Annotated in this window: 44 protein-coding genes (1 of these 44 running past the window's edge); 3 read left to right on the forward strand and 41 right to left on the reverse strand. The window is 36.2% G+C overall.

The window, feature by feature from the left end:
• Positions 1-149: 149 nt before the first annotated feature.
• The 13 genes from metH to recA form a co-directional block, all read right to left on the reverse strand.
• Positions 150-3,842, reverse strand: a complete 3,693-nt coding sequence (metH, locus tag Q4503_RS02705) for a methionine synthase (protein WP_303601321.1) — start codon at positions 3,840-3,842, stop codon at positions 150-152.
• A gap of 57 nt (positions 3,843-3,899) precedes the next feature.
• Positions 3,900-4,847: a homoserine O-succinyltransferase gene (gene metA / locus Q4503_RS02710; RefSeq protein WP_215971314.1), complete on the reverse strand. Its 948-nt coding sequence runs from the start codon at positions 4,845-4,847 to the stop codon at positions 3,900-3,902.
• 200 nt (positions 4,848-5,047) lie between these two features.
• A complete protein-coding gene (locus tag Q4503_RS02715) occupies positions 5,048-7,198 on the reverse strand; it encodes a TonB-dependent receptor (protein WP_303601322.1) in 2,151 nt (716 codons plus the stop codon).
• A gap of 14 nt (positions 7,199-7,212) precedes the next feature.
• Positions 7,213-7,737 carry a DUF1097 domain-containing protein gene (locus tag Q4503_RS02720; protein WP_303601323.1) on the reverse strand — a complete coding sequence of 175 codons (525 nt, stop codon included), beginning with the start codon at positions 7,735-7,737 and terminating at the stop codon, positions 7,213-7,215.
• Between the two features lie 101 nt (positions 7,738-7,838).
• Positions 7,839-9,059: a porin gene (locus tag Q4503_RS02725; protein WP_303601324.1), complete on the reverse strand. Its 1,221-nt coding sequence runs from the start codon at positions 9,057-9,059 to the stop codon at positions 7,839-7,841.
• A gap of 469 nt (positions 9,060-9,528) precedes the next feature.
• Entirely contained in the window at positions 9,529-11,505 is a 1,977-nt protein-coding gene (locus Q4503_RS02730) for a sigma-54-dependent Fis family transcriptional regulator (protein WP_303601325.1), read from the reverse strand.
• Positions 11,506-11,947: 442 nt separating this feature from the next.
• Positions 11,948-15,301 (reverse strand): FG-GAP-like repeat-containing protein, encoded by a 3,354-nt coding sequence (locus tag Q4503_RS02735; RefSeq protein ID WP_303601326.1) that lies wholly within the window; start codon positions 15,299-15,301, stop codon positions 11,948-11,950.
• Positions 15,279-15,737 (reverse strand): hypothetical protein, encoded by a 459-nt coding sequence (locus tag Q4503_RS02740; protein WP_303601327.1) that lies wholly within the window; start codon positions 15,735-15,737, stop codon positions 15,279-15,281. The genes Q4503_RS02735 and Q4503_RS02740 overlap by 23 nt, the downstream gene beginning before the upstream one ends.
• 66 nt (positions 15,738-15,803) lie before the next feature.
• Positions 15,804-16,472, reverse strand: coding sequence for a ubiquinol-cytochrome c reductase iron-sulfur subunit (locus Q4503_RS02745; RefSeq protein WP_303601328.1), 669 nt, complete (start codon positions 16,470-16,472; stop codon positions 15,804-15,806).
• Between the two features lie 89 nt (positions 16,473-16,561).
• A complete protein-coding gene (locus Q4503_RS02750) occupies positions 16,562-18,361 on the reverse strand; it encodes a PQQ-dependent dehydrogenase, methanol/ethanol family (protein ID WP_303601329.1) in 1,800 nt (599 codons plus the stop codon).
• A 639-nt stretch (positions 18,362-19,000) separates the two neighbouring features.
• Positions 19,001-19,465, reverse strand: coding sequence for a hypothetical protein (locus Q4503_RS02755; RefSeq protein WP_303601330.1), 465 nt, complete (start codon positions 19,463-19,465; stop codon positions 19,001-19,003).
• 91 nt (positions 19,466-19,556) lie between these two features.
• Positions 19,557-20,999 carry an aldehyde dehydrogenase gene (aldA, locus tag Q4503_RS02760; RefSeq protein WP_303601331.1) on the reverse strand — a complete coding sequence of 481 codons (1,443 nt, stop codon included), beginning with the start codon at positions 20,997-20,999 and terminating at the stop codon, positions 19,557-19,559.
• 1,329 nt (positions 21,000-22,328) lie between these two features.
• Positions 22,329-23,369, reverse strand: a complete 1,041-nt coding sequence (gene recA, locus Q4503_RS02765) for a recombinase RecA (RefSeq protein WP_303601332.1) — start codon at positions 23,367-23,369, stop codon at positions 22,329-22,331.
• 340 nt (positions 23,370-23,709) lie between these two features.
• Between recA and mutS the strand changes: the two genes are divergently transcribed.
• On the forward strand, positions 23,710-26,304 hold the full coding sequence (mutS, locus tag Q4503_RS02770) for a DNA mismatch repair protein MutS (RefSeq protein ID WP_303601333.1): 2,595 nt from the start codon (positions 23,710-23,712) through the stop codon (positions 26,302-26,304).
• Between the two features lie 254 nt (positions 26,305-26,558).
• Here mutS and Q4503_RS02775 read toward each other — a convergent pair whose 3' ends face one another.
• The 17 genes from Q4503_RS02775 to Q4503_RS02855 all read right to left on the reverse strand — a co-directional run bounded on the left by Q4503_RS02775 (position 26,559) and on the right by Q4503_RS02855 (position 44,110).
• Entirely contained in the window at positions 26,559-27,236 is a 678-nt protein-coding gene (locus Q4503_RS02775) for a FlgO family outer membrane protein (protein WP_303601334.1), read from the reverse strand.
• Positions 27,237-27,361: 125 nt separating this feature from the next.
• Complete coding sequence (locus Q4503_RS02780; protein ID WP_303601335.1) at positions 27,362-27,850, reverse strand: hypothetical protein; 489 nt, start codon at positions 27,848-27,850, stop codon at positions 27,362-27,364.
• 60 nt (positions 27,851-27,910) lie between these two features.
• A complete protein-coding gene (locus Q4503_RS02785) occupies positions 27,911-31,291 on the reverse strand; it encodes a carboxypeptidase-like regulatory domain-containing protein (protein WP_303601336.1) in 3,381 nt (1,126 codons plus the stop codon).
• 241 nt (positions 31,292-31,532) lie between these two features.
• A complete protein-coding gene (locus Q4503_RS02790) occupies positions 31,533-32,291 on the reverse strand; it encodes a hypothetical protein (protein ID WP_215971328.1) in 759 nt (252 codons plus the stop codon).
• Positions 32,292-32,399: 108 nt separating this feature from the next.
• Positions 32,400-33,041, reverse strand: a complete 642-nt coding sequence (locus Q4503_RS02795) for a hypothetical protein (protein ID WP_215971329.1) — start codon at positions 33,039-33,041, stop codon at positions 32,400-32,402.
• Positions 33,042-33,584: 543 nt separating this feature from the next.
• Positions 33,585-34,478, reverse strand: coding sequence for an RNA polymerase sigma factor RpoS (gene rpoS / locus Q4503_RS02800; RefSeq protein WP_215971330.1), 894 nt, complete (start codon positions 34,476-34,478; stop codon positions 33,585-33,587).
• Positions 34,479-34,609: 131 nt separating this feature from the next.
• Entirely contained in the window at positions 34,610-35,494 is an 885-nt protein-coding gene (locus Q4503_RS02805; RefSeq protein ID WP_303601337.1) for a peptidoglycan DD-metalloendopeptidase family protein, read from the reverse strand.
• Between the two features lie 14 nt (positions 35,495-35,508).
• Complete coding sequence (locus Q4503_RS02810; protein WP_215971332.1) at positions 35,509-36,087, reverse strand: YqaA family protein; 579 nt, start codon at positions 36,085-36,087, stop codon at positions 35,509-35,511.
• A complete protein-coding gene (locus tag Q4503_RS02815) occupies positions 36,087-36,749 on the reverse strand; it encodes a protein-L-isoaspartate(D-aspartate) O-methyltransferase (protein ID WP_215971378.1) in 663 nt (220 codons plus the stop codon). The genes Q4503_RS02810 and Q4503_RS02815 overlap by 1 nt, the downstream gene beginning before the upstream one ends.
• Positions 36,749-37,501, reverse strand: a complete 753-nt coding sequence (surE, locus tag Q4503_RS02820; RefSeq protein ID WP_215971333.1) for a 5'/3'-nucleotidase SurE — start codon at positions 37,499-37,501, stop codon at positions 36,749-36,751. Before surE ends, Q4503_RS02815 begins: the two co-directional genes overlap by 1 nt.
• An 8-nt stretch (positions 37,502-37,509) precedes the next feature.
• The gene (gene truD / locus Q4503_RS02825; RefSeq protein ID WP_303601338.1) at positions 37,510-38,592 is read right to left on the reverse strand and encodes a tRNA pseudouridine(13) synthase TruD; all 1,083 of its coding nucleotides are present in this window, start codon (positions 38,590-38,592) and stop codon (positions 37,510-37,512) included.
• A gap of 36 nt (positions 38,593-38,628) precedes the next feature.
• The gene (gene ispF / locus Q4503_RS02830; protein WP_215971335.1) at positions 38,629-39,132 is read right to left on the reverse strand and encodes a 2-C-methyl-D-erythritol 2,4-cyclodiphosphate synthase; all 504 of its coding nucleotides are present in this window, start codon (positions 39,130-39,132) and stop codon (positions 38,629-38,631) included.
• Complete coding sequence (gene ispD / locus Q4503_RS02835) at positions 39,123-39,872, reverse strand: 2-C-methyl-D-erythritol 4-phosphate cytidylyltransferase (RefSeq protein WP_303495257.1); 750 nt, start codon at positions 39,870-39,872, stop codon at positions 39,123-39,125. Before ispD ends, ispF begins: the two co-directional genes overlap by 10 nt.
• Positions 39,873-39,874: 2 nt before the next feature.
• Entirely contained in the window at positions 39,875-40,189 is a 315-nt protein-coding gene (gene ftsB / locus Q4503_RS02840) for a cell division protein FtsB (RefSeq protein WP_215971336.1), read from the reverse strand.
• Between the two features lie 57 nt (positions 40,190-40,246).
• A complete protein-coding gene (locus tag Q4503_RS02845) occupies positions 40,247-40,900 on the reverse strand; it encodes a hypothetical protein (protein ID WP_215971337.1) in 654 nt (217 codons plus the stop codon).
• Between the two features lie 205 nt (positions 40,901-41,105).
• The gene (gene eno / locus Q4503_RS02850; protein ID WP_215971338.1) at positions 41,106-42,404 is read right to left on the reverse strand and encodes a phosphopyruvate hydratase; all 1,299 of its coding nucleotides are present in this window, start codon (positions 42,402-42,404) and stop codon (positions 41,106-41,108) included.
• Between the two features lie 68 nt (positions 42,405-42,472).
• Entirely contained in the window at positions 42,473-44,110 is a 1,638-nt protein-coding gene (locus Q4503_RS02855) for a CTP synthase (protein ID WP_215971339.1), read from the reverse strand.
• Between the two features lie 294 nt (positions 44,111-44,404).
• Between Q4503_RS02855 and Q4503_RS02860 the strand changes: the two genes are divergently transcribed.
• Complete coding sequence (locus Q4503_RS02860) at positions 44,405-45,019, forward strand: DUF4202 domain-containing protein (protein ID WP_215971340.1); 615 nt, start codon at positions 44,405-44,407, stop codon at positions 45,017-45,019.
• A 277-nt stretch (positions 45,020-45,296) separates the two neighbouring features.
• Here Q4503_RS02860 and Q4503_RS02865 read toward each other — a convergent pair whose 3' ends face one another.
• From Q4503_RS02865 to rlmD, 5 genes are all read right to left on the reverse strand, one after another.
• Positions 45,297-45,752, reverse strand: coding sequence for a YbaN family protein (locus tag Q4503_RS02865; RefSeq protein ID WP_252727310.1), 456 nt, complete (start codon positions 45,750-45,752; stop codon positions 45,297-45,299).
• Between the two features lie 11 nt (positions 45,753-45,763).
• The gene (locus Q4503_RS02870; protein WP_303601339.1) at positions 45,764-46,375 is read right to left on the reverse strand and encodes an RNA methyltransferase; all 612 of its coding nucleotides are present in this window, start codon (positions 46,373-46,375) and stop codon (positions 45,764-45,766) included.
• Between the two features lie 11 nt (positions 46,376-46,386).
• Positions 46,387-47,205: a nucleoside triphosphate pyrophosphohydrolase gene (mazG, locus tag Q4503_RS02875; RefSeq protein ID WP_215971342.1), complete on the reverse strand. Its 819-nt coding sequence runs from the start codon at positions 47,203-47,205 to the stop codon at positions 46,387-46,389.
• Between the two features lie 35 nt (positions 47,206-47,240).
• On the reverse strand, positions 47,241-49,433 hold the full coding sequence (relA, locus tag Q4503_RS02880) for a GTP diphosphokinase (protein WP_303601399.1): 2,193 nt from the start codon (positions 49,431-49,433) through the stop codon (positions 47,241-47,243).
• A 139-nt stretch (positions 49,434-49,572) separates the two neighbouring features.
• Complete coding sequence (rlmD, locus tag Q4503_RS02885; RefSeq protein WP_215971343.1) at positions 49,573-50,988, reverse strand: 23S rRNA (uracil(1939)-C(5))-methyltransferase RlmD; 1,416 nt, start codon at positions 50,986-50,988, stop codon at positions 49,573-49,575.
• A gap of 195 nt (positions 50,989-51,183) precedes the next feature.
• On the opposite strand from rlmD, the gene barA reads away from it, so the two are divergent.
• Entirely contained in the window at positions 51,184-53,988 is a 2,805-nt protein-coding gene (barA, locus tag Q4503_RS02890; RefSeq protein WP_303601340.1) for a two-component sensor histidine kinase BarA, read from the forward strand.
• Here the strand turns inward: barA and Q4503_RS02895 are convergent.
• The 6 genes from Q4503_RS02895 to rnc form a co-directional block, all read right to left on the reverse strand.
• Positions 53,985-54,233 carry a hypothetical protein gene (locus tag Q4503_RS02895; RefSeq protein WP_215971345.1) on the reverse strand — a complete coding sequence of 83 codons (249 nt, stop codon included), beginning with the start codon at positions 54,231-54,233 and terminating at the stop codon, positions 53,985-53,987. The two genes, barA and Q4503_RS02895, sit on opposite strands and share 4 nt — an antisense overlap.
• Before the next feature lie 150 nt (positions 54,234-54,383).
• Positions 54,384-54,776, reverse strand: a complete 393-nt coding sequence (acpS, locus tag Q4503_RS02900) for a holo-ACP synthase (protein WP_303601341.1) — start codon at positions 54,774-54,776, stop codon at positions 54,384-54,386.
• A gap of 89 nt (positions 54,777-54,865) precedes the next feature.
• Positions 54,866-55,597, reverse strand: a complete 732-nt coding sequence (gene pdxJ, locus Q4503_RS02905) for a pyridoxine 5'-phosphate synthase (RefSeq protein WP_303601342.1) — start codon at positions 55,595-55,597, stop codon at positions 54,866-54,868.
• Between the two features lie 11 nt (positions 55,598-55,608).
• The gene (gene recO, locus Q4503_RS02910) at positions 55,609-56,337 is read right to left on the reverse strand and encodes a DNA repair protein RecO (protein ID WP_215971348.1); all 729 of its coding nucleotides are present in this window, start codon (positions 56,335-56,337) and stop codon (positions 55,609-55,611) included.
• A gap of 86 nt (positions 56,338-56,423) precedes the next feature.
• Positions 56,424-57,335: a GTPase Era gene (gene era, locus Q4503_RS02915; RefSeq protein ID WP_303601343.1), complete on the reverse strand. Its 912-nt coding sequence runs from the start codon at positions 57,333-57,335 to the stop codon at positions 56,424-56,426.
• A 3-nt stretch (positions 57,336-57,338) separates the two neighbouring features.
• Positions 57,339-57,671 carry the final stretch of a ribonuclease III gene (gene rnc / locus Q4503_RS02920; protein ID WP_215971350.1) on the reverse strand. It continues 396 nt past the right edge of the window, so 333 of the gene's 729 nt are visible here — the last part of the coding sequence; the start codon falls outside the window, past its right edge; its stop codon occupies positions 57,339-57,341.

Consider the following 57,671-nt stretch of genomic DNA (forward strand, 5'->3'; position numbering starts at 1 on the left):
ATTATTAAATAAATAACGATGTAGTTGGTGATTTTAGCAAGTAGAAATGATCACATAGTTAGTGAGATTGGTATAAAGCACATATACTTCACAAGAGTGCAACAAAGTTTAACATTCAAGATTAATAGCATGCTCGTTTATTTAACTTATTACTCTGGCTCGTAGTCTAAATTGGCTGATAGCCAACGTTCAGCTTGTGGCATGGTCATTTCTTTGCGCGAGGCATAGTTTTCAACTTGGTCTTTAGCTACTTTAGCTACAGCAAAGTATTTGGCATCTGGATGAGCAAAATAGAAACCACTTACCGCTGCACCTGGCCACATGGCAAAGCTTGAGGTTAGTTCCATGCCAATGTTATTTTCAACATCAAGTAGTTCCCATAACAAGCCTTTTTCAGTATGTTCAGGACATGCAGGGTAACCTGGCGCTGGGCGAATACCTTGATATTTTTCACGAATTAGATCGTCATTTTCCAAATTTTCGTCTGGCGCATAACCCCAATATTCTTTACGTACTTGCTCATGTAAATATTCGGCAGTTGCTTCTGCTAACCTATCGGCTACCGCTTTAATGAGTATGCTGTTGTAGTCATCATTTTCTGCGTCAAATGCTTTCACCAATTCGTCACAGCCAAAACCAGATGAAACAGCAAAACCGCCTATGTAATCATTAATGCCAGACTCTTTAGTGGCAATATAGTCAGATAAACAACGGTTAAACTGTCCTGCTGGTTTTTTACTTTGTTGACGTAATTGATGAAACTTAGTAATTGGCGTTTCACGTGCTTCATCAGCAAATAACACAACATCATCTTTTTCACGATAAGCCGGGAATAAACCAAATACCGCTTTTGCCGTTAACTTTTTATTGTTAATAACGTCATCAAGTAATGCATTAGCATCATTAAATAATTTAGTAGCTTCATGACCGACAACTTCATGTTTTAAAATAAGTGGGTATTTACCTGATAACTGCCAAGTCATAAAAAATGGCGTCCAATCAATGTAGTTACGCACAATATTTAAATCAATATTATCAAGTACAGTAACACCTAAGTTCTTCGGTTTAGTCGGCGTGTAATTTTCAAATGAGATTGGCGCTGCATTAGCACGAGCATCTTCAAGGGAAATTAAACTTGAGCGTGGACCCTTTTTATAATGACGTTCACGAACTTTCACATACTCTTCTTTTTGACGCTGCATAAAGGCAGGTCGTAGCTCATCAGAAAGTAACGTACTTACTACCGATACTGAACGTGAAGCATTAGGAACATACACTACAGGGTGTTCATATTGTGGCTCAATTTTAACAGCTGTATGAGCTTTCGACGTTGTTGCACCACCAATCAGTAATGGTAACTCAAAGTCTTGACGTTTCATTTCTTTAGCTACATGCACCATTTCATCAAGAGACGGTGTGATCAAGCCTGATAAACCAATAATGTCGACTTTTTCTTCTTTGGCTACACGTAAAATATCTTCACAAGAAACCATCACGCCTAAGTCAATAATGTCATAGTTATTACACTGAAGCACAACACCAACAATGTTTTTACCGATGTCATGTACATCGCCTTTAACGGTAGCTAATAATACTTTACCGTTTGACTTAACCTCGGTTTTTTCTGCTTCAATAAAGGGATTCAAATGCGCAACCGCTTGTTTCATTACACGAGCAGACTTAACCACTTGTGGTAAGAACATTTCGCCGGCACCAAATAAATCGCCTACCACATTCATGCCGTCCATTAACGGACCTTCAATCACATCGATAGGTCGTTCGGCAGCTAATCGTGCCTCTTCAGTATCTTCAATGATAAATTCATTAATGCCTTTTACTAGCGAATGCTCAATACGTTTTACTACAGGCAATTCACGCCATGACAAATCGGCTTTATTGTTTTGGCTGCCCGCTTGACCACGATAGTTTTCAGCAACATCAAGTAAACGCTCAGTGGCACCATCATCACTATTGCTGATAACGTCTTCTACCGCGTCTTTTAAATCTTTGGGTAGGTCAGAATAAATGGCGAGTTGGCCTGCATTTACAATCCCCATATCCATACCGTTTTTAATGGCGTAATAAAGAAATACTGCATGAATAGCTTCGCGAACAGGGTTATTACCACGGAATGAAAACGATACATTTGATACACCACCTGAAATCATAGCATAAGGTAAATTATCTTTAATATCTTTAACCGCTTCAATGAAATCAACCGCGTAGTTGTTATGCTCATCAATTCCGGTAGCTACCGCAAAAATATTAGGATCAAAAATAATATCTTCTGCGGGGAAACCAATTTCATCAACCAAAATATGATAAGCTCGATGACAAATTTCGTATTTACGTGCGCGCGTGTCGGCTTGACCTTCTTCATCAAACGCCATAACAATAACAGCAGCACCGTAACGTCTTAATAATTCAGCTTGCTCGCGGAAGTTATCTTCCCCTTCTTTTAAGCTGATAGAGTTAACTATGCCTTTGCCTTGTATACACTTTAAGCCTTCTTCTAAAATATCCCATTTAGATGAATCAAGCATGATTGGTACTTTGGCAATATCAGGCTCACCGGCAATGAGGTTTAAGTAACGTACCATCGCAGCTTTTGAGTCCAACATGCCTTCATCCATGTTGATATCAATAATTTGCGCGCCGTTTTCTACTTGTTGTAGTGCTACAGCAATGGCTTCATCGTATTTTTCTTCGGTGATTAAACGTTTAAACACGGCAGAGCCAGTAACGTTAGCTCTTTCGCCCACGTTAACAAATAACGAATCTTTTTCGATGGTTAACGCTTCTAAACCAGATAAGCGACAAGCAATTTTACGTGCCTCTATTTTACGCGGTGCAATATTCGCAACCGCTTCAGCCATACCTTTAATATGGGCAGGTGTTGTACCACAACAACCACCAATAATATTTAAGAAACCCGCTTCAGCCCATTCAGCAACATGGGTATTCATGTCTTCAACGCTAAAGTCGTATTCACCAAAAGCATTAGGTAAACCTGCATTCGGATGTGCAGAAACCGCGAAATCAGAGATTCGGCTTAGTTCAGCAACATATTGACGTAATTCAACAGGTCCTAAAGCACAATTTAAACCAAATGAAATCGGCTTAGCGTGACGTAAAGAGTTATAAAACGCTTCGGTCGTTTGACCGGATAATGTACGACCAGAGGCATCGGTGATTGTGCCTGAAATCATTACCGGTAAACGCACACCTAACTCTTCAAAAACTACTTCAACAGCAAAAATGGCGGCTTTAGCGTTTAAGGTATCGAAAATGGTTTCGATAAGAATAATGTCACTGCCACCTTCAATTAAGGCTTTAGTTGATTCTATGTATGCTTCTTTTAATTCATCAAAAGTAACGTTACGAAATGCAGGATCATTCACATCCGGTGAAATTGAACAGGTACGGTTTGTTGGACCTAAAACACCGGCAACAAAACGAGGACGTTCAGGGTTTTTTTTGGTGTATTCATCTGCTGCTGCACGGGCAATTTTAGCCGCTGCAAAGTTAATTTCAGCGCTGTACTCTTCCATATCATAATCGGCCATAGCAATCGTAGTGGCGTTAAATGTATTGGTTTCAAGAATATCTGCACCGGCTTCAAGATATTCAAGGTGAATCGCTTTTATGATATCAGGCTGAGTAAGCACTAACATATCATTATTGCCTTTAACATCCGTATGCCAATCAGCAAATCGCTCTGCTCTAAAATCTTGTTCTTCAAACTTATAGGCTTGGATCATTGTTCCCATAGCACCATCAAGAATTAGAATATTTTTAGCCAATTGCTGTTCGAATAAAGCGAATGAAGGATGTTTTTTCATGGTGTATCGGTTTCCTATGGATAAATCTTTAAATCAAATTTGGGATATCTACAAAACTTAAATGACGGTATCTGGATGTATTGCTTTGATATTAGAAGCATCCAATTTATATGGGGTAATTTGATAAACATAATAATTAAGCCAATTAGTAAATAATAGACTACCATGACTTCGCCAAGAACCAATAGGAGGATTATTTTGGTTATCGTCTTTATAATAATTTTTAGGTATCGCCGTGCCACTATCATTTAAGCTATCACGTAAAAATTCTTCGTGTAAAGTAGAGGTATCATATTCAGGATGGCCTGTTAAATAAACTTGTTGCTTATTTTTACTCGCAGCTAAATAAACTCCAGCTTCTTCAGATTCTGCTAAGACTTTTATTTGTGAAATACTTTCATAATCTGATTTATCAATGTAGCCATAGCGAGAATGCGGCACATTAAAATTTTCATCAAAGCCACGCGTTAAAGGTTCTTTTTCATCAAGTGCTTTGTGATTAAAAATTCCCGATAATTTGTTTTTTCTTAAATGGCGATTCAAACCATAGTGATGGTACAGCGCGGCATGTGCAGCCCAACAAGAAAACATTGTTGAAGTAACATTTTTTTCTGCCCAATCAAAGACTTCACATATTTTATCCCAAAAAGTAACTTGTGAATAATCAAGTAAAGCTAACGGCGCTCCAGTAATAATTAAACCATCATATTGTTTATGTTTTACATCATCAAATAAATGGTAAAAGGTATCTAAATGCTCTGTTGGGGTATTTTTCGATTCATTGGCATTAATACGAATAAACTCTATATTTATTTGTAATGGAGTATTCGACAACATGCGCAGTATTTGCACTTCTGTTTCAATTTTATTTGGCATTAAATTCAAAATAGCGACTTGCATTGGGCGTATTTCTTGAGAAATGGCCCTATGTTCAGACATAACAAAAATATTTTCTTTATCTAACACTGATAATGCAGGTAATTGATCTGGAATTTTAATTGGCATAACGCACCTATGACGAAGAAAAAGCAAACAAAGTATAGAAAAACTATACTTACAATACTACTTAGATTGCTAGATATGTCAACATCTAAACGTTTAGATGGCTAAATAGGCTAATAGCTATAAGCGAAATAAAAAAGCCGACTGATAAAGTTAGCCGGCTTTGTTAAACGTTTATATTTATTATTTTAAACTTTGTATTATTAAAAAGTGCTAGAGATGCCTAGATGAAGGGCGCGGGGTTGACCACCAAAAAAACGGTAGGCGTCATAAGCATAATCAGCACGACTAGCATACTTTTCATCAGTAAGGTTTTCTATTCGAGCAAACAAACGAACTTTATTATTTAATTGTATGGAGCCTCTTAACTGAAATAAATCATGGCCTGCATATTCATGTTCATTTGCTGGATCTAAGTAGTATTTCCCCATGTGTAACCACTCTAATTCGATTTTACTCAATAAAGTTGGTTCCCAAGAAAGTCTTACATTACCAAGGTGTTTAGGTGCTGTATCAACCTCATTACCATGAACAACACCACTACTTTCGCGATCAAATTCATATTCATGTTGTGCATAAGTATAATTAACAGCAATGTTAATACGGTCAGAAATATTATAATCCAACCCTAGTTCAATACCTTGATGAGAGGTTTTACCATCAGTAACATTCAAGCCATTATCATCACGAAAGAAGAAGTTTTTCTTAGTCATGTAATAACCTACTACTTCATAGGTTAACTTAGCTGAAACACCACGAATACCTATTTCAGTACTGTCAATCTGTTCAGAATCAACCTCTCCAATCACCTGTTGATTTTGCAAACGATATAAATCGGTGGTTTGCGGTGCTCTAAATCCTTGTGACCAATCGGCAAATAAGGCTACATCGTTATTTATACGGTAATTAAAACCTAATTTTGCACTGGTATTATCAAAGCTATCAATATTGTCACTCGGCCGTTGGAATAAGCAACCTATAGGTGACTCATTATCATCAAGACATGGACTGCCATCAGCTTTAGTTGTTCCATCAGCTATCAAATTTTCATAGTCATATTTCGTGTTATCAAACCTTAAGCTACCGGTTAACATAAAGTTATCATTTAGCTGCCAGTCACCTTGAATATAAGGAGCTATGGTTGTTGCTTGTACTTCATAATCATAATGTAAGCCTTGTTGACGTGCTTTACCGAAACTATAACTATCGGGTATCTCTTGAGTTTCAGTCAGCTCACCATTGGTCCAGTCAATATCAACTCCCATAGTTAAAGATAACTCTTGGTTCACTTGCCAATTATAATGACTGACTAACCCTATACTGTTATGACTGTTTTCTTCAATCGCTCTTGAAGGTAAATAATGCTGACTAAACTCCATCTCATTAACACGAAAATAAGGCGTAATACTTAAGCTTGTCTCGTCAGTTAACTCTCGCTGCCAGTTTGTTGCTAAACGTAACGATGTCCATTTACGATAGGCATCACTATCACAATTCTTTTTCATTGCATTAGAATCTTTGTATAACGTTTCTGCTGCATGAGTTGATGCGTAACAACCGTCACCATTATCAGCAGATGAAATAAAACCTGCTGTTTTTTGATCAAGGGTAAAGCCTGAAATAGTCGTTCTAAGTTGGTCTTTTCCCTGATGATAGTCATAGCGTAATCCAAGCTTCAATGATTCAAAGTCACTGTTTTCTCTATATCCGCCATCGTTAACCGCTTGAATATTACCACTAACGCCATGTTTACCCATTTCAATGCCACCACTGCCTTGCAATTGATAACTATCATTTGGGCCACCGAGCACCGTAATATTACTTTTATCACTTGGCGCATTTGTTAAAGCGTTAATTACACCATGTACTGCATTGGAACCATAAGTTGCACTAGCAGGACCGCGAATTATTTCAATTTCTTTTGCTTGAGCAAGGTTTAACTCGGATAAACCATTGTTATTCGCAAAACCTGCTGCTCGAGTAGCAATGCCATCTTCAAGAAATAAAAAGGCACCCGCAGCTCCAGGGCCAGTTAAAACGGGAGAACGTAAGGAAGGTAAGGATTCCATACCGTTGTTGGTTTGAACGTGTACGCCTGTTGCTCTGTTTAATATATCACTGGGGTGTACAGAGCTAACTGAGGCAATATCTTCACTTGAAATGCGAGTAATATTACCAGCTAAAGTAAGGAGATCTGCTTGCTGATGAGTACCAGTCACAACAATAACCTCAGGATCTATAGCCCTTTGACTTAAATCAGGTATTTCAGTTTTATCTGTTGCCGCAAGTACAGTAGAACTCACTACTGACAAACAAGCAATACAAAGGAGTGATAGCGGAAATCGTTGTAACATAATTATATCCTTCATCATGCTTCTTTAGTCATAATGCCGGCACCTATTACTGACAGCTTGCCAAATAGACCTCCGAAAACAACAGATAAAGATATAAGTAATAATGGGTTGTCAAAATTGATATTAGTTAAAGTGGCAATAGACATTTTATCGCTAGTTTGTAGAAGATAAGCAAACGTTGCTGCATATGATAAAACTGAAGCAGGTACAGCCCCGAAAATTTGAAGGTTTGATGCAAATACAACAGTAAAAGCTGTAACAGCTACAACAATAGCACTCCAAAGTGGCATACCTAAGGTCTCACCTAAAGGAATAGTTAAAACAATATAAGCGGCAATCCAACCAATTACGACGCCAAAAACACCACAGACTATCGTGTCTTTTAAGGCCTCATTATGTCCACCAAGGGCAGAAAAACCGGCCCAAGAGATAAAAATTGCCCAAATTAAAATGTATCCAGATAGTGGGCCAAATGCGAGCCAAGTTGCTAATGCGCCGACAAGGGCGATACTTAAAGATGTTGCGGTTATTTCTTTCATAATAATCTCATTCTCATTGATGTTAATAACCCTCAAGCAATGCTTCTATACATAACAAGAGGGTTACTTAAAAGCTATACGCTAAATTAAAGCTGTATAATTTAGAAAGTTACAGACAGTTCAGCCACTATGCCGTCCCATTCAGCTTCACCAGTACCATCGGTAGCTTGACCACCAGAAAATGCTTCTTCTGTTTGTTTAACATATTCTAACTTTAACAATACATTTTCTTCGATTGTGTAACCTAAACCTAGTTGAATACGATCTAAGGTGTCGTCACCTGAAATTCCAGTTGACTCATTAGTCGACTGTGAATAACGTGCTGCAAGGTAAACAGTATTGTTAATATTATATTTAGCTTTAACACTCATGAAACTAACTTCAGAATCTTGTTCGGTAAAGTTTGCAGATACTGGACGGTATCCAGCAATACTAGAATCAGCCCAGCTGTAATCATCTTGAGCTTGACCATAATAGGCATTTAATTTGAAGTTATCCGTTTCATACTGAGCGTCTAATTGCCAAATAGTAGCATTGATACCAGGGACAATAGCAAAGTGACTACCACGACCTGGTGTACCAGATACACCATCAGTATCGGTTCCAAATTCATAGTTATCGCCATCACCAACCCCAATAAGTGAGCCAATTGGAGCACCACCAGGATCAGTACAATTACCACTTCCACAATCTAAATCAGCATTAGTAAGAAATATACCCCCACCTATTGAGAAGCCATTACCAAGTCCAACAGTGCCACGTAAACCAAAGTTGTAACCCGAATCTTTACTGAAATCTGTAACAAAGCTAGGCTTACTTAAAACAGCATCCCAAGTGTAATTGTCTGATAAACCGTAAAGCCAAAGACCTTCTTCTGCTGTAATCATATCTACAGGGCTGTTACCGATTAATGGGTTACTTTGAACAGCAGCACCATCAGAATATTCAATGAAGTTTTGAGTAGTAGAAATGACATTACCAACTCTAAGACCCATACCATCTTTTTCAAATTGGATCCAAGCTAAATCTTGAGCAAAGTTGGGATTATCATTTGGCTCTTCTGCTAATTCAGCGAACACTGAAATATGGTCTGTCACTTGTGCATTAAACGTTAGTGCATAACGTAAACGATGGAATCCGCTATCTTGATCTTCTGGAGCTCTTGCAGCACCATCAACTTCTATAGCTGATTGCCAAGATTGCATAGCAGCGCCATTAATCTTAAGTTTACCATCCATAAACTCTACAGCTTGAACTTGAGTAGCCGTAACACTCAATGCTAATAAAGCTGCCACATTAGCGGCGATCATTGTTTTTTTCATTGTATTCCCCTTTTTTATTCTAATGATTTTTTAATACTGACTTCATATCGCAATGCTTATGCCAAATAAAAAAACAGTTGAATAAAAACGTAAAAATAAAACATTAATCATTGATTAAAAAGTATATTTTTTATTTTTTATTTGTTTTAAATTGACTTCTACAGCTGTAAATTGACATTTTTATTAGTACAGATGTAGCGGGCTATATGCGAATTGCAACAACTGTGTATAGAGAAGCAACCAAAGATCAAAGGAATAGCGCGGGTAATAGCGAGTTATAAAGATAAGATATCGCGGTAAATAGAGCTTGAAGTAATCATATTTATGAAGAGAAGTGAGGTTTTGCTTTATGAATTATCAACTCAGGTTTAAGGTAGTACAACGCTATACAGAATAATTAGTTAACAACAAAATAGTATTACCTAAGCTTATTTTATTGCTAACTATTATTTTTAATAATTTACCTGTCCTAAAAAATATCATTCGGTTGAACGATATTAAATTTTTTCATTTTTCGATAAATAGTTGATCGACAAATACCTAATTCCTCTGCAACACCTGTAACATTCCACTTATGCAGACGTAGTGAATTGAGTAAAATATTTGCATCTTGATCATTGCAACTCACAGTAGAACTACTTTGATTATCGTCATTTGCAGGTACAGGATTAATAATAGAGCAGCCATTAATGATATCATCGGGGAAATCATTGATTGTAATTGTTGAACCCTCTTTTATAGCTAAAGCATATTTAAGTACGTTTTTCAGTTGTCGAATATTACCTGGCCATGAATAATCTAACAGAAATTGATAGGCTTGACGCTCAAATTGAACATCATCAAATGATGTGTTTTCTGACTTTAATACTGACGTAATAACGTCATCTTTATCACTACGCTCTCTTAATGGAGGTAATTTCAAAGACATTCCATTTAAGCGATAAAAGAAATCTTCCCTAAAAGCTTTATTTTTTATTTGTTCTTGTAGGTTCTGATGAGTCGCTGAAATCACTTTAACATCTAATATTTCAGGAACTTCCGCACCTAAGGGTAGCACTTCCTTTTCAGCAAGCGTACGTAGAAGTCGAGTTTGCAATTGAATTGGCATATCGCCAATTTCATCAAGGAATATTGTACCTCCATTAGCTTGGCTAAGTTTACCTTTCATACCATTTTTACGCGCACCAGTGAAAGTACCATTTTGATAGCCAAATAACTCACTCTCTATCAATGATTCTGGAATTGCTGCACAATTAAGTGCTATGAAGGGGCCATTCGCTCGATCACTCTCATCATGAATTGCTCTTGCAAAGGCTTCTTTACCTGTGCCAGTTTCTCCTTGAAGAAGAATAGGAATATCTTGATTTATGATTTTTTTGATCCGACTAATACTACTAACAACACCTTGATCATTGCCTTGAAGTTGCGCTAGCGAAGGGTGACCATGATGTGTTTTTTTTGTTTCACTTTTAGCTTTAACAGAATGATTACTTTTACTGAGTAATCGCATAGGAAAATTAATTTGTAGTTTAAATTGTTCTTCACTATCGCCTATTGTGATTAAAGAATCCGTTAATCCGCCATTAGTGCTACTTTGTAACTGTTCAATCGATAAGTTTAATAATACCTCTACTTTTTTCCCAATCAACTCGCCTGAAAATAGCATCGCATATTGGGCAAACGAGTTTCGGTTTGCACCAATGATATTCCCTCTTTCACTGAAGGCAATTAGACACTCTTGCCCTTCTTCACCAAAATTATTAGTAGATTTTATTGCTACAATAATATTATTACGATGAAAGTGGTAAAAATAACTATTTTCAATCATTCTGGCATACATAGTGACCAATTTAAGCGTTAAAAACTGTGTTTCTTTTCCTCCGCTTGCACTTAAACAAGATGCATTAAGGCATCCCATAAAATTACCTAATGAGTCAAAAATAGGTGCCACTGAACAACTAAGTTGACCGCTATTCCTATTATAGTGTTCTTGGCCATGCACAATTAAAGGTTGCTTTTCTATTAATGACATACCTATGGCATTAGTACCTGATATTTTCTCATTCCAACAAGATCCTAATACAAACCCTCTTGATTCAAAAAGTTCTATTCCTGCGGTAGGTAATTGCTTGGCTACGGTCACTCCTTGACTATCCGCAAGCAATACAGCTAAGCCGGCTTGATTTAATGCACGACCAAAACTATTGACACCATCAACTGCAATTTTAAAATAGTCTCCCATTAACTGTTGGTGGTTATTTAATTCATGTGAAGTAAGTACAACCCTTTCATTCTCAGAGTCGGGATTAAGCTGATAATCGCTATAGCATCGTTGCCACGATTCAATGATCATAGATTCAGGTTTAATCGCTCTTTGCTTGAAATCTCCCGTGACATAAGCAACAACATCTTCAACTTTTCTATTGGCCGGATATTTAGGTATCATTATTATTCTCCTGACTCATGTAAATGCCTTAGCTAGAATAGCAAATACCAAGCCAGATATAAAACTACTAGAAATAAGTAACTCTTCTCTCTCTTAACTTCAGTAGTTTTAGACGAATATACTAACTAACCTCTTAAATATATCATCATTATGTTGCTTTCATTATATCATTTGACTTAACGAAACTTATGTAAACGTGCGACTCCTTATGCGACACCAGTAGCATAGTGCGTCGCATTTAATGCAACAAGTGTCGCTTTTTAATTTAGTTTTAACGTAACTAATCAGACCTTAGTACTTCATGGTTATATCCAGGTACTAAGATAATAGCTTCTTTCAAAAAACTCGACGCTAATTGCTTGAGATTTTTTTATACAAACTTATCACTAGCTTATGATTGTTTATTCACCGATGACACCCGTCTCTCATGAAGGAATCACTATTACTCTGAGTCAGTAACTTTATTTTCATCTTTACCCTTACCTGCCTGTTTAATAGTATAAAATTTATTAATAGGTATAGAATTTATTACGCTTTCAAATCGCTCAAGTCCAGGCCACACGATACGGATCTCATCAACGATATCAGAATCAGCTAACCCAAAATGTAACTCTGATGGGGAGCTTGAAATAAAACTACCTCCAGAACGAATCTCTTGTAATTGCGTTACACCATTGGCTGTAACATAGACTTTTGCACCGATAGCTTGTGTGTTTTTACCGAGACCTTGCAAGGATAAATGGATAAACCCATAACCAGTAACTGAAGAGGCATTATTCTTATAAAGCAATAAACGATCTTGATGGTTACTAACAAGAATATCAACATCACCATCTCTGTCATAATCTAAGCAAGCAACCCCTCGACCAGATAATGTATCAGTAATCCCTAGATCAGCACTTTGTTCGGTAAAGCTACCATCTTTATTAGAGATAAATAGTTTACTTGGTGTATTGGCAAACTCTTGCATAGCACGCTTTAATTTCATATAGGCAAATGGACTCCCCAAATGCTTACGGAGTTCACTATCGAGATCAAAGCCATTCACATGAAAGATATCTGGCCACTGATCATTATTAAAATCGGCAAAACAAGCTCCCCATGCCCATAAGCCTTCCGCAACACCGGCCTCATCAGTCACATCAATGAATTTACCACCTTGGTTATTGTATAAACGATTCCCCTCTGTCCCCCAATTTCCTTCAGCCACGCCATTAGGATCAGACACACTACTGACAAACCAATCAAAATCACCGTCATTATCGTAGTCAGCAATAGCGCTTCCCATTCCATTGTCGTCTGTGATCTGCGAAAGATGGGTGGTATTTGTAAAGCTGCCGTTGCGATTATTTTTATATACTTGACTCGTTTCAAAATCTGCTGCCATTAATAAATCTAGATAACCATCATTATCTATGTCTGAGAATGCACCTGTAAATGTAAAATCGGTATTACCAATCATATCCATTAAGTTTGCGCCTTTATCGGCTGGTACAAATGTTAAAGTTTCATCGGTACTGATATTCTCCCATAAATGATTAGGTTGCTGGCCACCTAAACCCGGTCCTCGCCAATGCGTTGTAAGTGCGTCTAAATCACCGTCTAAATCATAATCAGCAAAAGCAAATGACCAACTGGTTAATTGTGCAGCAATCCCAGAGTTTTTCATGGGGATAAACTTCTGATTGTTATGATTTATATATAAAGTTGGATTTTGACTATGTTCGTCACCACCTAACTCTCCTGCGACAGAAGATAAACTAGGGTGAATCAAATTTGAGGTAATAATATCTAAATCGTTATCACCATCAATATCTACCATAGCAACACCATTAGATAACTCTTTAGAAGTGATTCCCCACTCTTTTGAGATATTCGTAAAACTACCGTCTCTATTATTACGATATAAGGCGTCAGCAGAATTATCTCCTGTTGGCTGAAAAATATCTGGCCAACAATCACCATCAACATCCCCAGCAGCGACTCCACCACTAAAAACTAAACGTTGTGCAGATTGTAAATTATAAAGTGGCCACGATATATGGTGACGCTGAGTGAGCCCTGAAATTAAGCCCACCTCATCAAATTTATGCGGTTTATTTTCGATCTTACTTGGTTTAGAAATCTTACAACCAAATCGATGAGACTCAAGAATGACAGCCTTTACAAGTCCTGATGATTTAATGCTACTTTTAGCATGATTTACTAAGGTTTTATTAACACTTGCTACAGGCTTAGGCGGGGGGGAGAAATCGCCTATTTTTGCGTTTAACCGCAAAGAATCGGGAGCAGTGTCATTTTCATTAGGTACCCAAACAGCGAGACAATCTTGGTCATTTAAGCAAGGATCAGTGAGTGCACTAAGGAATGCTGCTATAGCTTCTCTTTGATGACTATCAATATTTACTTTACTGGGAAGTTTACTCACTCCACTTTTTTGCTGCTCAAGTAAAAGCTCAAGGGGTTTTTGAGAATGCGCTTTAGCCTGTGAATTAAGCTCACTGACATATTTCATTTGTGGGTTATTCGAAAAACTAAAGTCATAATTTTCTATGGAACTTACAGGATCTATGTGGTGTGCGATGACATCAGATAAATCAGTAAACGCACCTGAATGTGTATAGGGCTCTGTAGCTGTCACATTCAGTAAGCTAGGTGTTCTAAATGCGAACCTATCACTATCATTTTGACTCACATTACGACGACCGTAATCTTCACCGTTTGGCTGCTTTCCCTTGCCTAACTGTGGTGCAGCAATATTATGGAATTCTTCATCAGAGAAAAAAGGTGGTGTATGACAAGAGACACAATTAGCGCCACCTTGTTTTGCTTTATTAAAAAACAACAATGCACCTTCCACTTCTAAGTTAGTCAACGCATCTTCACTTCCTTTAACATAGGCATACCAGTTGTTATCTATCAACACTTGAGTAGATTGATAATAAGAAATGGCCTTTTCAATGTTATTAAAAGTAATTAACGAATCAGCATTACCATTAGGTACGCTAAACGCGTCTCGGAATAAGGCTAACCAAGATTGGTTTTTATCATTTTGTTTCATTCTTTCGACAAGTGCTTCACGAATTCCTTCGTGGGTTTGTGAAGTAGCAAAACTGTAACCTCGCATTTCGTCATTTGAAACAATGGGAAAACGGGTTTGACTAGCAAGCAGATCATTTCCAGCGAAAGTATCTCCTTGCCATAAATTACTATCAGGTGTGCGATGGCTTTGACCTTCACCACCACTCTTAGACTCTTTATCTAAGACAAAAACACGCCCATCGTAAAACATCGCACGATTGTACAATGAAGCATTAAATGTACTTTGAGAATGGCGCGCGACATTAGGTGCACCATCAGCATGAGGATCGGCTGAAGACTGCCAGTCATGCCATCTCCCAGGACCAAGTAACTCAGGATCATAAGCAGCTTCTCCTACAGGCAAACTGAGTTTATCCCCTCCCGCTAAATAAGGGTGATGACAACTTGCACAGGCAACATCTTTATTGCCACTAAGTGATCGACTAAAAAATAATTCTTTGCCTAAGGTAAACAGCGGTGAGGATGTTGGTTTGTCAACCACAGTAGGTAATAGAGGATAAGATTGTTCTAATTTGCCTAGTAATGCCCTGAGCATCACTCGGTCATCCTCTATTTTTTCCTGAGCTGTATTGTTAGTATCAGCACAACTCAGTAAAAATAAAAAGGTAACGGTTAGACAGATTAACTGTTTAACCGCTGTGGCTAGCCCTAAAGGTAAACTTTTCAGTTTATTAGTCAGCATGAACTGAATCACAAGACTCGCCTCTTAAATAAGTTTTGTTTACAAATCTTATTTCCAATTTACCGTCTTTAGAATCAATTCGATTTATTTTTTCTTTACCTTGATAAATCTGTGACGATAGACCTTTCTCACTGCCAATATCCATGCAATTTGGGCTGTAAATCGCATTATACTGCTGATTACCATCAATGATTTTTTCAAACACAGTCACAACACCAGTTCCACATTGAGCCATAGCATATATATCATCACTTTGATCGTAAACTTCCACATGATCCTCAGTCTCTTCATTAATCCAATGAATATGTTTATCAGGAGTTCTTACAAAAAATCCGTCGTTGCAACTTACACCAGATATTGGTTTTGCTGCAGCTATCGCAGTAGTTGATGTAACAAGTCCTAAACACAATTGCGAAACAACAATTAAACTCATACCTATTTTTTTCATAATTGACTCTCTTAAGTTATCTATTAAGTAGCATTACATTGGCTACTATTGATTCAAGTTGCTAATTTATCGTCGCGGCTTGCCAAACCCAATCCAACTATTAAATTCTGCGGCAACGACAAGCTCATTGTTCTCAACCGTTAGTGCTAATGCGGGTAACTTCCTTGGGGCTGGTCCAGACACAACGCCGCCATTATTTTTAGGATCAAAAACTGATTGATGACATGGGCACATATAGTTCTCATCTTCTTTGACCCATCCAGTAACTGGACAACCGTTATGAGTACATATTGCAGAATAAGCAACAACGCCATCAGCAGATAAGCGCTGTGTTTCCGCTGATAAAGATTCTTTTGACAACTTTTGAAGAAGAATTTGGTTATAACGAGAAGAGTCACGTACTTCACCCGTATTCGGATCAACGGGCACTACTAATACTTGCTTACCTAATTCAACTAAATCAGACATCTTTATTAACGGCCCCCGTAAACGCTTACTATGATAAGTAAAACGATCACCTATTTGTGGAGGTAATTTACTTTCAGGAGACTTTTTATTCATTGCAGCTATCGCAGTATTGCCTTTAAAAAGGCTTACTGTTGGTATTGCAAGAGCAAGATATTTGAAAAAATCGCGCCTCTTGCTATCTGTCTCTTGAACTTGATCGACTTGAGAACAACCACAACATGTTGGCTGTTCTATATCATCATGTTTATCATTATTTTTTTCTTTCACTTCATACCTCGAACTTCAGCAGGCTAAATAAATTTTTAAATTTTGATTTCAAAAAAGTTAGGAGAGACTAGAGCCTCTCCTAATAAACACTATGCGTCAGGTAGTGCAAATACCCAGATTACGCCCCCTTCTGGCACATCTGCTATCCACTCACCACTTTCATCTTTTGCTGCTAATACACCATTAGTCCATTGTGGATCAACACCATAGCCAGCCGTTATTGCAATGTACTGTTTGCCATCAACTTCATAAGCAACAGGTGGTGCTATAGCCGTTGAATTTAAAGGAAATTCCCACAGTACTTCGCCAGTTTTAGCATCAAAAGCTCTTAACATCCGATCATTAGTACCTGCGCTAAATACTATATTTCCTGCAGTAGATAAAACTGGACCCCAGTTCATTGTTTTCCCATAATCATGCTGCCATACTTTTTCGCGCTTATTAACATCCCAAGCTTGCATCTGGCCTACACCTTTTTTCTTATCAGCCAAATATACATCTAACTCAGGAATATCGATGCCGGCCCAAAATTGACCTGAAGCAGGTTCAACATCATCTTGGAATTTACCTATAAATGAATTACAAAGATTATCGTTTGATGGAACATAAATCATACCCGTATCTGGGTTATAAGATTCGTAAGGCCAGTTTTTACCACCCCATAGACTTGGACAGTAAGAAACACGTTTTCCTGTAACAGGGACATGAGCATAATCATAGGTCGGACGGCCAGTTTTTGGATCTAATGATTTGAATGCATTATTTTCTACGAAAGGTTTACCTTCTAGATAATCAATTTTACCTTTCTCATCTCTTTCTAACCAATACATATAACCATTACGTTGAGGAGAAACTAAAGCTTTAACCTTTTTATTACCATCTTTAACGTTATCGATAAGCATAGGAGCATTCATCGCGGCCCAATCCCAAGAATCATTGTAATGGTACTGATAATGTCCCACAATCTTGCCATTATCTGGGTTCATTGAAATCGAAGATGCTACATATAAATTATCTCCAGGACGTTGATCGCCTAACCAAGGTGAACCGTTTCCTACGCCCCAATAAAGGATGTCCGCATCGGCATCATAGTTACCTGGCATCCACATACTGCCACCGCCATATTTCCATGCATCTGGACGTTTTCCTTCTTTTTTCCAAGTTTCATGACCTGGCTCACCTGGACCAGGTACACTGTATGTTTTCCAAGCAGTTTCACAAGTTTCAGCATCCATAGCTTCTAAGAAACCACGTACGCCATACTCACCACCAGAAGGTCCAACAAGAATTTTGCCTTTAATTGGCGTTGGAGCTGACGTTATGTACGCCCCAATGCTCCAATCACCAATTTGACTTTGACATAAACGCTCACCGGTTTTTGCATCTAAAGCGTTAAGCGTGCCATCTAAACCAGCTACATACACTTTATCGCCCCACAATGCCACGCCTCGGCTAGTATTATGCATAACACTTAAATCGTACGGATTATCGTGTTTGTAACGCCAATACAATTGTCCTGTTTTAGCATTTAAAGCCAATACATTATTATACGGTGTTGACACGAACATAACGCCATTGTTCACTTGAGCTGGAGCTTCATGACCTGAATCCAAATTAGTCGAATAAGTCCAAACGGGTTTAAGTTTGCTTACATTTTTAGAGTTTATTTCTTTCAGTTTGCTGTGCATCCAGCCTTCATAATTCCCCTTAGGTAACAACCAGTCCTCTGGCGCAGCCTCCACTAATCGTTTATGAGTAACCGTTTTATAATTTTCAATTTTTTTATTAAGTGTTGTTAAGTTCGCTGCTGAAGCTGAATAAATAGGAACTAGCCCTGCCACCCCGATGCAACAACTAAGATATTTCATTTTTAATATTATAGATTTCATTATTATCAACTCTCCATTTAAGTTTTTTTTATTGGCAAATTAATACTTCAAATAACATGCCAAAGAGATTCAAACCAAAACAAACAATTAAATAATTGATTTATATACAATTAATTAAAACGTACTTTTTAGAGGATTTATGTAGAAGTACACAGGTGTAGCACAGAGATGCGACACTAAACGCTTCTAAATGCCACTTTTAAAATATTGAACAGAAAAGTCATTAAAATTTGAAGACTAAGATAGGCTAAAAAGTAATGTTATAAATATGCCTGTGCCATTTGACGAGGCTCGTTTTAGAAAGTCTTAGCGATTCATAATCAAGGCACACCTTTTTACTAAGATTTCTTCCTTAGTAAAAAGGTGTTGCGTGGGATGTGATTTACTCAGTTTTACCTAAAGAACTAGCTTAGAACGTTTTATGTCACATTCTTGATTTAAAAAGGGGTTACATATGAATAGCGTATATTAGGTTAACATTGAAGCAGTTACCGAGAATAACCATTCTCTCCGGCCCCCCTAATACCCACCTTACTTAAAAATCATGTGTAATTAAAAAGTTTGAACATTAGGTGGGAATTTTTTAAGGTGATGTTATTCCTTGAGAAATAAATGCTGGGTTAGATGTTTACTGTTAATTTACAAACCTCTGTATAAACAAAGTTGAGTGCCTAAAGGTAACTCAGCAGGATGAATTACATAAATATTTCGTTGTTGTTGATCCTTGTTAAGTTCATCTATTTGTTTTACGACGAACTCCATACTGTCCATTAATTGATGTTTATCTAAAATAACTACCGTATTTTCGTTATCATCAATTTGATTAAATTGTTGCTGGATATCATAATCAAATATAAGTGTACCACTTTCACTATTAGCCATTAATGCATGAAATACTCGTACTTGAGATTGTTTAATATTGGTAACTAACGAAGTTGAATGCCAATTTAATCTATCTATCAAAGGTGATTTTTGGACATAGATATGGTCACTCAAATCATTACGATAGCGGTACAGCGCCATCCATTGTGGAAACTGCTCCAATGAATCAATAATAGAAAATGACACTGAAGAACGCTGTAAAATACCTTCAAATTTATCCATATACACTCCATTAGTTATCACAAGTATCTAGTGAGCATAATTATGGTACTGAAAAAATTGATCATTCAATACCAAATTATGCTCTATTTACTTAGGCTTGAATGTAAACAACGTGTGTATGTGAATATTCGTATAACCCATGTTTACCATCAGCACCACCAATGCCTGACTTACGAGTGCCGGCATGAAACCCTTGCATAGCCTCAAAGTTTTCTCTATTAATATACGTTTCACCATAACTAAGCTGATTAACCGCTTGCATCGCTTTACTAATATCACGGGTATATAAAGAAGACGTTAAACCATAATCGCTTGCATTAGCGATTGTAATTGCTTCAGATAAATCACTAACGATTTGAATTGGTAATACAGGAGCAAATATTTCCTTATTCATAATTTCCATATCATTACTACAGTTTGCTAAAACTGTTGGTTTGTAATGATAACCTGCCCCAAGGTCAGCAATGTGACCACCGGTGATTACTTCTGCGCCTTGAATTTTAGCTGTTTCTACCATTTTCGCTACCTTATCAAGACCTATTTTATTAACCAATGGGCCCATATCAAGGTTGTCTTGTAATAAAGGATCGCCAAAGGTCACTTGTTCCATCGATACTTTTAACTTACTAATAAATTCATCCGCAACATTAGGTTGTACATAAACGCGTTCTGCACAGTTACACACTTGTCCAGTATTAATGACTCTTGAAGCAGTAATAGCTTTTACTGCTAAATCAATATCAGCATCATCAAGTACAATAGCGGGTGCCTTACCACCAAGTTCTAAGTTAAGCTTAGTAATATTTTGTGATGCAGTAGCCATGATTCGACTTCCTGTATCAACACTACCCGTAAAGCTGATCATATCGACTCGTTTATCACTCGTTAGTTGATGTCCAACGCCACCACCATCACCACCGACCACATTAAAAACACCTGCCGGTAAACCAGACTCTGCAACAATTTTTGCAAATTCATAACAGTTATTAGGTGTTTCTTCACTTGGCTTAATTACAATAGTATTCCCCATAATTAGTGCTGGAGCCATTTTTCTTGCTATTAAGAAAAAAGGAAAGTTCCAAGGTAGAATGCCAGCCACAACACCTAACGGCTTGCGGAATAAGAAGATATTTTCTCCAGCACGATCACTGTTTATCACCTCGCCTTCAATACGTCTTGCCCACTCGGCCATATAATCTAGATAATCTGCTGTAAAGTTAACTTCAACCTCTGCCAACGAAAGTACTTTTCCTTGCTCCTTAGTAATACATAAAGCCAACTCGGAAGCGTTCTTACGTATACCTTGAGCAATCTTATGAAGGAAGCCTGCACGTTCAATCGCTGGCCTCAAGCCCCAAGCTAATTGCGCATCTTTAGCACAGTCAAGTGCATGATTAACTTCCTGTTCATTTGATTGCGGAATAGTCGATAGCAACCTTTGATTTGAAGGGTTATAATTTTCTATTTCCGCCCCTGTTAACGCAGTAAATTGACCATTGATAAAATTTTTATAACGGGTAATAGGCTCTGACATATAAAACTCCTAATTCTATTTTTAAGCGAGATAATTGTCTGTTGATTGCATTACAATCAACAAACGATTTTTATTTACGGTAACGATTAAGCTCATTAGTTACCGTCATTATTAAATATTATTATGCAGCCAATTCTATATTCGTTAATGACTAACAAAATTTTTTGATATTTATTATTACAGTTGCTAATTAAATATATAGGTTATAGGGCAAAAGCTATGCCAAAAGAAAACAAAACAAAACAACAAGAATAAGTAGCTGATATAAAGGAATAAAATAAAAACAATTTAAATATAAATTTTCTTTTTATCTTTATATTTTCAGTAAAGAAATCTTAAAAGAAACAGTTGTCGCACTGCAGTTGTAGCAAATAATTACTCTATACCAACAAAAAATAACGCTATCAATTCGAGCTAAAGCGATTACTTAAAATGGTGACTTTATATTTAGCCGTAAAATAGACTAAGACTTGATTAATAGTATTTTAATCAATAGGTAACTGGGTATATGTAATACCAAACGGATTATTAAATTGACCAACTTAGAGCTACATTAGCGAGCTTAGAACAAACACAATGAGTTAATTATAGTCATTCTATATTTCATTCATTTTGTGCGGTTATCAGTTTGCTAATGAGCTCCCGAAAGGCGAGTTTATAAGGCTTATATGCCGCGTTATTGATTTTGACAAGGTTCCCACATGGATGTGGGTTATTAGGGTAACGCAGGAGCAGTTACCGAGAATAACCATTCTCTGCAATCAATGCCTTGCCGACATGGATGTCGGTACTTAAGTTATGTTTGGAACGTATAACTTGTGCCTCTAAGCCTTTTAATTCTCGTTAAGTGATCAATTAATTAGTCCGATTGGTATAATTAAGCTAAACAGCTAGATAAGCAGTAAATTTAACAGCAAAAGCTTTGCTACGGTCTCTAAAAACTTAGGGTGAGCATAAAGTATTAAGATTAGTATGGCTGTCTAGAAACAACCTTACATTAAGAGTAAGGATCATTATCACAGTAAAATAATCATACAAGTTACTGATGAGGTTAATGGAAAAAGCCACTTAACGGATGAATTTGAAATGGTATAAAGTTGATAATTAAACTGTTTATCACTGAAGATATCCCGTCATGAGCAATATTAGTACAATAGACCAACAGTATTACTTTCAGTATAGATAATTAAAAGCTCTTATTTTGTTAAGGCCCTAACTAAAATAGGTTATTCAATTACTTGAATAACCTATTTTATATTTGATTTCTTGTGGGAAATAGATATTTTTATAACGAAGTATCTCAAAGTAGATTTAATTTACAAAATACTCTTACTCTTCTGTTACATCTAGAGTTTCGCTTTCATCCTTTTTGGCATCAGTATTCTTACTCAATAATAGGTTTCTTAATTTAGAGTCAACATCTTTTGCCATCTCTGGGTTTTCTTCAAGATATTTAGTGGCATTAGCTTTACCTTGTCCAATACGTTCGCCATTGCAACTATACCAAGCACCTGCTTTTTCAACAAAACCATTTTTAACGCCTAAATCAATTAATTCACCTAAGCTGTTAATACCTAAACCATACAGTATTTGGAATTCAGCTTGTTTAAAAGGTGGAGCAATTTTATTTTTTACAACTTTGACACGCGTTTCATTACCAATAATTTCATCACCATTTTTAACCGCACCAATACGGCGTATATCTAATCGAACCGAGGCATAAAATTTAAGTGCATTACCACCAGTAGTTGTTTCAGGGCTACCGAACATAACACCAATTTTCATACGAATTTGGTTAATGAAGATAAGCATGGTATTAGATTTTTTCAAATTACCCGTTAACTTACGCATAGCTTGCGATAACATACGCGCTTGTAATCCCATATGTGAATCACCCATGTCACCTTCAATCTCAGCTTTAGGTGTAAGAGCAGCTACAGAGTCAACTACAATAACGTCGATAGCACCAGAGCGAGTTAACATATCAACAATTTCAAGTGCTTGCTCACCGGTATCAGGTTGTGAAATAAGTAATTCATCAATGTTAACACCAAGCTTCTCAGCATAAATAGGGTCAAGTGCATGCTCAGCATCAATAAAAGCACAAACTTTATTATTACGCTGCGCTTCAGCAATAACCTCTAAAGTTAATGTTGTTTTACCACTTGATTCTGGACCATAAACTTCAACAACTCTTCCCATAGGTAAACCACCGGCGCCTAGGGCAATATCTAGACCTAACGAACCAGTTGAAATAGTTTCTACATCCATTGTAGTATTGTCGCCAAGCTTCATTATTGAACCTTTACCAAATTGTCTTTCGATTTGGCCTAGGGCTGCTGCTAATGCTTTTTCTTTATCGTCTTTCATAATTTACTCCACTAATAACGTCTGGTACGTCGTTTTGATAGAGCAAGTATACTGTATGGTCGTACAGTATCAAGTTTTTTTATAATTTATTTTATTTAAATTAAAAAAAATAAAAACCTATACTTTTAACCTATTGATATAAAAGATTAAAAACAACATTAATAACTTTTTAATTTTTGACTTAAAAAAGTTATTAATTTGATTTACCACTGTTTACACAGTAGTTTTATAGCTAAGCTAAATTTAAAGTTTTTATAAAAATAATTCATAATTTTATTTGTTAAATATGGCATAATCCTCTTTCACCAACCTTATTGATTCTATGAGTTGCAGCATTTAAATGACCACAACAACGCAAGACCTTTCTTCACACACCCCTATGATGCGTCAATACCTAACAATAAAAGCAGAATTCCCTAATATTCTGATTTTTTATCGTATGGGTGATTTCTACGAACTATTCTTTGATGATGCAAAAAAAGCCGCTGACTTATTAGATATTTCATTGACAGCACGCGGTAAAACAGGCGGGAACGCTATTCCAATGGCAGGCGTTCCTTACCATGCGGTAGAAAATTATTTAGCTAAACTAGTTCAACTGGGAGAGTCCGTTGCTATATGTGAACAAATTGGTGACCCTGCAACAAGTAAAGGCCCAGTAGAACGTAAAGTAGTCAGAATTATAACGCCAGGTACAGTGAGTGATGAAGCGCTTTTATCTGATAGGCAAGACAACTTAATTGTTGCTATTACTGAAAATAACGCTAAGTCTAAAAAAGCTTCCGATCCAAGTTTCGGTTTAGCTTATTTAGATATGACTAGTGGCCGTTTTGTCATTACAGAGCCGCAAACAAGTGAACAATTACAGGCAGAATTACAACGCCTTTCACCTGCTGAATTACTTTACTCAGAAACGCTTTCATCACTGCAACATGTTGATCAATATAAAGGATTACGCCGACGTCCAGAATGGGAGTTTGATCTTGAAACATCAGTGGCTTTACTTAATAAACAGTTTGGAACAAAAGAGCTAACTGGGTTTGGTGTTGATGATAAATTATTAGGTTTATCTGCTGCAGGGTGTTTATTTCAATACGTGAAAGATACACAACGAACCGCATTACCACATATTCGTGCAATAATTTGCGAATCTGCGACTTCGGGTGTCGTCCTTGATGCAACAACAAGACGAAATTTAGAGCTAACACAAAACTTACAAGGTGGTGTGGATAATGCTCTGGCTGCGATATTAGATTATGCTGCTACCCCTATGGGATCTCGTTTATTAAAACGTTGGTTACATTTTCCATTGCGTGATTTAAGTATTTTATCTGATAGACAAAATGCCATTGAACAAATAATTTCAACTGACTTACATATTGATGCAAAACCCATTTTAAAAGGCTTTGGTGATATTGAACGTATTGTCTCTCGCATAGCATTAGGCTCAGCAAGACCGCGTGACTTTGCTCGATTACGTAATACCTTACAATCTTTACCCGAACTACAAAACTACTTATCAGCAAGCGCCAATACTGGTTATGTAAACACATTAGCTAAATTAATGGCACCAATCCCTAGTATTCAAGAGCTACTGGAAAAAGCACTTGTCGATAATCCACCTGTCCTTATTCGAGATGGCGGTGTTATAGCACCTGGTTATCATGAAGAACTCGATGTCTTACGTGATTTAAGTGATGGTGCGACTGAGTTTCTAGCACAATTAGAACAAAGAGAAAAAGAACGTACTGGTATCCATTCTTTAAAAGTAGGCTATAACAAAGTTCATGGGTTCTTTATTGAAATGAGTAGAACGGCGGCAAATGACGTACCTGACGATTATATACGCCGCCAAACATTAAAAAATAATGAACGTTTTATTACTGAAGAATTAAAAGAGCATGAACATAAAGTACTAAGTGCTCAAGGTAAATTTTTAGCATTAGAGAAACGCCTTTACCAAGAATTATTCGATCTCGTACTACCTGAATTAGCAAGATTACAAACACTCAGTCAAGCTATTGCTGAATTTGACGTATTAACTAACTTTGCTGAGCGTTCTATTACCCTAAATTATGTAAAACCTACCTTAGTCAATGCTACTGGAATTGAAATAGATGCAGGTCGACATCCAGTAGTGGAACAAATGACTAATAACACCTTTATTGCTAACCCAATCCTATTAACAGAACAACGTAAGATGTTAATAATTACAGGCCCTAATATGGGCGGTAAGTCAACTTATATGCGTCAAACTGCATTAATTGTGTTACTTGCGCATATTGGCTGCTTTGTTCCAGCCAATTCAGCTAAAATTGGCTTAGTTGATAGAATATTTACCCGTATCGGTGCCTCTGATGATTTAGCGAGTGGTCGCTCAACTTTTATGGTTGAAATGACTGAAACCGCTAATATTCTTCATAATGCTACCGAGAAAAGCTTAGTTTTACTTGACGAAATTGGGCGTGGCACTAGTACTTATGATGGTCTTTCTTTAGCATGGGCTTGTGCTGAAATGTTAGCGTTAAAAACAAAAGCATTTACTTTATTTGCTACCCACTATTTCGAATTAACTTTACTTGCCCAAGAAATACCAACGCTAGCCAATGTACATTTAGATGCAATGGAGCATGACGATAGCATTATTTTCATGCATGCAGTGCAAGAAGGCCCGGCAAGTAAAAGCTTTGGTTTACAAGTTGCTCAACTTGCCGGAGTTCCTAAAATGGTTATCAAACGGGCTAAGCAAAGACTGCTCGAGTTAGAGAATCAGGAAGTTGCTTCTATTTTGCCTCCACAATCAGACAATTTTCAACAATTAGCCTTGGTCGCAGATGAACACCCTGCAATAGATACTTTACGTAATACTGATGTGAATGACTTATCGCCTAAACAAGCATTAGACTTGCTATTCGACTTAAAAACAAAGCTTTAATATATTGAAAAAGACTGAACTGCTGACTTATCTTCACTAAATGAGATAAGTCAGCAATCATATTTTTGTGATGACACAGGAATGTTGAAGCTAAACTTTACAGCTTTAATAGTGCACTGTCTAATATGGTTAGCATTTTAATAAATTAGAAGATTTTTATAGTAAACGATATTTATTAAACAGCGCTCATTGAACATTGCTTATTAAACAATACTTATTTTATAGCACGGTATAATAAGGCTAATTATTTTACGTTAGTTAGTAATCTCAATCCAAGATGCTTTATCATTTTCTTTATCAGCAGACTTCTCTACTTTCATATCATCTTCTACAAGGTTATCTTTAGATAACATTTCACCTATAGCCCATCGAGGAATAAAAGTCTGAGCTGTTGCAACAACCACATGAGATATCATACCGATCATTCGAGCATTAACAATAAAACCATCTTTTTGTTCCAATAAAGTACCTGTAACTACATAATCTATAATTTGATTGTCCGGTAATTCTTTCCAATCGCGGCTAAAAACAAAATCCCCTTCACTAGTAACTCTAAAAAAACCGGTCGTTTTAAAATCTACAACAATTAAACCATGACGTTGAAATTCATATATAAAACTCTCTGATATTAAATTTCCTAGCCAGCTAGTACTTTCTAAATCATTTAAATTAACAAAAGAAGCCATGGCAATAGGTGTTTTATGACTAACAAAAACACTGTTATCTAACATTTGAAAAGCTAGGCCTTGTACAATTGCATTTAAGCTATGATTTTCTAAATTTTCACTATCAATGGGTTTATGCTTAACCACTTTTGTCTTTTCTATTTTTTCTGGCTTTTCTGTTCTAAAAGTATGATAAAAATCATTCTGTGAAAATGACGTACAGGCAGTTAATAGCCCTATCAAAAGTAAACATACGTAAAATTTCATAACAATACCTAGTAAGTAAAAGTCAAAAACATAGCACTTTCTTTATGTTTCAGGTTCAGTTCAAATAAATAATGCATAAAATGTGCCTTTAAATTAATTAACAGTAAAATAGCTTTATATAACAATTAAATCTCATTAAACTCAATACTGAAGTTTTCAGAATAAGTATTATTTGAATTTAATATACCGTTAATTCTGATCCTTCCGCCTAGGTTTATATCAATAATCCCTGATGTTTCGCTATTAATCGTTATACCGGTATCAGCGATTATTAATTTACTTTCTATATCATTCGTTACTTCACCATCAGGCACATAAATAATGCCACTGCCATTATCATTGTGTGACTTGACAGTAATGGCTATTTCAGTATGAGGGTCGGCATAAATACGGTACTTGCCTAATTGCCCTTCTTCAGAGATACAAATATTAGAGCCTATTACATTAGTGATTAATTTTGTGTCATAGGCCATGACACAACCACCAGAGATATAAATTAACGAACCAAAATTAATCCGACTCCTTTCAATAATATATGCATCAGCTTTAGTACTGCTGTGAAAAAAAGTGAAAAACAAGCAGAAAATGACTATCAGTGTTAATTTAATTTTCATAATACCTCCCTCTCCCCTTTGATATCATTGACAGTGTCAATACAGTAAAAGCCTTTACTTTTAATCACTTAATTTTTGCACATTAAAATAAGCATTATTGGATGTTACCCACCCGATTACATTATTAGTAGCCAATCGCGCTTTTGCTGTTTGATAGTCACTATAGGCTTGGCTAATTATACAGTATTTTTTCACCCCATTAATTTCCTTTTCAGCAATATATAATGGGATTGAACTATTGAACTGCTTAGCCGCAGCTAATGCATTTGCTCTATAATTGTGAGCAGCTAGCTGTATCACAAACTCTGTGCCTATAGTATCATTATTGTCAACAATTTTTTCAGGAGTTACGCTTCCATTTAAGCGAGTTAAATTATTATTTAACTCCTTCGCCTTAATCGATGATAACGTGCGAGTTAGCGCTTCTGGCAAGTGTTCTCTTTCTTGCATTTTAACTATGCTCTCAGTTCTTTCTATAGGCTTTATTGGAAGTTCATTTCGCTGCACGGGATTTATGGCTATGTAATCCCTGCGTTTGGGTGCAACAGGAAGTTTGTCAGGTTGAGAATAACGTTGTTGCACTTGAAAATTAGTACGAGCAGGTAAACTATAAATTTGTCGACTAAGCGGATCGTCTTTATCTAGCCAAACTTGTTGCCCTGAATTATTAACATTCAAGCGTAATAGTCGTAAATTTTGCGCTTTTCTTTGTCCATTACTATCTGAAAGTGTTAACTTTATATCATCAAGCTCAACAAACCCACCTTTACTACTCGTTGTAAATTCAAAACCAACATTGTTCGCAGTGAAGCCACTTTTATCTAAATACTCTGGTAGAATGGCAACTTGATAACGTCCTGGCTTAAGGTTTCTCGCTTCATAAAAGCCATCTTGATCTGTATTTACTTCTTTAACTATTTCACCAAAACTATTTTGTATATATAAAATCGCTCCTGCTAAAGGTCGATCTTCGTTTTCACTATTCGTTACATACACAAAACCTGAAATATCAGTAGTAATATAAAACGGGATATTAACATCAACATAAGCGCCCGGATGAGTATATATGACATAATCTTTCTGTAGTGTACTGGTGCCATACTCCCAACTAGCATTAAATTTAAAAGGTGTATTTGTACTTACCCCTGGCACGACTACTCTGCCATTCTCACCACTTTTTATATTTTTCCAGGCACTATTACCTGTAAAAGAAACCCCTTCTAAATCCCAGTCAGATTCATCCCTCCAACCATTTGGGTTTCTATCTAAATAACTATAGGTATTAATAGAAGCAGAGCCCGAGGATAAATCGTTCGATATTCTCATTGTCTTATTGTGATGATCATACCCAAAAAACAAATTAAATCCTAAACCAATAGTCCATTCATCTTCCGCATTATAAGTACTAGATAAATTACTCGAAAAGTAATTGTTATCCCAACTCATGTTGTAACCAAGTTGCCATTTATTATTGGTGTCAGCTAAATAATAAATACCTCGAAGGCTATGATAGAATCTATTGTTAAACCAACTTAAAGTAATATTACCACTTTGAATGATATCGCTATCATTATCGGGCTTATACTGTATACCTGCATTCAATCTTAAATTATTCGTCAGTGAACCACCAAGACCTAAGTTACCAGACCAGTCTTCAAGTAATACACGCGCATTGTTTATTTTATCTTCTTCAGTAATTGTTTCAAATTCTAGCTGTTCATAACGGTTATAATACAAAGTATTAGTCACACTGACACCACCAAATGATTTTGATAATCGTTGATTAAATTGCCAATGGTTATCTTCTTTTCCCAAAATATTATCGACAGAACTATCATCTTTAATGGTGTTATAACCGACCCCTATGCCATAGCCAAGAGAGCCTAAAGATGGAAGAGAACCGGCATAATTAGCATAAATATTGTGCCAACGGCTATCAGCTGAATTAATCCTGCTACTTCTAAAATCATCTGCTGATTGATAAACAACAGAAAAGGTATCTCTGCCATAAGCATTACCTGTAAGCGTTGATATTTGTGAATAACCTGCCTCGTTTTGTGCTGAAATTTCATTTTCAAATAAATATCCAGGCAGAACAAAAGCATTTTTTAAAGTAACAAAACTTTGTTTTTTCCCATTAAAGTTAGTCGTCGATTGAACAGCACTTAAACCAAGTAACCAATTATCACTTATGCCATAGTCAAAAGTAAAACCAGAATCCGTAAGTGAAAAATCAGTGTCGCTTTGATCATTAATAACCCTTTTAGTACGATCAACCCCATAAAAACTATAAGCCATTTGTCCTGCTGATAAAGCATTACTATCAATATTATAATAACGGGTTATTATTTTTTCTTCCCCGAAAGGACCATAAAGCTTAATTTCGTAACGATTATTACCATATTGCGTTTCGACGTCATCAAAGATCAAATTACCATCAGCAGGCACTACTTTTAGCTCAATAAACTGTCCATTACGATAAAGTTCAGCACTCCAGCCAGGAATTGCTGTTTCTTCTAACGTTATACCAACGTTCCTATTGCGATATGCTTCTGGTGCTCGCGAGAACACAGCACCTAGCCCAGATCGCGTTGATGTTGTTAAATTCCTACCTGTAGTACTAATATCACCAAAGGAATAACTATCAAAAGCATCAAAAATCATCTCATTTGGCTTGGTTTTATATCTTGAAAAGCGTACCGATCCAGTAAGATCTTGTTTGTTGGTATCAGTAATAGTGATATTTGCAGAGTGATATAAAAAATCAGAAACTGTTTGCAATGAATAATTAAGCGAAGTGTTATCATCACTATCAAGATTCAAATTACTCGAAAAGCTGCCATGAGGTATAGTAAATAAACGATATTCATCTTCAATAATGTCTTCATCAAGTAAATCAGAATAGTTAACTTTATTACCGTTGCGAGATAAAGTACGCTGTAAAGACAATTTTGCTAATTGCTGTTTAGGAAATTTATAATCGGAAGTAGTTATATGTAATTTTAGGTTGCTCTCGTTATAGCTAATTTCAACATTAAATAAATCACTGAGAGTTTTACTGTCGATAAATAAATAATAACCATCATCAAGCCAGTAACCATCAGCATTGATCTTAGTTTTATCTATTAATTCAAAACTATATAATTTGTTCTCTTTCCATACATTTAATTCTTTGCCTGTAATCGAGTTTCTTAATGTTAATACATCAAATAATGGCTGAACCGCTAAAAGTAATTTACCATCTATAGAGTAAGCATCTATCGAAGAAGATATTTGATCTTTATCTAAATAGGTATCAAGCAATAAAAATTCATCATTAATAACCAATTTATGTAATTGAGCACTAGAACTTACACTGCTCCAAGATAAAAAAATAAAAATGACAAAAAGATGACGCACTGAAAACAGTACTTCATAAGGTATTAATTTCTTTTTATTCATATTAACCCATTGTTATTAATTATTTTTTATTCAAGCCTCGTAAGTTTCATACATATATATTGATATTATAGCAAAATGATTTTACGAAGATAAAATATCCATGAATAATTCATAAAGCATTTTATATGCCATTAATTAAACAACAGTTTATTAATTAAGATTATAATTAAAGGTGGAAATCTATATCAGCAAGCAACTCTTCTAGCTAAGCAAGAATTGCTTGTATTATTGTTGTAACATTTTAATCATTATGTGTAACGGTTAAAGAGCCGCCATATTTTTCTACTTCGGTAAAACGTAGCGAAATATCACTTTCAGCAAGGTTAACAGGTACTGAAAATTCAAAATCTCGATAACTTGACTGAGTATAGATTGAAATAGACTTTAACCCGTTAACTTTTTTGCCAGTTCGCTTATTTAAAACCTCTAAGTCTCCGTAGATTGAACGATTTCCTTCCCGATTCAATCTAAAAGATACTTTTCCATTATCTAATAGCTTTACATTAGTAAAGCTTGCTTGAGCATTCAATTTAGCTGTGCGAGCAACAATAGGAACATTATGTACAAGTCGCGGAGCAACATTGACTAAATTTGGTGTCGGAGGGGAAATTTTTCCACAACTAACACTTAAGTAACTGTGATATTCAGCTTTATCTGTGTCTGCACTGCGCCTTAACGATAAGCGAATAGCTTGAGATTTACCTGCAGCAATTGAAAATCGACGTGGCGAAAATTTAACTGTTTTACTGGTATTATTACTCGGTAATGTATCGGTTAACTCTTTCCCCATTACCGCAGCATTATCAAATTCAAAATAGCGAAAAGACAAGCGGCATTCTTCAGCCGTTAAACTGCGATTTAAAACAATAAATGAAGCAACTCGATTATTATTATCAAGATAAATTCTATTACTTGTTAAACTAATAGCATTAACATTAAAAGTGGCAATCGTTAATAATATTACGATTAACACACATATATATTTTACTTTTACTAACATATAAAAACTCATTAAATACCAAACAAATACAAAACGGACAAAAAAAAGCCATGTGAATAATAACATGGCTTTTCATCGTCGTTAAATATAGTACCTTAAGATACTATCTTAATATATTGCATCAATTGTAAAGTCTTGCGAATAGTTAGTATCAGCGGTTAAATCCGTGTTAATAGTAATTTTACCACCAATCACTATACGTAATTCGCCCTCAGTAACATTAGCATCAGCACCATCTGTCGCATCAGCTAAAGCGGTAGTTGTCGGAGAGGAAACAAAGAAAGATTGACAGGTATCGCCAGCGGTAGCGCCATCATAATTACTGATACAGCCAGAATCCGGAGTATAAGTAAAGTCACTACCAGTTACTTCATTGACAGTAATTTGAACATCAGAACCAGAAATGCCTATCACTCGATAAATACCTATTTGGTTTCCAGATATACCTGCTGCAGTATCAATACAACCTGTACCTGTCACAGCACCTGCAAGGCTACCTGATACAGGTGTTCCTCGTAGAATAGCAGCGTCCGCATCATTTATAGTTGTCCCAGATGCATCCATTGAACATGTACCACCATTGGCTGAAAACATTGTTGCGCCGAAACTTAGCGCTTGTACTTGTTGAATCTCAACATCAGAAATTGTTCTAAAACTAACCGGAAAATCAACACTTTGTGCATTAACCGTTGTTGCAATAAAAGAAATTGCAGTAAACACCAGTGATTTTGATAATAATTTATTGTTCATAGTTTTCCCTTTTATAGAGTGGATGCCGCCTGTGATAAGTTTAGACGAATATCTTCAATTATAGTATCGGCTTAAAATAAAATAACTTGAGCAAAATAAACAATTAATTGTTATTTATTTCTACAGTAAAATCAATAAAACAAATATTGAACAATATTTGTTCAGCAGCTACTGCCACTACCACACGAGCAATAAGGAAACGGTTAAGACAACACTATAATCGTTAGCGGCTTAAAAGAGTAGTGCCATTAACAATACCACTAAAATTAGCAAATACTTCAGGTTTACATTGTACTGTAAAATTTGAGAAGCATACAAAGTTAACTCATTAATAAACTAATTCTATATGGTAGGATAAGCTAGACACAGCTATTTCATTATAGTGTTATTATACTAATGAAATAAGTAATACAAAGTTATCATGTAAAGGCTGTAAAGTTATTCTTTACAGCCTGCTTTTTATTATTTTAATAATTTAATTATTTAATTATTTAATTATTTAATTATTTAATTATTTAATTATTTTTTTGACTACATTTTAAATTATTGATTTTCAAATAACGCTTCAATCGATAAGTTTTGCTGACTTAAGATATCGCGAAGGCGTTTCAGTCCTTCCACTTGAATTTGACGAACTCGTTCACGAGTTAAACCTATCTCAATGCCGACATTTTCTAATGTTTCAGCTTCATAGCCCATTAAACCAAAACGTCTAGCAATTACTTCTTTTTGTTTGGAGTTTAACTCATTTAACCAGTTCACTATGTTATTACTCAGATCTTCCGACTGTAAGTCTCCTTCTGGACCATTACTTTTGCTATCAGGAATAACGTCGAGTAATACTTTATCTGAGTCACCTGAAAAAGGTGTATCTACTGATGCTATACGTTCATTCAAACGCAGCATTTTAGTGACATCTGCAACCGGTTTATCTAGTGTATTGGCTATATCTTCAGCGGTTGGTTCATGGTCTAACTTTTGAATAAGTTCTCGTGAAGTTCGTAGATAAATATTTAATTCTTTAACGACATGAATGGGTAAGCGAATGGTACGTGTTTGATTCATTATCGCTCGTTCTATCGTTTGACGAATCCACCAAGTAGCATAAGTAGAGAAGCGAAAGCCTCGCTCAGGATCAAATTTTTCAACAGCACGAATTAAACCTAAATTACCTTCTTCAATTAAATCAAGTAAAGGTAAACCACGGTTATTATAGCGTCGAGCTATTTTAACAACTAAACGTAAATTGCTTTCTATCATACGCTTACGTGATGCTTCATCACCTTTTAGGGATAGGCGCGAGAAATAAACTTCTTCTTCTGCGCTTAGTAATGGTGAAAACCCTATTTCACTTAAATAAATTTGTGTTGCATCAACACCTGACGATTTTTGTACTTTGTCTTTAAGCACGGTCGTTTGTTTTTTTTCTTTTACCATGGTGTTCTCCCTTATCTCGCAAGCTTATTATTAACTATTATATATTCACACTAACTCCAATTTATTTAATCAAACAGTATTCTTTTTAATCAATGATTTACTATGATTAATACCTCAATAGAATACACTTCTTATCGCTTCGGCAAATACTTTAAGGGATCAACTGACTTTCCACGAAAACGTATTTCAAAATGAAGCATAACCCTTTCTGTATCAGTATCTCCCATCGTTGCTATAGTATCTCCAGCCTTTACTTGCTGCTGTTCTTTTACCAGTATTTTATCATTATGGGCATAGGCACTAAGATAATCATCATTGTGCTTTATAATAACTAACTTGCCATAACCTCTTAATGCGCTCCCCGAGTAAACAACTTTACCACTTGCCGTCGCCTTAATTTTAGTACCGCGTCGAGCAGTAATATCGATCCCTTTATTGCCTTTTTCTTTCGCAGAAAAATAGGCAATGATTTTTCCTTTAACAGGCCATTGCCAACGACGAATTTTTTGAGAAAAATTATCTTTCGGTTGACTATTTTCTATTATTTTCTTATCACTTATATTTTTACCATACGCCTGCTTTTTCGAAGATGCAACACTCTTTTTCACTACAGTATTGTTCTTTTGAGTAGAGCTTTTAGTCGGACTTTTACTGTACTGCTTATTCTTACTAGCTTTTACACTTTTTGTCTGTTTATTCGCCACTAAAATTAATTTTTGATTTGGAAAAATATTATAAGGAGCTGGAATATTATTCAATTTAGCTATTTGCCGAACATCAGAATTTGCTCGCCATGCAATTGAATATAATGTTTCTCCCGGCTGCACTACATATTCAGTACTATTGATAGTATTTTGAGCTTGCTTAGTTAAGGGAATACTGCCATAGACAGTTACTACAGGAGCGGGTTTTTCCCGAGAAGAGCACGCCAAAAGATTCAGAACTAAAAAAATACAACACAATAATTTTAAAAGTGTTTTAGGCGTTGTATTATTTTTAATTTGAATCGCTATCATGGTTAAACGAACAATTATTTCAAGACTAAATACGCAATGATAATTAGTGCAACAACAGTCCAACCTATCATGTCTATCCATTTACGTAATTTATGTGTAATAGCCTCTCCTCCCCACTGAATTAATCCAGCAACAAGGAAAAATCGCATCCCTCGTCCAATAGCTGAAGCAAGTAGAAAAGGTAAAAATGCCATATGTAAAAAGCCAGCACTTACTGTAAATAACTTATAAGGTATAGGTGAGAAGCCAGCAATAAACACTACCCATACACCCCATTCATTAAACCAAGTTATTGCGGTATCAAATCGTGCTTGATAACCAAATTCAGTAATAAGTGGTTGTATCCATGGTTCAAACATCATATAACCAAGCAAATAACCAACAGCTCCTCCTAAAATAGACGAAATCGTTGTCAGGCTGGCTAGTCGCCATGCTTTTTCAGGTTTAGCTAATACCATAGGTGCAAGTAGAACATCAGGCGGAATAGGAAAGAATACCGATTCAGCAAAAGTTAACAGTGCTAACATCCGTGGCGCAAACTTATGCTCAGCCCATTTTAGCGTCCAATCATAAACCGCCGTAAATATTTTCATTACAATAACTCTCCAGCGACTAGCGGTACAAATCGAACGACTTCAACTTGCTCTTCGCTATAACTATCACCATGGCGAGTAATGGTTTTCAGTATTTGAGTTTTATCGCCTACAGGAATAACTAAACGTCCACCATCAACCAGCTGATCAAGTAATGCTTGTGGCACACGAGCTGCACCAGCGGTTACAATAATGGCATCAAAGGGAGCTTTACTTGCCCAGCCTTGCCAACCGTCTCCATGCTTTAATGAAATATTATGTAAATCTATCGATCTTAAACAGCGCTTAGCTTGAAACTGTAAAGCCTTAATTCGCTCTACCGAAAAAACTTTATCTGTTAGTTGCGCTAAAATAGAAGTTTGGTAACCTGAGCCGGTACCTATTTCTAGAATGTTTTTAGGCTTATAATCATTCAATAATAGCTCTGACATTTTTGCAACTATATAAGGCTGAGATATAGTTTGCCCTTGTCCAATAGGTAAGGCTGTATTATCGTAAGCTTTATGAGCCAATATTTCTGGTAAGAAAATATGACGAGGTGAACTTGCTATAGCATGTAATACCTGCGGATTTGTTATGCCTTCAGCCTGCAACTTTTGTGCAAGTAATTCTCCACTTCTTTTTGTTCTACTGCCTGCCCTAGCATTTTTTTTATGACTCATCATAACCTTACTTCACCTATCCATTCTTTCATACTATCTATACTGTTATGTGCTGTTATATCAACAGTGAGCGGTGTTACTGAAACATAACTATTCGCTACTGCATGAAAATCTGTACCTTCACCACCATCAAGCTCTTTACCTAACCTGCCATACCAATAAATATCTCTTTGCCATGGGTCTTTCATTTTCTGCATCTGTTCAGCTTTATGTCTATGACCAAGACGGGTGACTTTTATCCCTCTTATGTCATCAATTGCCACGTCAGGCACATTGATATTAAGAATTTGATCCGCAGCTAAAGGATGCTCTTGAATACGCTTAATAATTCTCGCGGTAATTATTGCCGCGGTTTGATAATACTTTTCATCTTTGCCTAGCAGCGATATAGCAATGGCAGGTAACCCCATATGTCGACCTTCAGTCGCCGCAGCAACAGTACCCGAATATATTGTATCATCACCTAAATTCGGGCCATTATTAATGCCAGCCACAACTAAATCAAATGACGATGATGCAAGTTGGCTAACACCTAAATGAACTGAATCAGTGGGCGTGCCATTAACAGAAATAAAACCATTTTCTAACACTTCTGCTCTAAGAGGGTTTAATAAAGTTAAAGAATTACTTGCTCCACTGCAGTTTCTATCCGGTGCAACAACCGTGACATCAAAGTACTTTATTAGCTCTTGTTGTAGCACTTTAATACCCAATGCATGAACACCATCATCATTACTTAATAAAATTCTCATTAATTATTTCACTCTATATTACCGTTCGCCTGTGTATTAACACGTTGAGTGCAATCTTGATAATCAATTAACTCTCGAAGCACTGTCGTTGCATATGAACCAGCAGCCAATGAGAAGCTAATTTTTACAGCAGGTAATGCTTCTTCAATCAAGCTGTCATTTGTTAAGAGCTCAATGTCTGCATTATCAACAACTAACCGAATACGTCGACGCTCTTGTTTTAAGCCAAAACGTGGTAAGCCATTAGCAAATTCACTGTTCTTATCAGCGATTTCTTGTTCAAGTATACCGGGTTCAGCAGCTGTCATTAGATCACCAGCTCCCCACATTGCTGCAGTAATATCCACATCTTTTTCAATTAAGCGTTGTTTAAGAACAGCATCAATCTCTTTAGGGCGAAACACAGATTGAGAACCGGCAAGCATTAATACATCACCTAATTGTAATTCTGAGAAGGTATTATTTTTAATACGTTGATTAACTATCGCATTAAAAATATATGATCGTGCTGCTGATAAATACATCCCCCGTTTCTTTTTATCTTTTACTTTTGTGCCTGAAAACAAACCTAATGCATGTTCAATGTTACCACCGTCAATGCCAAAACGCTGTTCACCAAAATAATTAGGCACACCCTGCTCTATAATTTTTTGCCAACGTTCATACAACGTTTTAAGTTCGGTAACGTCACGTAATATTAACTCAAAACGATTACCAGTTAATGCGCCTGTACGTAGTTTTTTGTTATGTCTTTTGTAACTGAGTACTTCAACACCTTCAATAACGAGATCTGATAAATCATATGTTTGCTTACCAGGTACATGAATACCGAACCATTGTTCTGTTACAGCAAAGCGATCTTTTAAACCTGCATAAGACACTAATTGTTCTTTTACCTTAAAATATTTAGCTAATTCTCGGGCAACAAAAACAGTGTTTGCACCGGTTTTTCTAATATGAATAAATAAGTGCTCGCCTTCACCGCAAGGTAAAAAAGGCAGTAGTTCAAACACTTTAAAATCACTTTGGTTGACTCTTAATAAACCTTTAGACTCAGGTTTGTGGTGCAAATAGGCAAGTTCTTGTAACATTATTTATCTCTGAATTAGTCGTAAGGAGCAGTAAAATTAAATTTCTGTTGTCACTGAAATGGAATGAGAAAGAGGTGTCAGCAATATAACACAATGAACCGCAATGCCTTCTTTTCTACCGGCATATCCTAGCTTTTCCGTTGTAGTTGCCTTGACATTAATTTGCCCTAACGAACAATTTAAGTCTTCACTTAGACACTCGCGCATTGCCATTAAATAAGGTGCTATTTTAGGTGCTTGAGCAACAATGGTTATATCACCATTGCCAACTTCATAACCTTGTTCATTCATTAAAGCCACGACATGACGTAGCAAAATTCTGCTAGAAATATTTTCATATTGTCCATCAGTATCAGGAAAATGATTCCCGATATCTCCTAAACAAAGTGCTCCTAAAATAGCATCGCAAAGCGCATGTATAGCAACATCACCATCGGAATGCGCAATAAAACCTTTATCAAAAGGAATGGCAACTCCTGCAAGCATTAAGGGTCCTGAGCCACCAAATTTATGTACATCAAAACCATGACCTATACGCATTTTTTATCCTTTTCATGTTCAATTTTTTGCTGATTTAAATAAAAACTAGCTAAGATTAAATCTTCTGGGCGCGTTATTTTTATATTGTCTCTTCTACCTGGAATAAGTAAACAAGGTAAGCCTACAAACTCAATAGCAGAAGCTTCGTCCGTAATTACTAGCCCTTTTTCTTTAGCTTGTATTATTGCTTCTTTTAATTCTTGGGCTTTAAACATTTGTGGTGTAAAAGCATGCCACAAACTACTGCGATCAATTGTTTTATCAACACCTGCTTGACCAGAATCATTGCTGCTAGCACGCTTCATGGTATCAACAACAGGGGCTGCTAAGATTCCACCTGTATTATGTTCAAGGCATTGTAAAATAAGTTTATCGATATCGTCATGAGTAATACAAGGTCGGGCTGCATCATGTACCAATACCCAATCCAATTCATCAATCGCCTGTAAACCACTTAAAACAGAATCGACTCTCTCTTCACCACCACTAACTTTTATAATGTTAGGGTTATCTGATAATGCTGTTTTGACAAAATAGCCATCATCATCACTTATAGCTACGATCACTTTTGCTATATTTTTATGGCTAAGTAGACGTTTAATTGTATGACTTAAAATAGTTTGTTCATTGATTGTAAGATATTGTTTAGGACATGATGCCAACATCCGTTTGCCAACACCGGCAGCAGGAACAACGACAACAAACTGTTGATTTTCAACGAATGGAATAGCATTATTCACAACTAATATAACTCTTTGTTGGTATTGTCATTTACTTCACTATTCTTACTAGGAACAACACGAAAAAACGTTTCATTTTCCTTAATCATACCAAGTTCATTTCTAGCACGCTCTTCGATTGCTTCTGTACCTAACTTGAGATCATCTGTATCTGCATATAATAATTTATTTCGTTGTTGAAGTTTGGCATTTACTAGTTGCTGAGCTTTAACATCTTCTTGCAAAGATAAATAATCAGACACACTGTTTTTACCGAACCAAAGTCGATATTGCAGTAAAGCCAACACAATTAATAATAGTACTGTAAATGCCCTCATAATCCCTTAATAAAATAAATAATGACAAGAAGATTTACTATTATATGGGCTTCTTATTTATAACGCTAATGGTTGTTTGAAGTCTTTCCAGTTAATCGCACAAGAAAGTAACAATTCACGTAAACTTGGTATGATCGGCTGTGACACGCTACTATACGTTTTATTTTTCCAACAGTGTCCGGCGCAAGCCGCTAACATAATCTTTTTATTCGGTTTTAGTAGCTTAATTTTGGTATTATTTACAGGAAAGTTATCCGCTAAACTATCGCTACTAAGAGAAATCCAGCCAGCTACATTACTGCGAAGTCGTTTATTTTCGACATCAATCTTATCAATAGAATCTAATATTACATGTCCCCCAATAAATATTGGCACCACTAACCCTAAGGTTAATTTTTGTGTTAAATACCATGAAGAAACTTCTGGTGCTGTCTGTCCTGATAACGACAACTTACTGGCTTGTTTTGCTGACCAACTCGCATTTTGAATATCTAATGTTAACGGACTAATTCCCTGTGCATTAACTTGGGTCATTAAATTGGCTGTGCGCTTAATGTAATAACTTAAACTCTTTAAACGCCCTTGTACCGATTGTACAGACGTAAATTCACCATGTGCAAGCAGGCGTAACTCTCGCTCATAAAGCGCATTACATATTTCTGCAAAGTCATTACTTTGCTGGTCAGTTTGCCAAAGAGAAGTTTGCGACATCAATTAATAAATCAAGTAGTTATATTTGTATTATTCAGATAATTCGTTATCTCTTAGCATACTTGATTGTCGATAAAAAATACAACGCCAGATAAAAAAACCGAGCTTTAAAGCTCGGTTTTTTAATCAAAGACACTTGAAATATATTACGGTGATATAAACACTCTGTTTATAAATCTTTATTCAAAATGAATAACACAAATGGTTATTGACCTTTAATTTCACTAAGACCATTATAAACAGCCTTATCACCTAAAAATTCTTCAATACGTAATAATTGGTTATATTTAGAAACACGATCTGAACGGCATAAAGATCCTGTTTTAATTTGACCTGCTGCTGTACCTACCGCTAAATCAGCAATAGTTGCATCTTCTGTTTCACCTGAGCGATGAGAAATAACAGCAGTATAACCAGCACTTTTAGCCATTTGAATTGCAGCTAACGTTTCAGTTAATGAACCAATTTGGTTAAACTTGATTAAAATTGAGTTAGCAACACCTGTCTCAATACCTCGTTTAAAGATCTTAGTGTTAGTCACGAATAAATCATCACCAACAATTTGTACTTTATCGCCAAGTAAATCAGTTTGGTATTTAAAACCATCCCAATCAGACTCATCTAAACCATCTTCAATTGAAACAATTGGGTATTCTTTACAAAGCTCACCTAAGAAATCAGAGAACTCATTTGAAGTGAATTGCTTGCCTTCACCTTTAAGGTCATAAATACCTTTTTCACTATCGTAAAATTCCGATGCAGCACAATCCATCGCTAATGTAACATCTGAGCCTAACTTGTAGCCAGCAGCAGCAACTGCTTCTTTAATTACCGCTAAAGCGTCAGCATTAGAGGCTAAGTCAGGGGCAAAACCACCTTCATCACCAACAGCAGTATTCAAACCTTTGCTTGATAATACTTTTTTCAAGGCATGAAAAATTTCAGCGCCCATTCTTAGTGCTTCAGAGAAATTTTTAGCACCGACAGGCTGTACCATAAACTCTTGAATATCAACATTGTTATCTGCATGCTCACCACCATTAATGATATTCATCATAGGTACAGGCAAGCTATAAACACCTGGGGTACCATTTAAGTCAGCAATATGTTCGAACAACTGAACACCTTTATCAGCTGCAGCAGCTTTAGCAACAGCTAGTGACACAGCTAAAATAGCATTTGCACCAAATTTCTCTTTATTTTCAGTGCCATCTAAATCGATCATGATTTTATCGATATTAGCTTGCTCAAGTGCGTTTTGGCCAACTAAAGCAGGTGTAATATCATTTTTAATGGCAGCAACGGCGTTAAGGACACCTTTACCTAAGTAACGAGATTTATCACCGTCACGTAGCTCTAATGCTTCACGTGAACCGGTTGATGCGCCAGAAGGTGCTGCTGCACGTCCCCAAGCACCCGATTCTAAATAAACATCTGCTTCAACAGTTGGGTTACCACGAGAGTCCATAATTTCGCGTGCTATTATTTTACTTATATTTGACATTATATTTCCTTCTCAAACTTAAAAAACAAAAACCGCAGCCTATAGCTACGGTTTATAATTATTTTGAATTAACTTAATTGCTGCTTTTGATAGTCAAAAGAAGCGGTAATAAAGCTTTCAAATAAAGGGTGCCCATCACGCGGAGTTGAATTAAACTCAGGATGGAACTGCCCGGCAATAAACCATGGATGATCTGCTATTTCAATCACCTCAACTAAACTTTTATCAGTTGATAACCCCGAAAATATTAAGCCAGCTTTGCTTAACTGTTCTCGGTAGTTATTATTTACCTCATAACGGTGACGGTGTCTTTCATAAATTGTTTCACTGCCATATACGTCGCACACCTTGGTACCTTTCACTAGGTGACACAATTGTGAGCCCAAACGCATAGTTCCGCCTAAATCAGACTCTTCACTGCGGTACTCAACTTGCCCTTCTTCGTCAAGCCATTCACTGATCAAACCAACCACTGGATGCGGCGAATCAGCATTAAACTCAGTACTATGGGCGTCAGTCAAACCTGCAACATTTCGTGCAAATTCAATTAAAGCAACTTGCATACCTAAGCAAATACCTAAATAAGGTATTTTATTTACACGTGCATATTGTGCCGTTAAAATTTTACCTTCTACGCCACGTTCACCGAAACCACCAGGTACTAAAATAGCATCTAAATCTTTTAATAAGTCAGTACCTTTAACTTCAACATCTTGTGAATCAATATACTTAATATTAACCGTTACTTGGTTTTTCAAACCTGCGTGTTTTAATGCTTCATTGACAGATTTATAAGCATCAGGAAGTTCAATGTACTTTCCGACCATACCAACCGTAATTTCACCTTTAGGGTTCGCTTCATGATAAAGTACTTCTTCCCACTCAGTTAGATCTGCTTCAGGTAGCTCTAAGCCAAAACGTTTAGTCACTAACTGATCTGTTCCTTGAGATTTTAATAACGCAGGAATTTTATAAATACTGTCAACATCACGCATTGACACAACCGCTTTTTCTTCAACATTACAGAATAAAGCAATTTTCGCACGTTCCCCATTTGGTAAAGGTCGATCTGAACGACAAACTAAAATATCAGGGAAAATACCAATTGAGCGTAAATCTTTTACTGAATGTTGAGTCGGTTTAGTTTTAATTTCGCCCGCAGCAGCTAGGTAAGGAACTAAGGTAAGATGCATAAACATTGCACGTTCACGACCTACTTCCGTTGCGAGTTGACGAATAGCTTCTAGGAACGGTTGTGATTCAATATCACCAACAGTACCGCCAACTTCAACCATGGCAACATCGTAACCTTCCGCCCCTTCTATTACACGACGCTTTATGTCATTCGTAATATGTGGAATAACTTGAATAGTTGCACCTAAAAATTCGCCTTTACGCTCGCGTGCTAGAATATCTTGGTAAATACGACCCGCCGTAAAATTATTTAGCTTAGTCATTTTGGTACGAATAAAGCGTTCGTAATGACCTAAATCCAGATCGGTTTCTGCACCATCTTCAGTCACAAAAACTTCACCATGCTGGATAGGACTCATAGTGCCGGGATCGACATTAATATAAGGGTCAAGTTTCAACATGGTTACTTTTAAACCACGCGCTTCAAGGATTGCAGCTAAGGATGCTGCGGCAATACCTTTACCAAGAGACGAAACTACGCCGCCAGTAACAAAAATATATCTAGTTGTCATGTCTACACCGATGTAAGGGAAATACAGAATTTTTTTTGCATTACTTTTTTAACTATAAAATGCTCATCCATAGTGATTATTTTCGTTAAGAAAACACTAAAAAGCACGTTAAAAAGAAGTAAAGCAGGACGGGAAAACATTATACTTAAAATACAAGACAACAACAATAATAACTGTAATTTACAATTATATTAAATTTATTCTGCCTCAAAGAGAGCGCAAGTTAAAATAAGCATTTTTTTGTCGTTCATTAATCGTTATTATATGAGTATCACTTTTTAACCTAAGTAACCTATGACAAATAAATTAGAGCGCGTGTTATCAGCTATTGACGATATTAACCGCCAAGATAGTAATTTCACCCTACTAAATAACGAAAAGCACCCAAAAGAATTGCTTTATGGCCAACGAATGACCGCTTGTCTAAATGAACATTGGCCACAAGCAAGTGAATTATTACAAATAGCAGTTCGAGCTCAGCATATTAAGCGTTGGCATTTAAAACGTAATGAGTATGAACCAGGTAAAGCTGGGTATTATAAATGGCGAATCGCGTTAGGGAAGTTTCATGGTGAACTAACTGCGAGCCTTATGATCGAGCAAGGTTACAGTGATTTACAAGCGAAACAAACAGCCTCTATAATTTGTAAAGAAAACTTAAAAAGTAAAGAAGATAGCCAACTCAATGCTGATAGCCAAACATTGGAAGATGTTGCCTGCTTAGTTTTTCTAGTTCATTACTTTGATGAATTTGCTACACAATATATTGAACAAGATAATGAAGCTAAAATAATTCGTATTGTGCAATTAACCTGGGGAAAAATGTCTGAAAAAGCCCATAATATTGCCTTGCAAGTAGCACTGCCTAAACATTTGGCCAATATTGTCAATAAAGCACTTTCTGCCTAATTAGATTCAGAATTTCAATAGTTTGCTGTGTAGTGTTAAGGATTCAAAAATTCGACGGTGGTTTAACTACAGACATGAGATTCCGTATCAAAACACTTACGGAATGACGAAATGGGCGTCATCCTGAAAGGAATCAATATCCCATAAACGGCCATCGTTACATTAAAAAAATCGTCATCTTACACCGTCTTCATTCTGAACTTAATTCAGAATCTTACACATACCTCATTATTTGTCCCGCTTTCTTAAGGGACTACAATATGGTGATAAAATAGGGCTATTTACTAATAGGTAAACGGCATAAAAAAATGAAAGGCCAAATAACTAGGAGAATAACCAAAAACGATAACATCAAGTCTTGTAGTAAATAAGAAGACCAAGCCACCGATAGTATAATCATAAGCAAGGCAATTCTTTTTGCTTTTCTAGGTATACTTCGACTTTTCTGCCATTCTCGAATTAGTGGTCCAAATGTTTTGTTATCAAGTAATTTTTGTTGCATTCTTGGTGACGATTTAGCAAAACAAGCTGTTGCCATAATCAAAAAAACAGTTGTTGGTAGAATTGGTAAGATCGCACCTAATATGGCTAAACCAACACAAAAAACGCCCATAGTTTTCCATAGCAAAACCATAATTTTGTTTCGTTTAGCAATAGTCACAGGACAACCTTGGGCCGTTATTCTAGACTTTATTTCTGCTGTTTGAGTTAGCGATTCTTGGTTTTGACGCAAAACTCACTCCATTATTCGTGTTTCAAGTTAACTTTAACTTTATTATTGGTGTCGCGACTTTTCTTTATTAATGCATTATCACTATCTATCTGATTACTATTCACTAAGGATTTAGCTAATCTATCATATAACAATACGTTCACTGAGGCCGCTAAGTTCATACAGCCCACCGTGGGTACATATACAACACCATCAGCATTATTTATGACGCTTTGACTAATAGTACCATCTTCAGGACCAAAGATATAAATCGCTTGATCTGGGTGTTGAAAATGAGGCAATGGTGTCGCTCCTTCAACGAGATCTACACAAATAATTTTGGTATTTTCTGGTAGTTCAGCGCTCAAGGCTTCAATATTTTCAAAATTTCTTGCGGCCTTTAAAGGAATTTTTTCATGAGCATTTTTAGTATCGGTATTATGTTTTGAGCCATTATATTTAGCTGCATTCGCATACCGCTGTCCTGTATACAATACTTGGTCAACACAATAGCAACCTGCAGCACGCATAACAGCACCAACATTGCTGGGACTTTTAGGGTTAGTTAAACCAACAGTTACATAACTATTGTCAACTTGTAAACGTTTTCCTAAAGCCATAGTGGAGAGTAAAAGTTTAGTCATAATATTATCTGCTATTTCTCATTCAGCTTCACTTGCTGCCAATACTGCTCTAATTGCGCTAAACTATGCGCTGAAAAATCTCGTTCCGATTGCTGTACTTGTGCTTCAACCCCATGAAAGCGTTTAGTAAACTTTTGATTTGCCTTACGCAGCAATGTTTCAGGATCTTCTTTTGCATGACGACATAAGTTCACTACGGCAAACATTAAATCCCCTATTTCTTCCCCTAATGCTTTTTTATTAAGATTTTCTGCTTCGAGCTCTGCTTTAACTTCGAGTACTTCTTCTTCAATTTTTGCAAAAACATCCTTCACATTATCCCAATCAAAGCCGACATGCGAACATCTTTTTTGGATCTTTGCTGCTTGTGATAGAGCGGGTAAGCTTTTAGGTATATCAGCAAGAATACTCAAGTTTTCTTGGTTATTTTTTGCTTGACGTTCTTTGGCTTTTTCATTTTCCCAGTTAGCTTTTATTTGTGCGTCACTCGTTAAATCAGCACTACTAAAAACGTGAGGATGACGGCGAATAAGCTTCTCACAGATAGCCTCAACCACGGTATCAAAATTAAAAAGTTGTTGTTCCTGTCCAAGCTGACTATAAAAAATAACTTGGAACAATAAATCACCTAACTCTTTATTAAGCTCAACAAAGTCATTTTGCTCTATTGCATCAACCACTTCATATGCTTCTTCTATAGTGTGCGCGGTAATAGAGGCAAAATTTTGCTTTATATCCCACGGACAGCCTGTGTCAGGATCACGTAATTGGGACATGATCCAACGTAATTTTTCAATTGAAGCTTCGCTTTCAATATTAACATTTAGCATGTATGTTCTCTTATTTTTAATTTTGACAACAAGTTTTATAATCTTTTAACTTCCACAACATCATCAAGTTGCCTTACTTTATCTAGCACTCTAGTAAGTAGCTCGCTACTGGTGACTTCTATTTTAATTTTCATACTCATGGTTTGTTTAGCGCTATCGCTATGACTTTCGATACCAACAATACTCACCTTTTCATTCGCAATAATCGTTGATATATCTCGAAATAACCCTTGACGATCACTAGCGATAATAAGCACACTCGCTTGATAATTTTGCTTATCATCAACGCCCCATTGAAGCTCTACAATACGCTCCGGCTGCTGATTTAACGAATTAGCGAGTTGTTCACAATCTTGCCGGTGAACTGAAATACCTCGCCCTTGAGTAATAAAGCCTGAAATCATGTCACCTGGTACAGGGGAACAACATTTTGCCATGTGTGTGAGCAAATTACCGACGCCCGACACAGTAATACCATTATCGTCGCCAGCAGTACTATGCCCTGCCTGAGGCTCTTTCACTAAACTTTGCGGATCAATCTCAGGTGCTGGATTAAACTTTTCTTCAAGTTGTTTAAAGTAATTAATAACTTGCTGTAAACGTGCATTACCTGAACCAATAGCAGCATATAGATCATCAATGGTTTTTACATTGAAATGCGCCACCGCTTCTTTCAATTGCCCTTGGCTAATGGTTAAGTTAGTTAACTTTGCTAATTCTGTATCAAGTAACTCCTTACCTTGAGCTAAATGCTTATCGCGATCTTGTAATTTAAAAAAATGTTGTACTTTGGCTCGAGCTCTTGATGAATGAATATAATTTAAATTAGGGTTTAACCAATCACGACTTGGATTAGGGTGATTATTTGTTAACACTTCAACCTGATCACCCGTTTTCAACTGATGAGTAAAAGGAACGATTTTTCCAAAGACTTTAGCCCCAATACAACAATGACCAACATTAGAGTGAATATAATAGGCAAAATCTAATGGGGTTGAACCCATAGGTAAATCAATCACATCACCAGAAGGTGTAAAGACATAAATTCTATCTTCAAAAACCTGGCTGCGAAGTTCATCTAGCAGCTCTCCATTTTCCGAGACATCATCTTGCCACTGTAAAATTTTGCGTAACCAGCCTATCTTGTCATCAAAGCTATTACTTTTTCCTGTTATCGAGCCTTCTTTATAACGCCAATGTGCTGCTACACCTAACTCGGCATCATCATCCATTTGCTGCGTTCTTATTTGTACCTCTACTGATTTACCTTCAGGGCCAAGTACAACAGTATGAATCGATTGGTAACCATTAGACTTAGGCGTTGCAACGTAGTCTGAAAATTCTTGAGATAAATGTTGCCACTGAGTATGAACAACACCTAAAGCAGAATAACAGTCTTGTATTCTTTCAACGACAACTCGCACAGCTCGCACATCAAACAACTGATCGAAATCTAATGCTTTTTGTTGCATTTTTTTCCAGATGCTATAAATATGTTTTGGACGACCGTAAACCTCTCCCTTGATTTCTAACGCTTTTAATTGAGCACTTAAATTCCCAACAAAATCATGCATATATTGTTCACGTTCAAGGCGTGTTTCATCTAATAATTTGGCAATTTTTTTATAAACTTGTGGATGAAGGTAACGAAATGAAATATCTTCTAATTCCCACTTTAATTGACCAATACCTAAGCGGTTGGCCAAAGGTGCATATATATTAGCGCTATCTTTAGCTGTTAATACGCGACTTTCTTCATCACTGTGCTTTTGTTCTCGTAAGTCACACAAACGTTCAGCTAATTTAATAACTACCGCACGTACATCTTCAACCATGGCCAATAACATACGGCGAATATTATCAATATTACTTACACTACTTTGTTGCCTTAAGCCTTTGATAGCTTCCATTTTCTCAACACCTTGGCAAAGCATTGCAACATCTTTACTACAGTGTTCTTTAACAAAATCTTGCGTAATTAAATTCTCTTCTAGTAGAGGCGCTAAAAAAGCTGCTAATAAAGAATCAGCATCTAAATTTAAACTAGAAAGTATCTCTACCATTTCCCTTGCTTTTAAAAGACTAGCTTCATGTTGTTGAAAGAATGGCGAAACTTGCTCCCACAACTGTTCCAATGCTTGTTGTTTTTCTTCTGGTAAAGATTGCTCTGTTAGCCAATGTTTAAAATTTACACTAACAACCTGATGAGATTTACGCACCGAAACCATTTTCTTTCCTTTATGAAAACCACGATTTAAGACCAATTTCGCTAAATTATACCACGGCACTCCTGCTCTCAATGCCAAGAACAACTTTTGCGCCGTGAAGTATTGCCATTGAGCAATAACTAAGTGTAATTTAGTTTACTTACCGACTAAACAATACCATAGTCTCAACATGCTTTGTTTGAGAAAACATATCGATTAACCCTATTTTTTCAATTTTATACCCTTTTGAAATTAGCACCTGACTATCTCTAGCCAACGTAGTAGGATCACAACTAACATATAAAACTGTGGGAATATTAAGTTGAATCACTTGCTCTACAGCTAACTCTGCTCCTGCTCTAGCAGGATCTAATAGCACCTTATTAAATTCATTTTTCGCCCAAATATTAGACAACCATTCACTATTTAAATCTGCTTGAAAAAAATGGCAATTATTTATCTGGTTAAACTTAGCATTAGCACTCGCTTTATTAACCATACTTTGTACACCTTCAACGCCAATAACTAACTTAGCTTGTTGCGCTAGCGGTAAACTGAAGTTTCCAAGACCACAAAATAAATCTAATATATTGTCATTTTTTTGCGGCGACAACCAATCAAGCGCCTGTTCAACCATGGCCAAATTTACCTGCTGATTTATCTGTATAAAATCTGTACTTGAAAAATTAATTTGAATACCATTAACTAAGCGATAACGTAAACTATCAACCAAGTTACCTGAACTTTTATTAACATTTTCGTTATTACTATCATTAGTTTGGAAATAAATTTCCCAGCTATTCTTTTCAGCATATTCTTGCCACAATTGATGGTCATGTTCATTTATCGCTCTAATTTGGCGGATGATGAGTGTTAACTTTTTTACTGGCTTCGTAGCACTATTTATATCAACGGGGACTAGCTCATTATCATCTAAATCTTCTGTGCTAATAACTTCAATATGACCAATCGCTTTTTTCACACTCAGTTTATTAATCAATGTTTTTAATAAGGGAAATATATTAGCCGCCGGCTCAACAAGCACAGGGCACGACTTAACAGCAACAAGCTGATTAGTCGATTTTTGCCTAAAACCGATCGTCGCGTGGGCGTTCTTATCAAATTGCACACCTATTCTTGCTTTTCGACGGTATTCCCATGGCGAACTGGTAACGGGGCTTTGCCAAGGTAATTTAGCAACAATAGTGTCTGCTACACCAGCGCGAGAAAAAAGCGATATAATTTTATTTTTCTTAAAATCAAGCTGCTGTGAATATTCTAGCTGCTGTATATCGCAACCACCACACAGAGTAAAATGCTGGCATTTTGCCACAACCCTATGTTGGCTAGCTTTATTGATTGTTAAAAGTTTAGCTAACGCATATTTATTTTTTTGTTCAACAATCTTAATATCGACGCTTTCGTTCGGTAAAGAGCCAGGAATAAAAACGGGTTTACTCTGGTAGTAGGCAACGCCACAGCCATTTGAGTCTAATCTTTCAACCTTAACGGTTAGTTTTTTTCTCTCTTGGGCTTTAACTGACTTTTTATTATTTACTTGGAAAAAGTTTGCCATTATTGAATACCTAGGAATTTTCTTTATTTGGGCTTACATCAGTAGCTAAAGCAGAACTCAACTAAAAAGTGTAATTTTATTAAGCATATGACATTATAGGCTTATCAGGATGATCATTTTACACTAGTTTTATACTCGTTCCACCTGAAGTTACGGGTTTAGGGTAAAACGAGCAAATATTAAACACTATTCATAATGCATAAATTACGCCTCAAAGACTGGGTTATATTACTAACGATTGTTCCTATAGCATTTATTAGCTTTGGACTTGCCAGCTATTTTTCATATAACCGTAGTAGTGAATTAAACGAATTTTTAACTTTACGCTCCCAAAGTATTATTGAACCTTTAGCCATTACCACTAAAGAAGCATATGTTAACAACAACCGCGAAAAAATTCGCGCTATCATCAGCGCGGTACACCGAAGCCAATCAAGTCTTATTAAAAGTATTACTGTCTTTACTTTAGATAACCAAATATTAGTAACCAGCGCTTATCATGGTGATACAAATTTAATGCGCTTAAAACCAGAAGAAGCCCCTCCTTCCTATACTCAAGGAGAGCACTTTGACGATTTTATTATTTTCAGAACGCCTATCCTTGACGAAAAATTTGATAGTAATAATGTTTTAACACCTTTGGGCTACATTGCTATACATGTCGATAAAAGCTGGATTAAGCTCAAACAACAAAGCCAATATATTATTGCCTTTAGCCTCGCTTTTCTTGCTGTTTTACTGAGTAGTCTTTTAGCACTGAAGCTGATTCAAAACGTAACTAAGCCGATCAACTCCATGGTGAATGCTATTGATCGAATTAGAGAGGGAAAGCTTGAAAGTCGCGTAACTGGGCAACTGTTAATTGGCGAACTTAATTTTTTAAAACTAGGTATTAATGCCATGGCGCAATCATTGGGTAATTACCAAAATGAAATGCAAAGTAGTATTGATCAAGCAACCATTGATTTACGTGAAAGTTTAGAACAGTATGAAATTCAAAATGTTGAGTTAAGCATTGCCAAGAAAAAATCTCAAGATGCTAATAAAATAAAGTCGGAATTTTTAGCTAATATGAGCCATGAATTACGTACCCCCTTAAATGGGGTAATTGGCTTTACTCGACAAGTACTTAAAACACCACTAAGCGACTCTCAACGAGATTACTTACAAACAATCGATAGATCTGCCAATAATTTACTCGCCATTATTAATGATATTCTGGATTTTTCAAAACTTGAAGCAGGAAAAATGGTAATAGAAAGTATTCCCTTTTCATTAAGAGAATCTATCGATGAGAGCTTAGTGCTATTAGCACCTAGTGCTCATAAAAAAGAATTAGAGTTATCAATAAAAATTGATAACTCACTGCCTGACTCCTTGTTAGGCGATGCCATGCGCATTAAACAAATTATGAGTAACTTAGTCAGCAATGCTATTAAATTTACTCAACATGGCTCTGTGCTTATCGATGTTACCTTCAACATAATTAACGCCAAACGAGCTGCAATAAAAATAACCGTTGCTGACAGTGGTATTGGTATGAGCAATGTACAACAAAAAACAATATTTAAAGCCTTTACTCAAGCAGATCAAAGTATCACCAGACTACATGGAGGAACCGGTTTAGGTTTAGTTATTTGCCAAAGACTTGCTCATGAAATGAAGGGGGATATAGGTTTTAGTTCTAATAAAAATCATGGTTCAACATTTTGGTTTAACTTTGAATGTGGCATGAACACCTTACCTGTAACAGGTGAATTAGAGCACTTAAGGCTAGCAGATAAGTCTATTTTATATTATGAACCGCATTCACATAGCCGAGCGGCAACATACGACATTTTATCTAATTGGGATATGAAAGTAACTAAAGTCGACACTAAAACACAATTAGATGAAGTGCTTGAACAGTCTGCACAAGATGAAAATACACATTTTGATTTTGCATTAATTGGTCACGATAAAACCTCAACCGCTTTAAGTGATTTAAAAAAAACAATCACTAAAATAAAGCCTCAAATAGCCAATATACATTTAGCTATTAATAGTAATTCACCTAGTTTACATGATGCTCTGCTAGCCAGTGGTGCTTTAAGCTGTTTAAGTAAGCCAATAACAACAAACAAACTCTACAGTGCTTTATTAGCTGAGCCTGAGTATTTATCAACGCCAAATAAAAACATTCTGCCCATTAAGGTACTCGCAGTAGACGACAACGAAGCGAACTTAAAACTCATTAATGCCCTATTATGCGAGCAAGTGGGCGAAGTTGTCTTGGCTGACAATGGCTTAAAAGCGTTAGAGTTATGCCAGAATGAAATTTTCACCTTAATTTTTATGGACATTCAAATGCCAATAATGGATGGCATAAGCTCCCTACAAGCTATTAGACGTAATTCTTATAACGAAAAAACGCCTATAATTGCAGTGACAGCCCATGCTTTAAGTGGTGAAAAAGAAAGAATGGAACAACAAGGTTTTGATGCCTACATGACTAAGCCTATAGATGAAACTATGTTAAAACACATTATTTATGAATACTGTGATATTAATTATTTTCTAGATAGTGACAAAAAAAATTCACATACACCGAGAGAAACTTTGCCTTTAACACTACAAGAGGAGCACAATATAAAGATAATAGATTGGCAGATAGCACTTAACAGAACAGGCGGAAAAGAAAATTTAGCTAAAGAGATGCTTATAGGATTAATTGAATACTTACCAGAAAGTAAAAGAGAGATCAGCATTGCGTTAGAAGAACAAAATAGTACGAAATTAACAAAATTGATACACAAACTAAACGGAACTTGCTGTTACACGGGGGTTCCACAGCTAACCAATATTTGCCAAGAAATAGAAACTCAACTGAAAAAAGAGGCAGCTTTAGGTAGCTTAGAGCCTGAATTTTTAGAGTTTTTTGAACAAATAGAGTTAATATTAGAACAAGCGCCTAGTGTGTTAATAAAGCTAAATAGCGATGTACCTGGAATAAATATTTAATCACGAAGCGTAATATCAGGACTTGTATCAATCTCGCCATCTTCAGTAATTATTGCGATCCCAGAGTTACAAGTGAGTACAGCTATACTATGGTCTTTTTCTTTTCGTATAAAGGATAATTCATAGCCAAACTTGCCTAGACTGCTAGCTGAAAATTTTTGCGCTAATGATAACCTATCCCACAACATAGATTTTTCAGATGAGCGTTCACGTCTTTCAAGTATTATTTTCTCTTCTGCTTGCATGAAAATTCCTTATTTAAACAACAAAAGCTAATAGCTACAATTAAAATGCAGAATTCCGCAAATATAAGAACTCGATTTTAGTATAAAAAAAATAAAAATAAAATAAAAAATTTTATACCCGCTATCCTTAATTTAATATTTTTGACTACTTTATGAAAGCGTCACAAATGCTGTTGCATAACGTTTTTCATCAGCAAGAGAAATATGCCAATAGCTCGCCCTTTTAGATTGCGCAACTTCTAAGGCTCTACCAGAAAGTATCAATGAAGGTTGCCCACTTTCAAGGGTTGCTATTTCTATATGTTGAAAAGAAACACCACTTGCTATACCAGTACCTAAAGCTTTGGCTGTCGCCTCCTTTCCTGCCCAACGTTTAGCCAAATAACTTGTAGCATTATTAACTGAAACTAGGCCCATACTTACAAAGCGTTCATATTCATCCAGTGTCAATACACGCTTAGCTAATCGTTCACGAGTATTATCAGGCATTTTAGCAATACGACTAATTTCTACAATATCTGTACCAATACCAATAATCGGCATATATGATCCTTAAAAGCTAGTTCCCAGTATTTTAAATCGAACTCAAACTAACTTGAGCTCAATTTAAAATAATCATTAAGAAGCTAAAACTACTGCCTTGCTTCTAACATTAATGCTTTCATATCTCTAACCGCTTTATCAAGACCATCAATAGCTGCACGAGCTATAATGGCATGACCAATATTTAATTCTATTATCTCTTCTATTGCAGCAATAGGTTTAACATTAAAGTAATTAAGTCCATGACCTGCATTTACTTTCAAACCAATACTGTGCGCATACTTAATACCATCAGTTAAACGTGCTAATTCACTTTGTTGAACTGACTCTTCTGTTGCGTCGGCATATTGGCCAGTATGGATTTCAATATAAGGTGCGCCACTCGCTAAAGCAGCATCAATTTGACCTTTATCTGCATCAATAAATAAGCTTACTTGTGTACCTACTGCTGAAATTTTTGTCACGGCATCAGCTATTTTTTCAAACTGCTGAATAACATCTAGACCTCCTTCTGTTGTTAGCTCTTCTCTTTTTTCAGGGACTAAACAGCAGAAAGCTGGTTTCACCTCACAGGCAATTGCGATCATCTCATCAGTAACGGCCATTTCAAAATTCATTCGCGTATGTAGTGTCTGTTTTAACACATGAATATCTCGATCTTGGATATGGCGTCTATCTTCACGTAAATGTACAGTTATACCATCAGCTCCAGCATGCTCGGCAACACTAGCGGCATATACTGGGTCAGGGTAATTTGTTCCCCTAGCTTGGCGTAAAGTCGCAATATGATCGACATTAACACCTAAAAGTAATTCTTTCATTTTATTCTCTCTTATTTTTTCTCAAATAATTTACGGCTATTTAAAGGCTTACCATCAAGTAGATGGGTTAACACATTTCGCATTAATAGTTTAAATGTATGCCCAGCGTCTTTATCTATAAGCTCTGTGCCTTGATAAATATAATTAGCAATAGATTGTAAATGCTCTGTATTAAACCAAGGCGTAGTTATATTAGTTACTGAATATTTATAAGCAGGAACAAACCCTTGTTCTACTACGTAATAAAAACCAGCAACATTATCACTTACTTCATTAAATACAGGGCTAAAATCAAACGATTGACCCAGCTCTTCTAACAAGCATAATTCAAATTGTCGTAATTGAGGAGCAATAGGTAAATTTTCAGATAGGGATATTAATGTTAACTGATATTGCTTAAATACCGCTTCACAGACAATATCATTACTCAAGAGTTTAACTAAAAGCTCATTTATATAAAAACCACTATATAAATAATGTTGGTTTAAAGAATAAGAATTACCTGCTGCTTCAATACCCGTAATACGCTTTAACGTCGCATTGCTGTCCTTAAAAGTAAGTTTTAAAGGTAAAAAAGGCTGGATCATACCTTTTTTAATAGAGCGTTTAGATTGCCCTACATACACAAGTGCGGAAGTTTTTCCTTCGTATTCAGTTAACAATTCAAGTAGTTGCTGATTCTCTTTGAAAGGGCGAGAATGGAGTACAAAAGCATGATGTTCCACTTGAATATTTGACATGTTTCTACTATTTTTCGTAATACGTCATTTTATAGAATAAGCCAATAAGTATTGCTTTATTAGCTTAGCTGTTACTTAACTAGCCACTAACCAGAGTAGTCATCACCATAACCTAAGCTTCTTAACGCTCGCTCATCATCCGCCCAACCAGATTTAACCTTAACCCAGGTTTCTAAAAAAACTTTACTATCAAATAAGTTTTCCATATCACGTCTTGCTTCTTGGCCAATAGTTTTTAGGCGTTCACCTCTATTACCAATAACCATACGTTTTTGACTATCACGTTCCACTAAAATTAACGCATTAATATGAATAATACCTTTATCATCCATTTTAAACTGTTCTATTTCAACGGTGATTGAATAAGGAAGTTCATCACCTGTAAAACGAATAAGCTTTTCACGAATAATTTCTGACGCCATAAAACGGCTTGATCTATCCGTGATATGGTCTTCAGGAAACCAAAAGTCACTTTCAGGCAAGCTATCTAAACACAGTTTCTTTATCGTATCGACACTATGCCCTTTGCTGGCAGAAATAGGCACAATATCAGTAAAGTCATGCATTGCTCCTAATTTTTGCAAATGTGGTAATAGCTCATCTTTATCAATAATATTATCGATTTTATTAACCACTAAAATACAAGGTGAACCACTTTTTTTTATTTTATTCAGTACTAAATCATCATCTGTTGTCCAATGAGTACCTTCAACTAAAAAAAGAATTAACTCAACTTCTGAAATTGAACTAGTTGCCGCCCTATTCATCAAACGGTTTATAGCCCTTTTCTCTTCAGAATGAAGGCCCGGTGTATCGACTAAAATAGCTTGTCTATTTTCCTCGGTAAGAATACCTAAAATGCGGTGACGTGTAGTTTGTGGTTTACGCGATGTTATGCTAATTTTTTGACCAAGCAATGCATTAAGTAAAGTAGATTTCCCTACATTAGGACGGCCAACGATGGCAATTATTCCTGCACGAGTAGATTCATTATTCATTGACTATTTTACCTTGGTATTTTTTTGCTTAAGACTACTTTGCTCTAACTGTGCTAAAACTTCTTGTGCGGCTGCTTGCTCAGCTTTACGTCTGCTTGTACCTTGAGCAATCACTTCTTTATTGACAACCTCAGTAATACAACTAACAGTAAAATGCTGATTGTGCGATTGACCACTAGTATCAATAACATCATAAACAGGTAAAGGTATTTTTCTTCCCTGTAGATACTCTTGTAAACGCGTTTTAGGGTCTTTTTGTTCATTTCCTGGCTTAATTGCATCAAGTCGTTGAGCAAACCAAGATAAAATTAACTTCTTACATTGAGATATATTGGA

The sequence above is a fragment of the Colwellia sp. 6_MG-2023 genome (assembly GCF_030547765.1).
In the GTDB taxonomy this organism is placed as follows: Bacteria; Pseudomonadota; Gammaproteobacteria; order Enterobacterales; family Alteromonadaceae; genus Colwellia.

What these genes read in the sequence shown, in the direction of transcription:
- metH (WP_303601321.1), bottom strand. Translation starts at nt 3,842, where the DNA reads ATGAAAAAACATCCTTCATTCGCTTTATTCGAACAGCAATTGGCTAAA.
- metA (WP_215971314.1), bottom strand. Translation starts at nt 4,847, where the DNA reads ATGCCAATTAAAATTCCAGATCAATTACCTGCATTATCAGTGTTAGAT.
- Q4503_RS02715 (WP_303601322.1), bottom strand. Translation starts at nt 7,198, where the DNA reads ATGTTACAACGATTTCCGCTATCACTCCTTTGTATTGCTTGTTTGTCA.
- Q4503_RS02720 (WP_303601323.1), bottom strand. Translation starts at nt 7,737, where the DNA reads ATGAAAGAAATAACCGCAACATCTTTAAGTATCGCCCTTGTCGGCGCA.
- Q4503_RS02725 (WP_303601324.1), bottom strand. Translation starts at nt 9,059, where the DNA reads ATGAAAAAAACAATGATCGCCGCTAATGTGGCAGCTTTATTAGCATTG.
- Q4503_RS02730 (WP_303601325.1), bottom strand. Translation starts at nt 11,505, where the DNA reads ATGATACCTAAATATCCGGCCAATAGAAAAGTTGAAGATGTTGTTGCT.
- Q4503_RS02740 (WP_303601327.1), bottom strand. Translation starts at nt 15,737, where the DNA reads ATGAAAAAAATAGGTATGAGTTTAATTGTTGTTTCGCAATTGTGTTTA.
- Q4503_RS02750 (WP_303601329.1), bottom strand. Translation starts at nt 18,361, where the DNA reads ATGAAATCTATAATATTAAAAATGAAATATCTTAGTTGTTGCATCGGG.
- Q4503_RS02755 (WP_303601330.1), bottom strand. Translation starts at nt 19,465, where the DNA reads ATGGATAAATTTGAAGGTATTTTACAGCGTTCTTCAGTGTCATTTTCT.
- aldA (WP_303601331.1), bottom strand. Translation starts at nt 20,999, where the DNA reads ATGTCAGAGCCTATTACCCGTTATAAAAATTTTATCAATGGTCAATTT.
- recA (WP_303601332.1), bottom strand. Translation starts at nt 23,369, where the DNA reads ATGAAAGACGATAAAGAAAAAGCATTAGCAGCAGCCCTAGGCCAAATC.
- mutS (WP_303601333.1), top strand. Translation starts at nt 23,710, where the DNA reads ATGACCACAACAACGCAAGACCTTTCTTCACACACCCCTATGATGCGT.
- Q4503_RS02775 (WP_303601334.1), bottom strand. Translation starts at nt 27,236, where the DNA reads ATGAAATTTTACGTATGTTTACTTTTGATAGGGCTATTAACTGCCTGT.
- Q4503_RS02780 (WP_303601335.1), bottom strand. Translation starts at nt 27,850, where the DNA reads ATGAAAATTAAATTAACACTGATAGTCATTTTCTGCTTGTTTTTCACT.
- Q4503_RS02785 (WP_303601336.1), bottom strand. Translation starts at nt 31,291, where the DNA reads ATGAATAAAAAGAAATTAATACCTTATGAAGTACTGTTTTCAGTGCGT.
- Q4503_RS02790 (WP_215971328.1), bottom strand. Translation starts at nt 32,291, where the DNA reads ATGTTAGTAAAAGTAAAATATATATGTGTGTTAATCGTAATATTATTA.
- Q4503_RS02795 (WP_215971329.1), bottom strand. Translation starts at nt 33,041, where the DNA reads ATGAACAATAAATTATTATCAAAATCACTGGTGTTTACTGCAATTTCT.
- rpoS (WP_215971330.1), bottom strand. Translation starts at nt 34,478, where the DNA reads ATGGTAAAAGAAAAAAAACAAACGACCGTGCTTAAAGACAAAGTACAA.
- Q4503_RS02805 (WP_303601337.1), bottom strand. Translation starts at nt 35,494, where the DNA reads ATGATAGCGATTCAAATTAAAAATAATACAACGCCTAAAACACTTTTA.
- Q4503_RS02810 (WP_215971332.1), bottom strand. Translation starts at nt 36,087, where the DNA reads ATGAAAATATTTACGGCGGTTTATGATTGGACGCTAAAATGGGCTGAG.
- Q4503_RS02815 (WP_215971378.1), bottom strand. Translation starts at nt 36,749, where the DNA reads ATGAGTCATAAAAAAAATGCTAGGGCAGGCAGTAGAACAAAAAGAAGT.
- surE (WP_215971333.1), bottom strand. Translation starts at nt 37,501, where the DNA reads ATGAGAATTTTATTAAGTAATGATGATGGTGTTCATGCATTGGGTATT.
- truD (WP_303601338.1), bottom strand. Translation starts at nt 38,592, where the DNA reads ATGTTACAAGAACTTGCCTATTTGCACCACAAACCTGAGTCTAAAGGT.
- ispF (WP_215971335.1), bottom strand. Translation starts at nt 39,132, where the DNA reads ATGCGTATAGGTCATGGTTTTGATGTACATAAATTTGGTGGCTCAGGA.
- ftsB (WP_215971336.1), bottom strand. Translation starts at nt 40,189, where the DNA reads ATGAGGGCATTTACAGTACTATTATTAATTGTGTTGGCTTTACTGCAA.
- Q4503_RS02845 (WP_215971337.1), bottom strand. Translation starts at nt 40,900, where the DNA reads ATGTCGCAAACTTCTCTTTGGCAAACTGACCAGCAAAGTAATGACTTT.
- eno (WP_215971338.1), bottom strand. Translation starts at nt 42,404, where the DNA reads ATGTCAAATATAAGTAAAATAATAGCACGCGAAATTATGGACTCTCGT.
- Q4503_RS02855 (WP_215971339.1), bottom strand. Translation starts at nt 44,110, where the DNA reads ATGACAACTAGATATATTTTTGTTACTGGCGGCGTAGTTTCGTCTCTT.
- Q4503_RS02860 (WP_215971340.1), top strand. Translation starts at nt 44,405, where the DNA reads ATGACAAATAAATTAGAGCGCGTGTTATCAGCTATTGACGATATTAAC.
- Q4503_RS02870 (WP_303601339.1), bottom strand. Translation starts at nt 46,375, where the DNA reads ATGACTAAACTTTTACTCTCCACTATGGCTTTAGGAAAACGTTTACAA.
- mazG (WP_215971342.1), bottom strand. Translation starts at nt 47,205, where the DNA reads ATGCTAAATGTTAATATTGAAAGCGAAGCTTCAATTGAAAAATTACGT.
- relA (WP_303601399.1), bottom strand. Translation starts at nt 49,433, where the DNA reads ATGGTTTCGGTGCGTAAATCTCATCAGGTTGTTAGTGTAAATTTTAAA.
- rlmD (WP_215971343.1), bottom strand. Translation starts at nt 50,988, where the DNA reads ATGGCAAACTTTTTCCAAGTAAATAATAAAAAGTCAGTTAAAGCCCAA.
- barA (WP_303601340.1), top strand. Translation starts at nt 51,184, where the DNA reads ATGCATAAATTACGCCTCAAAGACTGGGTTATATTACTAACGATTGTT.
- Q4503_RS02895 (WP_215971345.1), bottom strand. Translation starts at nt 54,233, where the DNA reads ATGCAAGCAGAAGAGAAAATAATACTTGAAAGACGTGAACGCTCATCT.
- acpS (WP_303601341.1), bottom strand. Translation starts at nt 54,776, where the DNA reads ATGCCGATTATTGGTATTGGTACAGATATTGTAGAAATTAGTCGTATT.
- pdxJ (WP_303601342.1), bottom strand. Translation starts at nt 55,597, where the DNA reads ATGAAAGAATTACTTTTAGGTGTTAATGTCGATCATATTGCGACTTTA.
- recO (WP_215971348.1), bottom strand. Translation starts at nt 56,337, where the DNA reads ATGTCAAATATTCAAGTGGAACATCATGCTTTTGTACTCCATTCTCGC.
- era (WP_303601343.1), bottom strand. Translation starts at nt 57,335, where the DNA reads ATGAATAATGAATCTACTCGTGCAGGAATAATTGCCATCGTTGGCCGT.